This is a genomic window from Ralstonia mannitolilytica (assembly GCF_905397375.1).
GTDB classification, from domain to species: domain Bacteria; phylum Pseudomonadota; class Gammaproteobacteria; order Burkholderiales; family Burkholderiaceae; genus Ralstonia; species Ralstonia mannitolilytica.
Genome location: NZ_CAJPVG010000002.1, coordinates 220,730 through 276,837, shown reverse-complemented (window position 1 = coordinate 276,837; position 56,108 = coordinate 220,730). Strand labels below are relative to the sequence as shown.

General features: G+C 63.5%; 54 protein-coding genes, 1 other RNA gene and 4 pseudogenes (2 of these 59 running past the window's edge). 22 read left to right on the top strand and 37 right to left on the bottom strand.

Annotated features, from left to right (window positions below):
- The 4 genes from KHN96_RS06955 to KHN96_RS06940 form a co-directional block, all read left to right on the top strand.
- Positions 1–1,008, top strand: partial view of a PQQ-dependent sugar dehydrogenase gene (locus tag KHN96_RS06955; protein WP_062739382.1) — the 3' portion only. Its footprint begins 66 nt before the window's first position; the window shows 1,008 of its 1,074 coding nt (coding positions 67–1,074); its start codon lies off the left edge, out of view; it ends in the stop codon at positions 1,006–1,008.
- 197 nt (positions 1,009–1,205) lie between these two features.
- A complete protein-coding gene (locus tag KHN96_RS06950) occupies positions 1,206–1,595 on the top strand; it encodes a hypothetical protein (RefSeq protein ID WP_062739383.1) in 390 nt (129 codons plus the stop codon).
- Positions 1,596–1,719: 124 nt separating this feature from the next.
- Positions 1,720–1,902: a hypothetical protein gene (locus KHN96_RS06945; protein ID WP_062739384.1), complete on the top strand. Its 183-nt coding sequence runs from the start codon at positions 1,720–1,722 to the stop codon at positions 1,900–1,902.
- Between the two features lie 196 nt (positions 1,903–2,098).
- A complete protein-coding gene (locus tag KHN96_RS06940) occupies positions 2,099–2,554 on the top strand; it encodes an NINE protein (RefSeq protein WP_062739385.1) in 456 nt (151 codons plus the stop codon).
- A gap of 5 nt (positions 2,555–2,559) precedes the next feature.
- On the opposite strand, the gene KHN96_RS06935 is transcribed toward KHN96_RS06940, so the two are convergent.
- From KHN96_RS06935 to KHN96_RS06925, 3 genes are all read right to left on the bottom strand, one after another.
- A complete protein-coding gene (locus KHN96_RS06935; RefSeq protein ID WP_062739386.1) occupies positions 2,560–3,684 on the bottom strand; it encodes a PA0069 family radical SAM protein in 1,125 nt (374 codons plus the stop codon).
- Positions 3,685–3,767: 83 nt separating this feature from the next.
- Entirely contained in the window at positions 3,768–5,387 is a 1,620-nt protein-coding gene (locus tag KHN96_RS06930) for an alkaline phosphatase D family protein (protein ID WP_062739387.1), read from the bottom strand.
- 61 nt (positions 5,388–5,448) lie between these two features.
- On the bottom strand, positions 5,449–5,946 hold the full coding sequence (locus KHN96_RS06925) for an Lrp/AsnC ligand binding domain-containing protein (RefSeq protein WP_045787821.1): 498 nt from the start codon (positions 5,944–5,946) through the stop codon (positions 5,449–5,451).
- Positions 5,947–6,079: 133 nt separating this feature from the next.
- Between KHN96_RS06925 and KHN96_RS06920 the strand changes: the two genes are divergently transcribed.
- Entirely contained in the window at positions 6,080–7,369 is a 1,290-nt protein-coding gene (locus KHN96_RS06920) for a D-amino acid dehydrogenase (protein WP_045786352.1), read from the top strand.
- A gap of 77 nt (positions 7,370–7,446) precedes the next feature.
- Here the strand turns inward: KHN96_RS06920 and KHN96_RS06915 are convergent, their stop codons facing one another.
- The 7 genes from KHN96_RS06915 to KHN96_RS06885 all read right to left on the bottom strand — a co-directional run bounded on the left by KHN96_RS06915 (position 7,447) and on the right by KHN96_RS06885 (position 14,960).
- Positions 7,447–9,231 (bottom strand): acyl-CoA dehydrogenase, encoded by a 1,785-nt coding sequence (locus KHN96_RS06915; protein WP_062739388.1) that lies wholly within the window; start codon positions 9,229–9,231, stop codon positions 7,447–7,449.
- 172 nt (positions 9,232–9,403) lie between these two features.
- Entirely contained in the window at positions 9,404–10,339 is a 936-nt protein-coding gene (locus KHN96_RS06910; protein WP_045786350.1) for an electron transfer flavoprotein subunit alpha/FixB family protein, read from the bottom strand.
- 63 nt (positions 10,340–10,402) lie between these two features.
- The gene (locus KHN96_RS06905; RefSeq protein ID WP_045786349.1) at positions 10,403–11,152 is read right to left on the bottom strand and encodes an electron transfer flavoprotein subunit beta/FixA family protein; all 750 of its coding nucleotides are present in this window, start codon (positions 11,150–11,152) and stop codon (positions 10,403–10,405) included.
- Positions 11,153–11,342: 190 nt separating this feature from the next.
- Complete coding sequence (locus KHN96_RS06900) at positions 11,343–12,143, bottom strand: MetQ/NlpA family ABC transporter substrate-binding protein (protein ID WP_045786348.1); 801 nt, start codon at positions 12,141–12,143, stop codon at positions 11,343–11,345.
- Positions 12,144–12,176: 33 nt separating this feature from the next.
- A complete protein-coding gene (locus KHN96_RS06895; RefSeq protein WP_045786347.1) occupies positions 12,177–12,830 on the bottom strand; it encodes a methionine ABC transporter permease in 654 nt (217 codons plus the stop codon).
- On the bottom strand, positions 12,820–13,869 hold the full coding sequence (locus KHN96_RS06890; RefSeq protein WP_045787820.1) for a methionine ABC transporter ATP-binding protein: 1,050 nt from the start codon (positions 13,867–13,869) through the stop codon (positions 12,820–12,822). The genes KHN96_RS06895 and KHN96_RS06890 overlap by 11 nt, the downstream gene beginning before the upstream one ends.
- A gap of 167 nt (positions 13,870–14,036) precedes the next feature.
- Positions 14,037–14,960 carry a histone deacetylase family protein gene (locus KHN96_RS06885; protein ID WP_045786346.1) on the bottom strand — a complete coding sequence of 308 codons (924 nt, stop codon included), beginning with the start codon at positions 14,958–14,960 and terminating at the stop codon, positions 14,037–14,039.
- A 139-nt stretch (positions 14,961–15,099) separates the two neighbouring features.
- Between KHN96_RS06885 and mltB the strand changes: the two genes are divergently transcribed.
- The gene (mltB, locus tag KHN96_RS06880) at positions 15,100–16,224 is read left to right on the top strand and encodes a lytic murein transglycosylase B (protein WP_062739389.1); all 1,125 of its coding nucleotides are present in this window, start codon (positions 15,100–15,102) and stop codon (positions 16,222–16,224) included.
- Between the two features lie 68 nt (positions 16,225–16,292).
- Here the strand turns inward: mltB and cysM are convergent, their stop codons facing one another.
- The 16 genes from cysM to gyrA form a co-directional block, all read right to left on the bottom strand.
- A complete protein-coding gene (gene cysM / locus KHN96_RS06875) occupies positions 16,293–17,195 on the bottom strand; it encodes a cysteine synthase CysM (RefSeq protein ID WP_045786344.1) in 903 nt (300 codons plus the stop codon).
- A gap of 124 nt (positions 17,196–17,319) precedes the next feature.
- Positions 17,320–17,637 carry a ComEA family DNA-binding protein gene (locus tag KHN96_RS06870; RefSeq protein WP_045786343.1) on the bottom strand — a complete coding sequence of 106 codons (318 nt, stop codon included), beginning with the start codon at positions 17,635–17,637 and terminating at the stop codon, positions 17,320–17,322.
- Between the two features lie 130 nt (positions 17,638–17,767).
- Complete coding sequence (gene rfaD / locus KHN96_RS06865; protein ID WP_045786342.1) at positions 17,768–18,763, bottom strand: ADP-glyceromanno-heptose 6-epimerase; 996 nt, start codon at positions 18,761–18,763, stop codon at positions 17,768–17,770.
- Positions 18,760–19,701, bottom strand: a complete 942-nt coding sequence (rfaE1, locus tag KHN96_RS06860; protein WP_062739390.1) for a D-glycero-beta-D-manno-heptose-7-phosphate kinase — start codon at positions 19,699–19,701, stop codon at positions 18,760–18,762. The genes rfaD and rfaE1 overlap by 4 nt, the downstream gene beginning before the upstream one ends.
- A 36-nt stretch (positions 19,702–19,737) precedes the next feature.
- Complete coding sequence (locus KHN96_RS06855; protein ID WP_045786341.1) at positions 19,738–21,102, bottom strand: UDP-glucose dehydrogenase family protein; 1,365 nt, start codon at positions 21,100–21,102, stop codon at positions 19,738–19,740.
- Between the two features lie 62 nt (positions 21,103–21,164).
- Positions 21,165–22,439 carry a lipopolysaccharide assembly protein LapB gene (lapB, locus tag KHN96_RS06850; RefSeq protein ID WP_062739391.1) on the bottom strand — a complete coding sequence of 425 codons (1,275 nt, stop codon included), beginning with the start codon at positions 22,437–22,439 and terminating at the stop codon, positions 21,165–21,167.
- A 3-nt stretch (positions 22,440–22,442) separates the two neighbouring features.
- Positions 22,443–22,769 carry a LapA family protein gene (locus KHN96_RS06845; RefSeq protein ID WP_045786339.1) on the bottom strand — a complete coding sequence of 109 codons (327 nt, stop codon included), beginning with the start codon at positions 22,767–22,769 and terminating at the stop codon, positions 22,443–22,445.
- A gap of 182 nt (positions 22,770–22,951) precedes the next feature.
- Complete coding sequence (locus tag KHN96_RS06840) at positions 22,952–23,380, bottom strand: integration host factor subunit beta (protein ID WP_045786338.1); 429 nt, start codon at positions 23,378–23,380, stop codon at positions 22,952–22,954.
- A gap of 36 nt (positions 23,381–23,416) precedes the next feature.
- Entirely contained in the window at positions 23,417–25,105 is a 1,689-nt protein-coding gene (gene rpsA / locus KHN96_RS06835) for a 30S ribosomal protein S1 (protein WP_045786337.1), read from the bottom strand.
- A 133-nt stretch (positions 25,106–25,238) separates the two neighbouring features.
- On the bottom strand, positions 25,239–25,931 hold the full coding sequence (gene cmk / locus KHN96_RS06830) for a (d)CMP kinase (protein ID WP_045786336.1): 693 nt from the start codon (positions 25,929–25,931) through the stop codon (positions 25,239–25,241).
- Positions 25,932–25,958: 27 nt separating this feature from the next.
- Positions 25,959–27,263 (bottom strand): 3-phosphoshikimate 1-carboxyvinyltransferase, encoded by a 1,305-nt coding sequence (gene aroA / locus KHN96_RS06825; protein ID WP_062739392.1) that lies wholly within the window; start codon positions 27,261–27,263, stop codon positions 25,959–25,961.
- Between the two features lie 27 nt (positions 27,264–27,290).
- Positions 27,291–28,187 (bottom strand): prephenate dehydrogenase, encoded by an 897-nt coding sequence (locus KHN96_RS06820; RefSeq protein WP_045786334.1) that lies wholly within the window; start codon positions 28,185–28,187, stop codon positions 27,291–27,293.
- A gap of 108 nt (positions 28,188–28,295) precedes the next feature.
- Complete coding sequence (gene pheA / locus KHN96_RS06815) at positions 28,296–29,411, bottom strand: prephenate dehydratase (protein ID WP_045786333.1); 1,116 nt, start codon at positions 29,409–29,411, stop codon at positions 28,296–28,298.
- An 89-nt stretch (positions 29,412–29,500) separates the two neighbouring features.
- On the bottom strand, positions 29,501–30,637 hold the full coding sequence (gene serC, locus KHN96_RS06810; RefSeq protein ID WP_062739393.1) for a 3-phosphoserine/phosphohydroxythreonine transaminase: 1,137 nt from the start codon (positions 30,635–30,637) through the stop codon (positions 29,501–29,503).
- Between the two features lie 114 nt (positions 30,638–30,751).
- Positions 30,752–31,312, bottom strand: a complete 561-nt coding sequence (locus tag KHN96_RS06805; RefSeq protein WP_045786331.1) for a DUF2059 domain-containing protein — start codon at positions 31,310–31,312, stop codon at positions 30,752–30,754.
- 127 nt (positions 31,313–31,439) lie between these two features.
- The gene (gene gyrA, locus KHN96_RS06800) at positions 31,440–34,100 is read right to left on the bottom strand and encodes a DNA gyrase subunit A (protein ID WP_045786330.1); all 2,661 of its coding nucleotides are present in this window, start codon (positions 34,098–34,100) and stop codon (positions 31,440–31,442) included.
- A gap of 421 nt (positions 34,101–34,521) precedes the next feature.
- Here gyrA and ompA point away from each other — a divergent pair, with 421 nt between their 5' ends.
- A complete protein-coding gene (gene ompA / locus KHN96_RS06795; protein WP_045786329.1) occupies positions 34,522–35,178 on the top strand; it encodes an outer membrane protein OmpA in 657 nt (218 codons plus the stop codon).
- Between the two features lie 176 nt (positions 35,179–35,354).
- On the opposite strand, the gene KHN96_RS06790 is transcribed toward ompA, so the two are convergent.
- On the bottom strand, positions 35,355–35,840 hold the full coding sequence (locus tag KHN96_RS06790) for an outer membrane lipoprotein (protein WP_062739394.1): 486 nt from the start codon (positions 35,838–35,840) through the stop codon (positions 35,355–35,357).
- Positions 35,841–35,999: 159 nt separating this feature from the next.
- Here KHN96_RS06790 and ubiG point away from each other — a divergent pair, with 159 nt between their 5' ends.
- The 4 genes from ubiG (at position 36,000) to ssrA (ending at position 41,668) form a co-directional block, all read left to right on the top strand.
- The gene (gene ubiG / locus KHN96_RS06785; protein WP_062739436.1) at positions 36,000–36,716 is read left to right on the top strand and encodes a bifunctional 2-polyprenyl-6-hydroxyphenol methylase/3-demethylubiquinol 3-O-methyltransferase UbiG; all 717 of its coding nucleotides are present in this window, start codon (positions 36,000–36,002) and stop codon (positions 36,714–36,716) included.
- Positions 36,713–37,402: an HAD family hydrolase gene (locus KHN96_RS06780; protein ID WP_045786327.1), complete on the top strand. Its 690-nt coding sequence runs from the start codon at positions 36,713–36,715 to the stop codon at positions 37,400–37,402. The genes ubiG and KHN96_RS06780 overlap by 4 nt, the downstream gene beginning before the upstream one ends.
- A gap of 118 nt (positions 37,403–37,520) precedes the next feature.
- Positions 37,521–41,279, top strand: a complete 3,759-nt coding sequence (locus KHN96_RS06775) for a DUF748 domain-containing protein (RefSeq protein WP_115044406.1) — start codon at positions 37,521–37,523, stop codon at positions 41,277–41,279.
- A gap of 31 nt (positions 41,280–41,310) precedes the next feature.
- Positions 41,311–41,668, top strand: a transfer-messenger RNA (tmRNA) gene (gene ssrA / locus KHN96_RS06770).
- Positions 41,669–41,925: 257 nt separating this feature from the next.
- Here the strand turns inward: ssrA and KHN96_RS06765 are convergent.
- From KHN96_RS06765 to KHN96_RS06755, 3 genes are all read right to left on the bottom strand, one after another.
- Positions 41,926–42,426, bottom strand: coding sequence for a hypothetical protein (locus KHN96_RS06765; RefSeq protein WP_181817642.1), 501 nt, complete (start codon positions 42,424–42,426; stop codon positions 41,926–41,928).
- Complete coding sequence (locus KHN96_RS06760; protein WP_181817643.1) at positions 42,413–43,027, bottom strand: hypothetical protein; 615 nt, start codon at positions 43,025–43,027, stop codon at positions 42,413–42,415. Before KHN96_RS06760 ends, KHN96_RS06765 begins: the two co-directional genes overlap by 14 nt.
- Positions 43,028–43,141: 114 nt before the next feature.
- The gene (locus KHN96_RS06755) at positions 43,142–43,375 is read right to left on the bottom strand and encodes a LexA family protein (RefSeq protein WP_045667424.1); all 234 of its coding nucleotides are present in this window, start codon (positions 43,373–43,375) and stop codon (positions 43,142–43,144) included.
- A 385-nt stretch (positions 43,376–43,760) separates the two neighbouring features.
- Here KHN96_RS06755 and KHN96_RS06750 point away from each other — a divergent pair, with 385 nt between their 5' ends.
- The 7 genes and pseudogenes from KHN96_RS06750 (at position 43,761) to KHN96_RS06725 (ending at position 48,411) form a co-directional block, all read left to right on the top strand.
- The gene (locus tag KHN96_RS06750) at positions 43,761–44,216 is read left to right on the top strand and encodes a DUF2924 domain-containing protein (protein WP_045667425.1); all 456 of its coding nucleotides are present in this window, start codon (positions 43,761–43,763) and stop codon (positions 44,214–44,216) included.
- Complete coding sequence (locus tag KHN96_RS06745; RefSeq protein ID WP_115043993.1) at positions 44,213–45,580, top strand: recombinase family protein; 1,368 nt, start codon at positions 44,213–44,215, stop codon at positions 45,578–45,580. The genes KHN96_RS06750 and KHN96_RS06745 overlap by 4 nt, the downstream gene beginning before the upstream one ends.
- A gap of 178 nt (positions 45,581–45,758) precedes the next feature.
- Positions 45,759–45,920 carry a DNA-binding protein gene (locus KHN96_RS22760; RefSeq protein WP_244855849.1) on the top strand — a complete coding sequence of 54 codons (162 nt, stop codon included), beginning with the start codon at positions 45,759–45,761 and terminating at the stop codon, positions 45,918–45,920.
- Positions 45,921–45,930: 10 nt separating this feature from the next.
- Entirely contained in the window at positions 45,931–46,410 is a 480-nt protein-coding gene (locus KHN96_RS06735; RefSeq protein ID WP_045667429.1) for a hypothetical protein, read from the top strand.
- 3 nt (positions 46,411–46,413) lie between these two features.
- A pseudogene (locus KHN96_RS23000) lies at positions 46,414–46,701 on the top strand (BRO-N domain-containing protein); the annotation flags it as partial.
- Between the two features lie 61 nt (positions 46,702–46,762).
- Positions 46,763–47,152, top strand: a pseudogene (locus KHN96_RS06730) (DNA-methyltransferase); the annotation flags it as partial.
- Positions 47,149–48,411 carry a site-specific DNA-methyltransferase gene (locus KHN96_RS06725; RefSeq protein ID WP_115043995.1) on the top strand — a complete coding sequence of 421 codons (1,263 nt, stop codon included), beginning with the start codon at positions 47,149–47,151 and terminating at the stop codon, positions 48,409–48,411. The pseudogene KHN96_RS06730 and the gene KHN96_RS06725, both read left to right, overlap by 4 nt.
- Here KHN96_RS06725 and KHN96_RS06720 read toward each other — a convergent pair.
- Positions 48,375–48,743, bottom strand: coding sequence for a hypothetical protein (locus tag KHN96_RS06720; protein ID WP_045667442.1), 369 nt, complete (start codon positions 48,741–48,743; stop codon positions 48,375–48,377). The two genes, KHN96_RS06725 and KHN96_RS06720, sit on opposite strands and share 37 nt — an antisense overlap.
- A 97-nt stretch (positions 48,744–48,840) precedes the next feature.
- Positions 48,841–48,960: pseudogene (locus KHN96_RS06715) on the bottom strand (DUF3489 domain-containing protein); the annotation flags it as partial.
- Positions 48,961–48,985: 25 nt separating this feature from the next.
- Here KHN96_RS06715 and KHN96_RS22755 point away from each other — a divergent pair.
- From KHN96_RS22755 to KHN96_RS06695, 4 genes are all read left to right on the top strand, one after another.
- Entirely contained in the window at positions 48,986–49,468 is a 483-nt protein-coding gene (locus KHN96_RS22755; RefSeq protein ID WP_309473639.1) for a hypothetical protein, read from the top strand.
- The gene (locus KHN96_RS06705) at positions 49,441–50,592 is read left to right on the top strand and encodes a hypothetical protein (protein WP_244855848.1); all 1,152 of its coding nucleotides are present in this window, start codon (positions 49,441–49,443) and stop codon (positions 50,590–50,592) included. The genes KHN96_RS22755 and KHN96_RS06705 overlap by 28 nt, the downstream gene beginning before the upstream one ends.
- Before the next feature lie 109 nt (positions 50,593–50,701).
- Complete coding sequence (locus KHN96_RS06700; protein WP_115043997.1) at positions 50,702–50,908, top strand: DUF6900 domain-containing protein; 207 nt, start codon at positions 50,702–50,704, stop codon at positions 50,906–50,908.
- A gap of 95 nt (positions 50,909–51,003) precedes the next feature.
- On the top strand, positions 51,004–51,504 hold the full coding sequence (locus KHN96_RS06695; protein ID WP_115043999.1) for a DUF3489 domain-containing protein: 501 nt from the start codon (positions 51,004–51,006) through the stop codon (positions 51,502–51,504).
- Between the two features lie 179 nt (positions 51,505–51,683).
- Here KHN96_RS06695 and KHN96_RS06690 read toward each other — a convergent pair.
- The 5 genes and pseudogenes from KHN96_RS06690 to phnE all read right to left on the bottom strand — a co-directional run.
- Positions 51,684–52,379: pseudogene (locus KHN96_RS06690) on the bottom strand (DUF262 domain-containing protein); the annotation flags it as partial.
- 15 nt (positions 52,380–52,394) lie between these two features.
- Complete coding sequence (locus KHN96_RS06685; RefSeq protein WP_211888714.1) at positions 52,395–53,306, bottom strand: helix-turn-helix transcriptional regulator; 912 nt, start codon at positions 53,304–53,306, stop codon at positions 52,395–52,397.
- Between the two features lie 624 nt (positions 53,307–53,930).
- Positions 53,931–54,797 carry a LysR family transcriptional regulator gene (locus KHN96_RS06680; RefSeq protein ID WP_231108837.1) on the bottom strand — a complete coding sequence of 289 codons (867 nt, stop codon included), beginning with the start codon at positions 54,795–54,797 and terminating at the stop codon, positions 53,931–53,933.
- Positions 54,798–54,811: 14 nt separating this feature from the next.
- Positions 54,812–55,822 (bottom strand): phosphonate dehydrogenase, encoded by a 1,011-nt coding sequence (locus KHN96_RS06675; RefSeq protein WP_009238667.1) that lies wholly within the window; start codon positions 55,820–55,822, stop codon positions 54,812–54,814.
- Between the two features lie 24 nt (positions 55,823–55,846).
- Positions 55,847–56,108, bottom strand: partial view of a phosphonate ABC transporter, permease protein PhnE gene (gene phnE, locus KHN96_RS06670; RefSeq protein ID WP_009238668.1) — the 3' portion only. Its footprint extends 536 nt past the window's final position; 262 of the gene's 798 nt are visible here — the last part of the coding sequence; its start codon lies off the right edge, out of view; its stop codon occupies positions 55,847–55,849.

Here is a 56,108-nt window from a genome sequence, read left to right as displayed (position 1 = left end):
GTGCCGTCCGGCTTCCGGGTCGAATTGCTCACCGACGCGATGCCCGCCGCGCGCGAGATGGCGCTGTCTCCCGCGGGCATCCTGTATGTTGGCAGCCGCGCGGGCAACGTGTACGCGCTGCCGCTGCAGACGCCAAACGCGCACGTGCGGATCGTGGCGTCGGATTTGAAACTGCCGGTGGGGGTGGCCTGGCACGGCGGCAGCCTCTATATCTCGGCGGTGTCGCGCGTGGTGCGGCTTGACGGCATCGACGAGCGGCTCGACCGACCGCCCCCGCCCGCCGTCGTCAACGACAAACTGCCCACCGAGGCGCAACACGGCTGGAAATTCATCGCGTTCGGCCCGGACGGCAAGCTGTATGTGCCGGTGGGCGCACCTTGCAACATCTGCCGCCCGGATGAAAACCGCTACGCCAACCTGATGCGCATGAACGCAGACGGCAGCGGACTCGAGGTCGTTGCGCGAGGCATCCGCAACACGGTCGGTTTCGACTGGCACCCGGTCACGCACGAACTGTGGTTCACCGACAACGGCCGCGACTCGATGGGCGACGACCAGCCGGACGACGAACTGAACCGCATCGCGCAGCCGAACCCGCATTTCGGCTTTCCGTTCTGCCATGCGGGAAATATTCCCGACCCCGACTTCGGCGCGGGACACCCGTGCAAGGACTACGTACCGCCGGTGGCCAGACTCGGGGCACACGTGGCTGCGCTAGGCATGCGTTTCTACACCGGCACGAGCTTCCCGCCGGAGTATCGCAACAACATTTTCATTGCCGAGCATGGCTCGTGGAACCGCTCGTCCAAGGTCGGCTATCGCGTCGTGCGTGTGGTGCTGGACGCCACGGGCAAGGTCACGAAGCAGGAGCCGTTTGCGCAAGGCTGGCTCCAGGACGACCGCGCGCGGGGACGCCCGGCCGATGTGCTGGTCGCGCCCGATGGCAGCTTGCTTGTCAGCGACGACGAGGCCGGGGCGGTGTATCGCATCCGCTACATCGGCAGATGACGTACACGCCCCCTTCAAGCAGGGCCCCGGGCGTGAGGGAAACATCTCGTTACACAGGAAACCTTTGGACAGTGGATGCACCCTCACTGAAGCCGTACATTGACAGGCATGAACACGCGTTGCTGCTCTGTCTCCCTCGTACCAACAATGCCTGCGGCGCGTGGTGCTTTTGAACCTTCGCCCGACAGGAGATAGCCATGCCGATCCGCGCATTGCTTCGCCCGTTGGCGGCGGGTGTTCTGATCGTCGCCTCTGCGGGCGCCTTGGCTGCCAGCGCAACGGCGCGTCAGGCGGCCGTCGCCTTCGCCGAGCCCCCCATGCCGGCATGGCCGATGACCGCCGGCACAGCCGCGCACTCTCGTCCGCTGGTCGCGCAGTTCTTCGCCGGCGCGCGCGAAGACCAGGCGGCCCGGATCCGCGCGCAGATGGAGCGGATGGAAGCCCGTGCACGCGCCGATGACCGCCTGAACGGCCGTGTGCAGCCCCGCGAAAGCGGCGGCCGCGGCGACTGGCAACAGCAGGAGCGCATGCGCCAGGAACGCGGCAACGCCGATCAAGGCAACTGGCGCAGTTCGCGCCGGGGCTGATGCAAAGCGGGCACCGCTTCACCGTCCGGAACTTGCCCTCGGACAGCCTTGTCGTACTGGATGACGCGCCGCGCCTCGACGTGCGCGCGTCATCACACCGATCACAACGACAACAGGTGCTTCAATGCTGTCCAATCTCTACCGCCATGTGCGGCTCATCCTCGGTCTGATATGGACCTCCGCCTTCATGCTGATGCTCGTTCACCTGCTCTATGGTGAAACCAGCCTGCGCCAACAGGCGCCGCAAATGCTGCAAGACCTGACGGCTTCGATGGGTGTGCCGTCGCTGCGTCCGGTCCCGATTTAGCTCCGCTCCCCCCTCCACCGCAGCGCCTGCCCAGGGCTGTGCGCGTCCGGCCGAATTGACGGCCCATTCCCCAGATTGCTGATGTGTCTTTAAGACGCGTGCGCGGCGCCGCTCGTTGGCTGCGCCGCGGTTTGTGTTGGGCGTAGAATGCGCGGCGCTGTGTCCTCTTGCCGTGCCGTGAGTTCTACGCCCCGCCATGCCTTCCACCACCCTCGAAAAAAAATCCAAGCTGCTGACCGTGCTGCTCGCCTTTCTGTTCGGAAGCGTGGGCGCGCACCGCTTCTACCTGCGGGGCGTGCGGGACTTCTGGGCGTGGGCCCAAGTCATGGCGATGGTGCTCGGCGCGATCGGCGTGGCGCTGCTGTGGTCGACGCAGCGCGCCAGCGTGCCGGGGTGGGTATGCGCCATCATCGGCGCATCTTCCGTGCTGGCGGGGTTTCTTTCGGCGCTCGTCTACGGCCTGCGACCCGATGACAGATGGGACACGCAATTCAACGCGGGTGGCACGCCCACCCGCTCGGGCTGGCCTGTGGTGGTGCTTACCATCCTGACGCTGATGATCGGTACGGGCCTGCTGATGGCGGGGCTCGCCATCACGTTCCAGACGTATTTCGAATCGCAGGTGCAGGCTGCGAAGGAACTGTCGCAATAAGCCGGTCAGAACAGGCTGCCCTGGCGCTCGTCGAGGGGCTTTCTTGGCTTGGCCGCGCGCGCAGGCGGTTTGAACTGCGATGTGTCGAGCACCCGTTCGTTGTAGCGGTGGTAGCTGAAGCCGAGCCTGTCGGCGGCCTTGTAGAAGCGCTGGCGCAGCAAATCCGCCCAGATGCCGGTGCCGCGCATGCGCGTGGCGAAGTCGGCCTTGTAATCCTGACCACCGTGCAGATCGCGAACGCGGTTCATCACGCGTTGCGCTCGATCGGGGAAATGCGCCGTCAGCCAGTCCTGGAACACGGCGTTCAACTCGTTCGGCAGCCGCAGCACGATGTAGCTCGCGTACGTGGCGCCGGCCTCGCGTGACGCTTCGAGAATCTGCTCCATGTGGTCGTCGGTGATGAAAGGGATCATCGGCGCGACGCTCACACCCACCGGAATGCCCGCTTCCGCCAACGTGCGTATCGTGCGTAGCCGCCGCGACGGCGTGGCCGCGCGGGGCTCGAGCTTGCGCGCGAGGTCGGCATCGAGCGTGGTGATCGTCACGGCCGCCACGACGAGGTTCTTGGCGGCCATCGGCGCTAACAGGTCGATGTCGCGCTCGATCAATGACGACTTGGTGATGAGCCCCACAGGGTGGTCGCAATCGTGCAGGACCTGCAGCACGTCGCGCGTGATGCGCAGTTCGCGCTCGATGGGCTGGTAGGCGTCGGTGTTGACGCCAAGCGCGATCGGCTCGCAGCGGTAGCTCGGCTTGGCGAGCGTTTCGCGCAGCAGCTCGGCGGCATTCGTTTTGGCAAACAGCTTCGTCTCGAAATCGAGCCCGGGAGACAGTTCGAGATACGCATGCGTGGGCCGCGCGAAGCAATACACGCAACCATGCTCGCAACCGCGATACGGATTGAGCGACACGCTGAACGGAATGTCGGGCGACTGGTTGTGGCTCAGGATCGAGCGCGCGCGTTCGATGGAGACGCTCGTCTGCAGGCGCGGCGGCGCGTCGGCGGCGTCGAACTGGCCGACGAGGGGTTGCCAGCCGTCATCGACGCGTGTGCGTTCATCGCGTTCGAAACGGCCTTGCAGATTGGAGGTGGCGCCGCGTCCCTTGCGCGGGACGTGGCGGTCGGACATATCGGGCACAGCGGAATGGAGTCGTATGCGGGGGCCGGGCTGATCCTATCGCATCCGCCCGCGTTCCGCTGGGGTGGCGCCGGCTACGCTTCCGGGTCGAGCGTCACTTCCCAGAGCGATTTGCCGTCAAGGTCGTGCAGCGACACGTGCATCGTGCGCGTGGCGGGATCGATCCTCGCGCGGCCGTAGTACTGCTGCAGCGCGGCGGGCGACTGGTTCTGCGGATTGTCCTTCGGGATGCTGACGTAACGCACATCCGGCCCGAAGGTTTGGTCGACCTCGTTGGGCCCGAACGTGCCCGCGTTGATCGGGCCGCCGACAAATTCCCAGAACGGTTTGAACTCCGTGAACTTCGCGCGCGACGGGTGATAGTACGTGGCCTGCGCGTAGTGCACATCGGCCGTCACCCACACCACGTTCTGGATGTTCTCGTGCTTGATGAAGCGCAGGAGCTCGGCCAGTTCCAGCTCGCGGCCGGACGGCCCGCCGTCATCGGCGTTCGCCCACGCTTCGTAGGTGCCCTTGGGTACGTCCGGGTTCAGGTCGGGCACCACCAGCGAGATCGGCATGTCGCTGGCAATCACTTTCCACGTCGCCTTCGATTGCTTGAGTGATTGCTTGAGCCACGCCGTCTGGGCTGGGCCAAGGAAGGCGGAGTCTGCATCGAGCGTGGTCTGGCGATTCGGCGAATTGCGGCCGCGATAGCTGCGCTCATCGAGCATGAAGACGTCGAGCAGCGGGCCGTATTGGAACGCGCGGTAGATCTGCTCCGGGTCGAGCGGGTTGAAGCGGAACGGGTTGTATTCGAACATCGCCTGCTTCGCCCGCGCGGCGAGCAGCGACGCGCTGCGCTCCTGGTAGCGCTTCTCTTCCGGGCCGATCTGCTGACCGGGATACCAGTTGTTGCGCACCTCGTGATCGTCCCATTGCACGAGGAACGGCACTTCGGCGGCGAAGCGACGCTTGTTCCTGTCGAGTTGGTTGTAAGCGAAGGCGCCGCGGTAATGGTCCAGCGTTTGCGCGACGTGCGACTTGGCTTCGGTGACGAGATTGGTCCACAGCGAGCCGTCCGGCAGCTTCACCTCTGCCTGGATGGGGCCGTCGGCGTAAATCTGGTCGCCGGAGTGGATGAAGAAGTCGGGCGATTCGCGGCGCATCGCTTCGTACAGGCGGTAGCCGCCGAAGCGCTCATTGATGCCCCAGCCCTGCCCGGCTTCATCGCCGGAGAAGACGAAGCAGATCGGCCGATCGGCCTGCACGGGCGCGGTTCGGAGGCGGCCGCTGACGGGCTCGCTGAATGCCTTGTCGTGCACGAGATCCTGAAAGCGGACGCGGTAGAACACATCGGCACCGGCGGGCAGGCCGGTCAGGTCAACGCGGGCCGTGAGGCCGTTGCCCTCGATGGCAGCGGGGCCCACGCGGCGGGCGACGTGCTTGAAGGCGGCGTCGCTCGAATATTCGACGATCATGCGCGCCGGACGGTCGGTCCGGCTCCACACGATCGCGCTGTCCGCGGTGATATCGCCGCTCATCACGGCGCCGGGCACTTGCGGACGCAGTCGCTCGGACGTCACCACGGCAGGCGCGACGCCCTGCGCGAGCACTTCCCCGATTCGCGCGCCGAGCAACGCGGCGCCGCCGGCGGAAACAAGACCCTTGATCAGCGTGCGGCGGGTCGGCTTGAAGATCGGCTGGTCGGACATGGCATCGGCATACGGGATCGAAATGCCGGCCAGCGTAAGGCGCTTCCGTGACAGTGCGACGTCACCCGCCCTCTTCCGTCACGTCGATGGCGAGCGTCTCCTTGATCTCCTCCATCACGATGTAGCTCTTTGACTGCACCGCGCCGGGCAACTGCAGCAGGATGTCGCCCAGCAGGCGCCGGTATTCGCTCATCTCGCGGATGCGCGCCTTGATGAGGTAGTCGAAATCACCCGAGACGAGGTGGCACTCCAACACCTCGGGAATGCGCAGGACCTCGCGCCGGAACTGCTCGAACATGTTGCCGGATTTGCTGCCCAGGCTGATCTCGACGAACACGAGGAGCGAAGCCCCGAGCATGGCGGGATTCAGCCGCGCGTAATAGCCGAGGATGAAGCCTTCGCGCTCCAGGCGTTTGACGCGCTCGATGCACGGCGTGATGGTCAGGCCGACGGCCTCCGACAGTTCCTTCATGGAGAGCCGCCCGTCCTTCTGCAGCAGGTCGAGGATGCGGCGGTCGAGCTTGTCGAGGGCCCGCACGGGCTTGCGCTGGGTTCGCATGATCAAGGGGAGCCGCAGCCGGGCCCAAAATCGAAGTTGTTCCTGTTTCCCGAGAATATACAGAAACAATTGCTGGAAATGTACGAATACGATAGCGGCATCTATCGTCTACGTATCCCCGGGGAGTATCAGCATGCGCGTGCTCGTTCTTGGCAGCGGCGTGATCGGCGTTACCAGCGCCTATTACCTGGCCCGCGCCGGCCATGAAGTCACCGTCGTCGACCGCGAAGCCGGCCCGGCGCTCGAGACCAGCTTTGCCAACGCCGGCCAGATCTCGCCCGGCTATGCGTCGCCGTGGGCTGCACCCGGCGTGCCGCTCAAGGCCATCAAATGGATGTTCCAGGAGCACGCACCGCTCACCATCCGCCCGGACGGCACCCTGTTCCAGCTCAAGTGGATGTGGCAGATGCTGCGCAACTGCGACGCGGCCAGCTATGCGCAGAACAAGGAGCGCATGGTCCGCCTGGCCGAGTACAGCCGCGACTGCATCCGCGAGCTGCGCGCCGACACCGGCATCGCCTACGAAGGCCGCCAGCAAGGCACGCTGCAGATCTTCCGCACCCAGCAGCAGCTCGACAGCGCCGCGAACGACATCGCCGTGCTGGAGCGCGCCGGCGTGCCGTACGAACTGCTTTCGCGCGACGACCTCGTGCGCAGTGAACCGGGCCTGGCCTCGACCCGCCACAAGCTGGCCGGTGGCTTGCGCCTGCCCAACGACGAAACGGGCGATTGCCAGCTCTTCACCACGCGCCTCGCTGCGATGGCGGAACAGCTCGGCGTGCGCTTCCGTTTCAACAGCACCATCAACAGCCTCATCTTCAAGAACGACGCCGTGCGCGGCGCGCTGGTCGACGGCCAGCCGATCGATGCCGACCTCGTGGTGGTGGCGCTGGGCAGCTACAGCACGCCGTTCCTGAAGAACCTTGTGAACGTACCGGTGTATCCGCTCAAGGGTTTCTCGATCACCGTGCCGATGACGGACGCCGAGAAGAGCCCCGTCTCGACCATTCTCGACGAGACGTACAAGGTGGCCGTCACGCGCTTCGACAGCCGCATCCGCGTGGGCGGCATGGCGCAGATCGTCGGTTACGACAAGCGGCTGGACCCAGGCAAGCGCAAGACGCTGGAATTCGTGGTGAACGATCTGTTCCCGGGTGCCGGCGATGTGTCGCAGGCCTCGTTCTGGACCGGCCTGCGCCCGATGACGCCGGACGGCACGCCGATCGTCGGCCAGACGCCGGTGCGCGGCCTGTGGCTCAACACCGGCCACGGCACGTTGGGGTGGACCATGGCGTGCGGCTCAGGCAAGTTGCTGTCGGATCTGGTGTCGGGTCGTTCGCCCGCCATTCGCGCGGATGACCTCTCGGTGTATCGCTACCTTGGCGGTTCGCCGATGCCGGCAGGCAAGCCTGCGCTGGCCTGAGCGCCGTCGCACCAACGCAAAAGGGAGGCCGAGGCCTCCCTTTTTTCATGCCGGTCGATGCTGCCCGGCAGTGCGGTTTAGAACTGCGCTTCCGGCACGGCGCCGATGGTCTCGCCACCGGTGAGAATGCTCTGCGCAATGCCAGGCGCCTGCGTAAGCAGCACGTCGGCAAACACGCGTGCCGTGGCGATCTTCGCGCCGTAGAAGTTCGGGTCGTCGCTTTCGCGGTCGATGGCAACGAGCAGCGCACGGGCCATCTGCCAGCCCGACAACACGATGCCGCACAGGCGCAGGTAGGGCACGCTGCCCGCAAAGACGGCGTTCGGCTGCGCCTTGGTTTGCGCGACCACAAAACGCACCACCGACTCCATCGCCTCACGGCCGGCCGCCAGCCGCGCACGCATGGCCTCGCAATGCGCCCCCCCCTCAGCGGCCAGCGCCGCTTCCACCTTGGCGATTTCCGCGCAGATGCCCAGCGCCACGGCACCACCGTCACGTACCGTCTTGCGGCCGATCAGGTCGTTGGCCTGGATGGCGGTGGTGCCTTCGTAGATCGGCAGGATGCGCGCGTCGCGGTAATACTGCGCAGCGCCCGTCTCTTCGATGAAGCCCATGCCGCCGTGCACCTGCACGCCTAGGCTCGTCACGTCGATGGACATCTCCGTGCTCCAGCCCTTGACAATCGGCACGAGGAATTCGTACAGCGCTGCATTCTGCTTGCGCATCGATTCGTCGACTGCATGATGGCCGGCATCGCATGCGGCGGCGGCCACGTAGGCCAACGCACGCGCGCCCTCGGTCATGGCGCGCATCGTCAGCAGCATGCGCTTCACATCGGGGTGATGGATGATCGGCACCGCCTTGGTGGCGGAGCCGTCCACCGGACGACTCTGCACGCGTTCACGTGCATAGGCGACGGCCTTCTGATACGCGCGCTCCGACACGCCGATGCCCTGCATGCCAACGGCGTAGCGCGCGGCATTCATCATGATGAACATGTATTCAAGGCCGCGGTTTTCTTCGCCGACCAACGTGCCGATCGCGCCGCCGTGGTCGCCGAACTGCAGCACGGCCGTGGGGCTCGCCTTGATGCCGAGCTTGTGCTCGATCGACACGCAGTGCACGTCGTTGCGCGGGCCCAGCGAGCCATCGTCGTTCACGAGGAACTTCGGCACCACGAACAGCGAGATGCCCTTCACACCTTCCGGTGCACCCGGCGTGCGCGCCAGCACCAGGTGGACGATGTTCTCGGCCATGTCGTGCTCGCCCCAGGTGATGAAGATCTTCGTGCCGAAGATCTTGTAGGTACCGTCGCCCACCGGCTCGGCGCGGGTGCGCACGAGTGCCAAGTCGGAACCGGCCTGCGGCTCGGTCAGGTTCATCGTGCCGGTCCATTCGCCCGAGATGAGCTTCGGTACGAACAACTGCTTCTGCGCTTCCGTACCGGCCGTCAGCAGCGCTTCGATGGCGCCGTCGGTCAGCAGCGGGCACAGCGCGAACGACAGGTTGGCTGCGTTGAGCATCTCGATGCACGCCGTGGCGATCAGCTTGGGCAGGCCCTGGCCGCCGTACTCCACCGGGTGCTGCACGCCCTGCCAGCCGCCCTGGCCGAACTGGGCAAAGGCCTCCTTGAAACCCGGCGTGGCCGTCACGACGCCGTCCTTCCAGCTGCTCGGGTTCCGATCGCCTTCCACATTGAGCGGCGCAACGACCTCACCGGTAAAGCGCGCGCTTTCTTCCAGCACGGCCTGGGCGGTGTCGGCAGTGGCGTCTTCAAAGCCGGGCAGCTTGGCAACATTGTCCAGGCCAGCGAGCTCGTTCATCACGAACAGCATGTCCTTGACGGGGGCTTGATAAGTCATGTCTCTCTCCAACTCTCGTTAAGCGCGATCAGGACGAAACGTCAGCTCGGTCCACTCGTCCGCGCCGTCCTGATGGCGCTCGGGCGCATAAAAAAGCCGTTTCCAGACATGGTCGGAAACGGCTTTGCCTAGGGCGGCTGCGGCGCACATATCAGCGCGCCGCGCGGTGCGATCAGCCCAGTGCGCTCACCAGCTCCGGCACCACGGTGTTCAGGTCCCCCACGAGGCCGTAGTCCGCCACCTGGAAGATCGGCGCTTCCGGATCCTTGTTGATCGCGACGATGACCTTGGAATCCTTCATGCCGGCCAAGTGCTGGATCGCGCCCGAAATACCGACGGCGATGTACAGTTGCGGCGCGACGATCTTGCCGGTCTGACCCACTTGGTAGTCGTTCGGCACGAAGCCGGCGTCCACTGCGGCACGCGAGGCGCCCAGCGCTGCGCCCAGCTTGTCGGCCAGCGGCGTCAGCACCTTGGTGTAGTTCTCACCCGAGCCTACGCCACGGCCACCTGACACGATGATCTTCGCGGCGGTCAGTTCCGGGCGGTCGCTCTTCGTCACTTCGCGCGAGACGAACTGCGAGATGCCGGCATCAGCCACGGCAGTCAGGTTTTCGGTAGCAGCGGAGCCACCGGTGGCCGCAGCCGGGTCGAATGCCGTGCCACGCACGGTGATCACCTTCACCTTGTCGGCCGATTGCACGGTCGCAATTGCGTTGCCGGCGTAGATCGGGCGCTCGAAGGTGTCGGGGCCGTCGACCTTGGTGATGTCGGACAGCTGGGCCACGTCCAGCTTGGCGGCCACGCGCGGCAGGATGTTCTTGCCGTAGGCGGTGGCGGGCGCCAGGATGTGGCTGTAGTTACCGGCAACGGCCAGGGCCTGCTCGGCGACGTTCTCGGCCAGGCCATCGGCAAACTGCGGCGCATCGGCCACCAGCACCTTGGTCACCCCGGCGATCTGCGCAGCCGCCTGTGCGGCCGCGCTGCAGCCAGCGCCAGCCACCAGCACGTGGACTTCACCGCCGCATTGGGCGGCAGCCGTCACGGTGTTCAGCGTCGCGGCCTTGATGGATTGATTGTCGTGTTCAGCAATAACGAGTGCGGTCATCTTGATCTGCCTGTTCGGTGTGCTTGAAGTTGCGTGCAGTAGCGCGGAGGGACAAACCGCCGCTTACAGCACCTTGGCTTCCGTCTTCAGCTTGGACACCAGCGTCGCCACGTCGGGCACCATGACGCCAGCACTGCGCTTCGGCGGCTCGACCACCTTCAGCGTCTTCAGGCGCGGTGCAACGTCCACGCCCAGCTCTTCGGGCTTGACCGTGTCGAGTTGCTTCTTCTTCGCCTTCATGATGTTCGGCAGCGTCACGTAGCGCGGCTCGTTCAGGCGCAGGTCGGTGGTGACCACGGCCGGCAGCTTGACCGACAAGGTCTCCAGGCCGCCATCCACTTCTCGCGTGACGGAAGCCTTGCCGTCTGCGATCTGCACCTTCGAGGCGAACGTGGCTTGCGGCAGGCCTGCCAGCGCAGCCAGCATCTGGCCGGTCTGGTTGGCATCGTCGTCAATGGCTTGCTTGCCCAGGATGATCAGCTGCGGCTGTTCCTTGTCGACGATGGCCTTGAGCAGCTTGGCCACCGCCAGCGGCTGCAGTTCTTCGTTCGTCTCGACCAGGATGCCACGGTCCGCGCCGATGGCCATGGCGGTGCGCAGGGTTTCCTGGCACTGCGTCACGCCGCACGACACGGCGACCACTTCCGTCGCAACGCCCGCTTCCTTCAGGCGGACTGCCTCTTCCACGGCGATCTCGTCGAACGGGTTCATGCTCATCTTCACGTTGGCCAGATCGACACCGCTGCCGTCCGTCTTCACGCGGACCTTCACGTTGTAATCGATCACGCGCTTGACTGCGACCAGGACTTTCATGCGCTCACTCCACTAATTGATAAGACGATTTTGCAAAACGCCGGCCATTATAAGGGGGGCCAGTCGGCCGCGTTAAATTTCCGAACGGTCGTGCTATTTTAACCATGAAAAATTGCCGGACGCCAGTGAAACGTCCGGCAATCTGCTTGGTAGAGCCCTCTATCGGATCGACGCAGCGATCAGAAAGTGATTACCAAGCCACGATGACGGCGTCCTTGTACTTGGCCTTCACAAAGGCCTTGACCGTGTCGGAGTGGTACGCCTTGACCAGCTTGGCCACCCACGGCTGGTCCTTGTCCGCCGTGCGCACAGCGATCACATTGGCATACGGGCCCTTCGGGGTTTCGATGGCGATGCCATCCCTGGTCGGATCCAGACCGGCCTTCTCGGCGTAGTTGCCGTTGATGGCGGCGGCGTCCAGGTCGTCGAGCGAACGCGGCAGTTGGGCGGCGTCCAGTTCAACGAACCTCAGCTTCTTCGGGTTCTCGGCCACATCGCGCGGCGAGGCCTTGAAGCCAGCGTTCGGCTTGAGTTTGATCACGCCCTGCGACTGCAGCAGCAACAGGGCTCGGCCGCCGTTGGTCGGATCGTTCGGCAGGCCAAAGCGTGCGCCTTCCTTCAGGTCCTTCAGCGACTTGATCTTCTTCGAGTAGATGCCCATCGGGAAGGTGATGGTCTGGCCGACGCTCACGAACTTGTAGCCGCGCGTGGCGACCTGGTCGTCCAGATACGGCTGATGCTGGTAGCTGTTGGCGTCGAGGTCACCGGCAGCGAGGGCGGCGTTCGGCTGGATGTAGTCGTTGAACTCGACGATCTGGAGCTTCACGCCATCCTTCTCGGCGACCTTCTTCACCTCTTCCATGATCTCGGCGTGCGGGCCGGCGGTCACGCCGATCTTGATGGGCTTGCTCTGGGCCAGGGCGCTGCCCGCGGCCAGTGCCAGCGCGGCGCCGAGGCTCGCAGACCATTGCAGCAGTTGACGACGGTTCATTGTGTTTCCTCGTTTTGTCTGTCGAATGAAGGATTAACGATGGCTGAGGCGGCGCACGAGCCAGTCGCCCGTCGATTGCACCGCCTGTACGAAGACGATCAGGATGACGACGACCGCCAGCATGATGTCCGATTCATAGCGCTGGTAGCCGTAGCGGATGCCCAGGTCGCCCAGGCCGCCGCCACCGATGGTGCCGGCCATGGCCGAATAACCGACCAGGCTGACGAAGGTGATCGTCAGGCCGGCGAGGATGCCGGGCATGGCCTCCGGCAGCAGCACCTTGTAGACGAGCTGGCCCGTGGTCGCCCCCATCGACTGCGCGGCTTCGATCAGGCCGCGGTCCACTTCGCGCAAGGCGGTTTCCACCAGGCGCGCGATGAACGGAATCGCGGCGATGGTCAACGGAACGATGGCCGCGGCCGTGCCGATGGACGAACCGGCCAGCAGGCGCGTGAACGGAATCACCGCCACCAGCAGGATGATGAACGGCACCGAGCGCACGGCATTGACGACGAGGCCCGCCACGCGGTTGAACACCGGCGCCGACAGCACGCCGCCCGGCACCGTCAGATACAGCAGCACCCCCAACGGCACGCCGAACAGCCCGCCGATGCCCCCGGACACGCCCACCATGGCAAGCGTTTCCCAGAAGGCGGGCAGAAACAGGTCGGTCAGGTCAGACCACATGATTGATCTCCTCCACCACCACGCCTTGCTCGCGCAGGAAGTTCATCGCATTGCTGATGTCGTTGATATCGCCCGTGGCCAGAATGGCCAGCGAGCCGAAAGCCTGGCCCTGGATCTCGTCGATGTGGCCGTGCAGGATGTTGAAGTCGAGGCCATAGTGGCGGATCGCCTGGGCGAGCACCGGCTGGTCCACGCCTGCGCCGGTAAAGGCCAGGCGGAACAGGTGGTCGCGGCCGCCGTGCTCGCGGGCCGTCAGGCGGCTCTCCACGCGCGCCAGCACCGAGGGAGGCAGCTCCTGCGAGATCACCTCGCCGATGAGCGCGCGCGTCACATCGTGCTGCGGCTTGAGGAACACGTCGATCACGCGGCCAAGCTCGACCACGCGGCCAGCGTCGAGCACCGCCACGCGGTCGCACACCTGCTTGATGACTTCCATCTGGTGCGTGATCAGGACGATGGTCAGGCCGAGCTCGCGATTGATCTTGCGCAGCAGATCGAGAATCGAGCGCGTCGTCTCCGGATCCAGCGCGGACGTCGCCTCATCAGAGAGCAGCACGTCGGGCTGGCTCGCCAGCGCGCGGGCGATGCCGACGCGCTGCTTCTGCCCCCCCGAAATCTGCGCGGGGTAGCGATCCTTGTGGGCGGACAAGCCGACGAGCTCCAGCAGCGGCAGCACGATCTCGCGGATGCGCTCGCGCGACGTGCCGGCCAGTTCGAGCGGCAGCGCCACGTTGTCGTACACCGTCCGCGACGACAGCAAATTGAAGTGCTGGAAGATCATGCCGATCTTGCGGCGCGCCTGGCGCAGCCCGTCGGCGTTGAGTGCGGTGAGTTCCTGCCCCGCCACGGTGACGGTGCCCGCGGTCGGGCGGTTCAGCAGGTTGATGACGCGCACGAGCGTGCTCTTGCCCGCGCCGCTGCGGCCGATGATGCCGAACACCTCGCCGCGCTCGATGGTCAGGTCGACGTCACGCAGTGCGTGGACGTCGGCACCGCCCGCCCCCCGAAAGTGCTGCGATATCCCCTTGAGTTCAATCATGCGTTCCATGCAAAAACGGCAACCGCCCTGATCCAGGCTGTTGCCGTCTCGTTCTTGTTTGAAATAAGGCGCTAGTGTAAGGCAGCCGCTACATGCGAGGAACGATTCTTTAACGATGTCTTTATTACTTTTTCGAATGTCACCGACGATTCGTCATCGTTCAGCACCTAAAGCTCGGCGAGTGCCTTGACGTGGGCCACCACGCTGCGGCCCAGCGCGCTCAGGTTGTAACCGCCCTCCAGGCAGCTGACGATGCGGCCGTTGGCGTGCGTACGCGCGACGTGCATGAGCTGTTGCGTGATCCAGGCGTAATCGGCTTCGACCAGCCCCAACTGGCCGAGATCATCTTCACGATGCGCGTCAAAGCCGGCGGAGATGAACAGCATCTGCGGCCGGAACGCTTCGAGACGCGGCAGCCAGATCGTCTCCACGACTTCGCGCACGGTCAGGCCGTTGGTATAGGCGGGCAGCGGGATGTTGACCATGTTGGGCGCCACCGCCTCGGTACCAGAATACGGATAGAACGGGTGCTGGAAGATGCTGCACATCAGCACGCGGGGCTCGTCGCGAAACGCGGCCTCGGTGCCGTTGCCGTGGTGCACGTCGAAATCGATGATCGCTACGCGCTGCAGGCCGTGATGGTCGAGCGCATGACGCGCAGCCACCGCCACGTTGTTGAAGAAGCAGAAGCCCATGGCGCGCCCCGGCTCGGCATGGTGACCGGGCGGTCGCACGCTGCAGAAGGCGTTCTCGAGCTCGCCGGCGATGACCTTGTCAGTGGCATCCACCGCCGCGCCGGCCGCCAGCACGGCCGCCATGTAGGTGTGCGGGTTCATCGAGGTGTCGGGATCGATGGGCGTGTAGCCCGCGATCGGCACATTCGCCACGAGTTCGCGCACGTATTCCGGGCGATGGACGCGGCACAGTTGCGCCTCGGTGGCGGGGGGGGCCTCGCACGGCACGAGCAGGTCTTCGATGCGGCTTGCGATGAGCTGGTCTTCGATCGCGCGCAGGCGGTCCGGGCATTCGGGATGATGAGGCCCCATCTCGTGCCGGAGAAATTCAGGATGCGTATAGAGGCCGGTCGCCATGTTGGTGTTGTGATCCGGTGCTTCGGTGTCTCCAGCCGATACGTTAGCACGGCGACACGGCGTCGCACGCGGGCCCGTTGCCAAGGTGGTCCGGCAGAACCATCCGCTACAATGCCCCGGTCCTGTCCGAAGCCTGCCCATGAGCCAATCGCCTTCTCTCCGTCGTCCCGTGTTGCGCGCCCTGGTCGCAGGTGCCGCACTCTCCGCGCTGTCCTTCCCTGCGCTCTCGCTGGCAGCCAAGAAAGCCACCCGTTCGTCGAAGCGCCGCGTGGCGGTGCATGAAGAAGAGATCGACCCCGACCGCTACCGCAACAACCCGCAGACGCAGGCCTTCATCGGCATGCTGGTCGGCGAGTACAACTTTGATCGCCCCTCGCTCGAGGCCTTGTTTGCCGGCACGGCGTATTCCGCCACCGTGTCGCGGCTGATCATGCCGCCGGCCACGCCCGGCCGCCGTAGCTGGAGGGCCTATCGAGGCCGCTTCATCGAGCCGATTCGCATCGGCGCTGGCGTCGAGTTCTGGCAGCAATACGGCGACACGCTGCGCCGTGCCGAGAAGGAATTCGGCGTCCCGGCCGACGTGATCGTCGGCATCCTCGGCGTGGAGACCATCTATGGACGCGACATGGGCAACTTCCGCGTGATGGATGCGCTGTCCACGCTGGCCTTCGACTACCCCGACACGCCCAATCGCGAAGAACGCAGCGCGATGTTCCGCAACCAGCTCAAGGACTACCTGCTCTGGTGCCGCGACACCGGCACGGACGCGTTCTCGGTGCTGGGCTCATATGCCGGCGCGGTAGGCATTCCGCAATTCATGCCGACCAGCATCCGCGAATACGCCATCGACTACGACCGCGACGGCCATATCGACCTGCGCAACAGCGCCGTGGATGCCATCGGCAGCGTCGCGCGCTTCCTGCAGATGCACGGCTGGGAACCTGGTCGCCCGGTGATGTGGAACATCGCCGGCGACGCCGACAGCCTGGGCATCGCTGCGGCAGCCGCAGACGGCCAGCCGTATCCGCGCATGACGCTGTCCAAGCTCACGCGTGCCGGGCTGGCACTGGCAGCGGGCGTCGATGCAGCGCGCGAACAGGAGACCGACGTGCTCGTGATCGACCTGCCCACGCCGGGCCAGTCGACCGAATACCGCATCGGCCTGCGCAACTTCTACGTTCTCACGCGCTACAACCGCAGCTTCTTCTACGCGGCCGCCGTGTACGAGCTGGGCCAGGCCGTGCGCCAGGCCATGCGGGGCTGAGCCGCACGGGTGTAAAGACAAAGCGCAGCCGAAGCTGCGCATTTTTTGTGTGGCCACACCCTGCGTGGTCAGGCAGGAAACACGCCTGTCGACAGATAGCGGTCGCCGCGGTCGCACACAACGAACACGATCGTCGCGTTCTCGACTGCTTCGGCCACCCGCAGCGCCACGCACAACGCGCCCGCCGCCGAGATACCGCAGAAGATGCCCTCTTCGCGGGCCATCCGACGCGCCATGTGCTCGGCATCGGATTGACTGACCGGCTCGGTACGATCGATGTACTTCGGATCGTAGATCTTCGGCATGTACGCCTCGGGCCACTTGCGGATGCCAGGAATGCGCGAGCCTTCTTCAGGCTGCGCCCCGATGATCTGGATGGCGGGGTTCTTTTCCTTCAGAAAGCGCGACACCCCCGTGATCGTGCCCGTCGTACCCATCGCCGAGACAAAATGCGTGATGCGGCCTTCGGTCTGCTGCCACAGCTCGGGACCGGTGGTTTCGTAGTGCGCCAGCGGATTGTCGGGGTTGGCAAACTGGTCGAGGATGACGCCCTTGCCTTCCTTCTCCATCGCGTCGGCCAAGTCGCGCGCATACTCCATGCCACCCTTGACGGGGGTCAGGATGATTTCCGCACCGTAGGCTGCCATGCTCTGGCGGCGCTCAACTGACAGGTCTTCGGGCATGATCAGCACCATCTTGTAACCGCGGATGGCCGCCGCCATGGCGAGCGCAATACCGGTGTTGCCAGACGTGGCTTCGATCAGCGTATCTCCCGGTTTGATGCGGCCGCGCGCCTCTGCGCGCTTGATCATGGACAGCGCGGGCCGATCCTTGACCGAGCCTGCCGGATTGTTGCCTTCGAGCTTGCCAAGGATGACGTTGCCGCGGCGGGCGTTGCCTTCGCCGGGAATGCGCTGGAGCTGGACCAACGGCGTATTGCCGATGGTGTCTTCAATGGTGAGATAAGCCATGATGCGTGCGAGACCGGAATCGGCTCATTGTAATCCAGCACCGGAAGTGGGCTGACAACCCTTTGCAGCACATGGCAAAACGCCCCGCACGGGCGAGGCGTTGTCGGCGTGAGCGCGGGAAGGCTTACTTCTTCTTGGCGTCCTTGCCGTCCTTCTTGGCACCGGGGCGGGCAGGCGCTGCTGTGCCGAACGTCAACCCTTCGTTTTGCAGCTTGGCGAGCGTCTTGTCGCCGACGCCGGAGACGCGCGACCTGAAGTCATTGGCGTCCTTGTACGGACCGTTCTTCGTGCGCTCGTCGATGATGGCCTTGGAACGCTTGGGGCCAATGCCCGACAGCGTCTCGAGGGCGGCATGATCCGCCGTATTCACATCCACGGCCGCCCATGATGCGGACAGCATCGACAGCGACATCAAGGCAACGGCCAACAGCTTCTTCAACATGTGCTTCTCCTATGGTGAGAGGAAAAAAGAAAACCGCCACGTGGCATGGCGGTTTCGGCACATCTTAAAGAGCATCACGAGGATGCCAAGCGCGCTGACAAAAAATCACGCGTTGTCTGATTGGGTGGCCTCAGACTGGTTGCTTCAGCAGCCATTGGCAGTAGCGCGATACGCCTTCCTGCACCGTCAGGAACGGCGCCGTGTAACCGGCCGCACGCAAGCGCGACTGGTCAGCCTGCGTGAAGCACTGGTACTTGCCACGCAGCGCATCCGGGAACTTCACATACTCGATCAAGCCTTCCTGCGCGAGTTCTTCGGTGGAGAGCGCCGGCTTGCCGTCGGCCTCACGCAGCGTGTTGACGACCGTCGTAGCGATGTCGTTGAAGGGCTGGGCACGACCCGTCCCGAGGTTGAAGATGCCCGATTTGTCCGGATGGTCGAAGAAGAACAGGTTGACCTTCACCACGTCTTCCACCGACACGAAATCACGCATCTGGCCGCCTTGCGGGTAGCCGTTGTACTCGCCGAACAGCTTGACGGTGCCTTCTTCGCGGAACTGGTTGAAGTTGTGGAACGCCACGGATGCCATGCGTCCCTTATGCTGCTCGCGCGGGCCGTAGACGTTGAAGTAGCGGAAGCCGGCAATCTGCGACAGCGCGGTCGGCATGATACGGCGCACGACCTGGTCGAACAGCAGCTTGGAATAACCGTACACGTTGAGCGGCCGCTCGAACTCGGGCTCTTCGCGGAACGTTTCCGACGCGCCATACGTCGCCGCAGACGACGCGTAGAGGAACTGCACGCCCTGATCCAGGCACGCGCGCATCACCCCCAGCGAGTAGCGGTAGTTGTTGTCCATCATGTAGCGTCCGTCGGTCTCCATGGTGTCGGAGCAGGCGCCCTCATGGAAGATCGCGCGGACCTTGCCAAAATCGCCGCGCGCAAAGCGTTCGACAAACTCGGTCTTGTCGAGGTAATCGCTGATCTGGCAGTCGACGATGTTCTTGAACTTGTCGGCGCGCGTGAGGTTGTCGACGGCAATGATGTCGGTCTCGCCGCGCTCGTTCAGGCCCTTGACGATGTTGGCGCCGATGAAGCCGGCCGCGCCGGTGACGATGATGGTCATGATGCGTGGGAGAAAAGTTCTGCGTGGGTGACAACTGCCGTACCGAGCTTGCCGACAACGATGCCGCCCGCACGGTTGGCGTACTGCACGGCTTCCTTGATGTTCGCGCCGGCGCCCAGCAGCGTGGCCAGCGTGGCGATCACGGTATCGCCGGCACCCGAGACGTCGAACACCTCGCGCGCCTGAGCCGATACGTGCAGCACTTCGTGCTCGGTGTAGAGCGTCATGCCTTCTTCCGACCGAGTGAGCAACAGCGCCTCGAGCTGCAGGTCACGGCGCAGGTTCTGCGCGCGGATGGTCAGGTCCTGCTCCGATTTCCACGAACCGACCACCTGGCGCATCTCCGCACGGTTGGGCGTGATCATGGTGGCGCCCTTGTAGCGCGAATAGTCATCGCCCTTCGGGTCGACCAGCACGCGACGGCCAGCATGGCGTGCGACATCGATCATCTTGCCCACGTGCGTCAGCCCGCCCTTGCCGTAATCGGAGAGCACCACAACGTCATGCTGCGGCACCAGCGCACCAAAACGATCCAGCACCGACATCAGCACTTCGTGCGTGGGCGGGTTTTCGAAGTCAACGCGGATCAACTGCTGCTGGCGCGCCAGTACGCGCAGCTTGATGGTCGTGTTGACCGCCGGATCGCGGTGCAGATGGCCCGCGACGTGGCTCTCGTTCAGCAGCGCTTCAATGCTGCGGCCCGGCTCGTCGTCGCCGATCACGCCAAGCATGGCCGCCTGTGCGCCAAGCGCCGCCACGTTCCGCGCCACGTTGGCTGCACCGCCCAGGCGCTCGTCCTGGCGTTTGATCTGCACCACCGGCACGGGCGCTTCCGGCGAAATCCTGTCGACATCGCCAAACCAGTAGCGGTCGAGCATCATGTCGCCCACCACGAGGATGCGGGCGGCGCGGATCTGTTCGGAGACGGGCGTGGTCATGGGTCTAGGATGCGGCAGCAGCCGAGGTCACGGCAATTACGATTGGGTGGAGCGCCCGATGGCCTGGTATTCGAAGCCCGCTTCACGCATGGCTTGCGGCTCGAACAGGTTGCGGCCATCGAAGACCATCGGCGTTTTCAGCAGCGCCTTCACGGCTTGGAAGTCGGGGCTGCGGAACGCCTTCCACTCGGTCACGATGACGAGGGCGTCGGCGTTCCTGAGTGCGTCCATCTGACCGGCACAGAACGTTACGCGTTCCAGTTGTTCCGCAGAAAGATCGAGCGCCAATGCGCGGCGGGCCTCTTCCATGGCAACCGGGTCATACACCTGTACGCGTGCGCCACGCGCCAGCAGCGCGGCGATCAGGATGCGGCTCGGCGCCTCGCGCATGTCGTCGGTATTCGGCTTGAAGGCCAGGCCCCAGATGGCAAACGTGCGGCCGGTCAGGTCAGCGCCCATGCGCGCTTCAATCTTGCCGACCAGCACTTCCTTCTGCTTGTCGTTGACGGCCTCGACGGCCTCGAGCACATGCAGCTTCTGGCCGTACTCCTGCGCGGTGCGCACGAGCGCCTGCACATCCTTCGGGAAGCACGAGCCGCCGTAGCCGGTGCCGGCGTAGAGGAAGCTGTAGCCGATACGCGGGTCGGAGCCGATGCCCAGGCGCACGAGCTCGATGTCGGCACCCACCTTGTCGGCCAGGTTGGCCATCTCGTTCATGAACGAAATGCGCGTGGCCAGCATCGAGTTGGCGGCGTACTTGGTGAACTCGGCCGAACGTACGTCCATGTAGAACGTCCGTTCGTGGTTGCGGTTGAACGGCGCGTACAGCGTGCGCATCATGGCCTTGGCGCGCAGGCCGTTTTCGTCGCTGTAGGTGCCGAGCACGATGCGGTCCGGGCGCATGAAGTCATCCACCGCCGCACCTTCCTTCAGGAACTCGGGATTGGACACCACCGAGAAGCCGACGTCGGACTTGCCGCGCCTGGCCAGCACTTCGTCAACCGCGGCGCGCACCTTGTCGCCCGTACCCACCGGCACGGTGGACTTGTCCACGATCACCTTGAAGCCATCCATGTGCTCGGCGATGTTGCGCGCGGCAGCCAGCACGTACTTCAGGTCAGCCGAGCCGTCTTCATCGGGCGGCGTCCCCACGGCGATGAACTGCACGTCACCGTGCGCCACGCTGGCGGCCACGTCCGTCGAAAACCGGATGCGGCCTGCGGCGCGATTGCGCTCGATCAGCTCCTTCAAGCCGGGTTCGTAGATGGGTACACCGCCGGCGTTGAGCAGGTCGATCTTCTTCTGGTCGACGTCGAGGCAGAAGACATCGTTGCCGAGTTCGGCCAGACACGCGCCGGTAACCAGACCGACATAACCACTACCGATGATGGTGATTTTCATACGAACACTTCAAGGATTGAAAACACGCCGGCGCGGCCTGACACAGGCCACGCCAGACTGAATTACATGCTCGCCCCGCCACTGCCGCCCAACGTTTCCGTGCGGCGCGGGGCATATGTTTCCCAGCGGTTGCAGCCGGGACACTGCCAATAGAACAGACGGGCGCGGAAGCCGCATTCCTGGCAGGTGTAGCGTGCCAGGTTGCGCGTCCGGCTTTGCAGCAGGTCGCGGATGGCACCAAGATCCTGCGCGCGCTGGATATCAGCGTTGACGCCCGACTCGACCGGATCTGCCAGCGCGCTCTCGGCCACCTCGGCCGTCGCCACGGGCTCGTGGCTCACCGCCTCCGACGCACGCGTCGCCTCGGCCTCCACCAGGCGCGTCAACGCCATCAACGAAGGCTGGCGGCGAATCTGGTCGCGCATCAACGCCACGGCGTCGTCGATACCGTGCACGTCGAGCTCATACTTGTAGACCGTGTCCAGCAATTCGGGGCCCAGACGCGCGTCCATCTTGGAGCGCAGCCACGCCAAGCCCTCGGCGGCACGGCCGAGCTGGGTATACGCCTTCATCAGACGCTCGGACACCAGCGGCAGGAACGCCACATTCTGCTGCTCGATGCTGCGCCAGCGCTTGATCGCGCCTTCAATATCGCCCTGCCCCTGCGCCACGTCGCCCAACTGGATGGTCGCGCGTACATTCTTCGGGTTTTCGGCGAGGGCCTGCTCGAGCCATTCGACAGCGGTCGGGACTTCCTTGCGCTGCAGGGCTTCCTGCGCCAACTCGCAGCAGAACTGCGCGATCTGCACGGAATAGTCCTTGCCCTGCAGCTTCTGCAGTTCGCGCGCCGCGTCGATGGCCTTGCGCCACTCCTTCTCGACTTCGTACAACTCCAGCAGCACGCGCTTGGCCGGCTCGGCAAACGCGCCTTCCATCAACATGCGCAGGGATTCTTCGGCACGATCCAGCAGGCCGGCGCGCAAGAAGTCCTGGCCCAGCTCGTACAGCGCATGATCGCGTTCGTTGGCCGGCAGATCCGGACGATTAACGAGATTCTGGTGCACACGGATCGCGCGTTCGGTCTCGCCGCGCCGGCGAAACAGGCTGCCCAATGCGAAGTGAAGCTCGGTCGTTTCCGGGTCCAGACGCGCAACTTCGATGAAGGCGTCGATGGCCTTGTCGGGTTGTTCGTTCAGGAGGAAATTCAGGCCCTTGAAGTACGAGCGCGGCAGCGATGACTGCTCGGTGCGCAACTGGCGCGCGTCGAGCCGAGCAGCCGCCCAACCCAGGCCGAACACCAGCGGGATGGCGAGCAGCCACCAGAGATCGAAATCCATGCGTCAGACCTTGGGGCCGGGAACGTGATAGGGAGAGTCGGCAACCACGGGCGCATTCGGCCCAGCCGCCGCGCCCTCTTCGGATTTCATGCGGCCGATCTGCCGACGCAGCCGGCTTGCAGCAAAACGATGTCGCATCACACGCGGCGCCATCGCGAGCATGGCCAGCAGGATACCGGCCACGAAAAACGCCAGCACAATCAGAATCAGCGGCGCATGCCACACCACGCCAAACGGCAGCAGCAGCGAGACTTCCGCCGTGTTGTGCAGTGCCAGCACGAAGAGCAGCACAAACAACAGGATGCGGATGACCCAGACAAGAAATTTCATGCGGATTCGAAAAACGGACGGCGTGTGGCGGCCAATAGGGCGCGACTGACGGGTTGTGCCGCATTGTAGCGGATTCACATAGCGGCCAGCCACGCGGGTGCGCCGCCGCAATGACATCGCAAAACAAAAACGCCCCGGCAAAGCGGGGCGTCTCTGAAACTGCCAACAATTCCAACCAAGACTCAACGCGACATAGCCAGCGGCACCGCCACATCGGCCGAAAAACCGGCCGTCTGGCGATTGCTGTCAGCCTGTCGGGCGGCCTTGACAGCCGTGAGCGACAGAGCTGGCTCGCCCTCCGAGGAGGATTCGCCTTGTCGCTCCAGGCTGCGGTCGACCCGCTCGCGCAACTCCTTGCCCGCCTTGAAGTGAGGCACCCGCTTTTCGGGCACCAGGACCTTCTCGCCGGACTTGGGGTTGCGGCCTACACGCGGCGGACGACGGTTCAGACCAAAACTGCCAAACCCGCGGATCTCGATGCGGTGGCCGTCTGCAAGCGCATCCGACATCGCATCCAGGATCGTCTTGACCGCGATGTCCGCATCCCGCAGCAGGAGCTGCGGAAAACGGGCGGCCAGCTTTTCCACGAGTTCAGACTTGGTCATGGGCATCTTGCGCGCGTCCTTGTAGGTCGACCCGGTGGATGCTTACTGGTTGGTTTCGTTCAGCTTGGCCTTCAGCAGCGCGCCGAGGTTCGTGGTGCCAGCGGTGCTGGTGTCAGCCGCGAACTTCTGCATGGCTTCTTGCTGGTCAGCGCTGTCCTTGGCCTTGATCGACAGGTTGATGTTGCGCGACTTGCGATCGATGTTGACGATCATTGCCGTCACCGACTCGCCTTCCTTCAGCACGTTGCGGGCGTCTTCCACGCGGTCGCTCGAGATTTCCGAGGCACGCAGGTAGCCTTCTACGTCGTCAGCCAGCTGCACCACGGCGCCCTTCGGATCCACAGCCTTGATCGTACCGGTCACCACGGCGCCCTTGTCGTTGGCCGAGATGAAGTTGTTGAACGGGTCACCCGACAGTTGCTTGATACCCAGCGAGATGCGTTCCTTGTCGACGTCGATGGCCAGCACCACGGCTTCCACTTCGTCGCCCTTCTTGTACTTGCGAACGGCTTCTTCGCCCGATTCCTGCCACGACAGGTCCGACAGGTGCACCAGGCCGTCGATGCCGCCCGGCAGGCCGATGAACACGCCGAAGTCGGTGATCGACTTGATCTGGCCGGCCAGCTTGTCGCCCTTCTTGTGGTTGCGAGCGAAATCGTCCCACGGGTTGGCCTTGCACTGCTTCATGCCCAGGCTGATACGACGCTTGTCTTCGTCGATGTCCAGGACCATGACTTCCACTTCGTCGCCCAGCTGGACAACCTTGGACGGAGCAACATTCTTGTTGGTCCAGTCCATTTCCGACACGTGGACCAGGCCTTCGATGCCGGCTTCGATCTCGACGAACGCGCCGTAGTCGGTCAGGTTGGTCACCTTGCCGAACAGGCGGGTGCCTTGCGGGTAGCGGCGCGAGATGCCGACCCACGGATCTTCGCCAAGTTGCTTGACGCCCAGCGAGACGCGGTTCTTCTCTTGGTCGAACTTGAGGATCTTGGCGGTGATTTCCTGGCCAACCGACAGCACTTCGCTCGGGTGACGCACACGACGCCATGCCAGGTCGGTGATGTGCAGCAGACCGTCGATGCCACCCAGATCCACGAACGCGCCGTAGTCGGTGATGTTCTTGACGATACCGTTGACGATGGCGCCTTCCTTGAGCGTTTCCATCAGCTTCTGGCGCTCTTCGCCCAGCGTGGCTTCCACCACGGCGCGGCGCGACAGCACAACGTTGTTGCGCTTGCGGTCCAGCTTGATGACCTTGAATTCGAGGGTCTTGCCTTCGTACGGCGTGGTGTCCTTGATCGGACGCACGTCGACGAGCGAACCCGGCAGGAATGCACGAATACCGTTGACCATGACGGTCAAGCCGCCCTTCACCTTGCCGGTCACGGTACCGGAGATGATTTCGCCGGATTCCAGTGCCTTCTCAAGGTTCAGCCACGAAGCCAGGCGCTTGGCCTTGTCGCGCGACAGGATCGTGTCGCCGTAGCCGTTTTCCAGTGCATCGATCGCGACCGAAACGTAGTCGCCGACTTGCACTTCCAGCTCGCCCTGATCGTTCAGGAATTCCTCGACCGGGACAAAGGCTTCGGACTTCAGGCCCGCGTTCACAACGACGAAGTTGTGGTCGATACGCACAACTTCCGCAGAGATCACCTCACCCGCCTTCATATTGGAACGGGCGATCGACTCTTCGAACAGGGCGGCAAAAGATTCGTTAGTTTGGGACATAAAAATGGGCATCCGCAAAACATGCCTCGCATTGCTTTCGCGTCGGTGGCGAAGACACGCATGCGGGGTTACGAGTTGAACAACGCCGGCAATGGCAACACCATCACCGGCACCGATCGGACCAAACCGCAGGTCATTGCGCCTTGGCGCCCTGCACCTGCCGGTACCAGTCCAGTACCTGCGCGACCACCTCATCGATCGTCATGTCGGACGAATCAAGCAGCCGTGCATCCTGCGCCGGACGCAGCGGCGCGACACTGCGGGTACGATCCCGCAAATCGCGCGCCTCCAAGTCCTGCGAAAGACTTTCCACTGTAGCAGAAAATCCCTTTGCAATCAATTGTTTATAGCGCCTCTCGGCGCGCGCCTGGACGCTTGCCGTGAGGAACACCTTGAGCACCGCTTCGGGAAAAACCACGGTGCCCATGTCGCGCCCGTCCGCCACCAGGCCAGGCGCTTCCAGAAAGGCGCGCTGGCGAGCATGGAGGGCATTCCGCACCGCTCCGTGCACGGCAATGGCCGAGGCCTGGTTGCCGACCGACTCGTGGCGCAGCGCCTGGCTCACATCTTCGCCCTTAAGCCAGATGTGGTCTGCCTTGAAGCGCACATCCAGCGTGCTGGCGATGCGAACGAGGTTTTCGACGTCGTGCTCGTCGACGTTCTCGCGCATGCTGCACAGCGCTACCAGGCGGTACAACGAGCCGCTGTCGAGCAGGTGAAAGCCAAGCAGGTCCGCTACTTGGTGCGCGACAGTGCCCTTGCCGGACGCAGTCGGGCCGTCGATGGTAATGACAGGGTACGGCGTGGAAGCAGTGGCGTCGGACATGATCGAGCGAAGGCAGTTAATTGCGTTTCAGGCGGTAATGCCGCCGAACGCGGTGAAATATTCAGGGAACGTCTTGGCCACGCAACGGGGGTCGTTGATGCGCACGGGCACCGGGCCGAACGCCGCCAGGGAGAAGGCCATCGCCATACGATGGTCTTCGTAGGTGTCGATCCCGTCGGCGGGTTCGGTCCATTGCGACGGCGGCGTCACACGGATGTAGTCTGCGCCCTCTTCGACCGTGGCGCCGAGCTTGCGCAGTTCGGTGGCCATGGCGCTCAGACGGTCGGTTTCCTTCACGCGCCAGCTCGCGATATTGCTCAGCGTCGTCGTGCCGTCGGCAAAGAGCGCCGCCACAGCCAGCGTCATGGCCGCGTCGGGGATGTGGTTGCAGTCCAGCTCCACTGCGTGGAGCTTGCCATCGTCGCGCTCGACGCCGCGCACCTCGATCCAGTTGTCGCCGGCCATGACGTTGGCGCCCATGCGGTTGAGCGCGTCGGCAAAGCGGACATCGCCCTGGATGCTCGACAGCCCGACACCCTCTACGCGCACCGGCCCCCCACCCAGCGCGCCGGCGGCCAGGAAATACGACGCCGACGAGGCATCGCCCTCCACGAAGATCTCGCCCGGCGCCTGGTAGGCCACGCCCGTGGGCACGGTGAACGACGCCCAGCCTTCGCGCGCCACCTGCACACCAAAGCGCGCCATGAGGTTCAGCGTGATCTCGATGTAGGGCTTGGAGATCAGCTCGCCGACGACTTCGATGGTCACGGTGCCGCTGGACTGAACCAACGGCAGCGCCATCAGCAGCGCGGTGAGGAACTGGCTCGACACATCGCCGCGCACGCGGATCGGCGCATCGATCCTGACCGGCGCGGCATGAATGGCCAGCGGCGGATAACCCTCGTTGCCGGTGTAGTCGATGCGCGCGCCCACTTGGCGCAGGCCATCGACGAGATCGCCGATCGGCCGCTCGTGCATGCGTGGCACGCCATGCAGGGTGTACTCGCCGCCCTGCAAGGCAAGCGCAGCGGTCAGCGGCCGGATCGCCGTGCCGGCGTTGCCCATGAACAGGTCCGCAGCCTTGCTCGGGAAGCGCCCTCCCGTGCCGCTCACCCGATAGGCGTTGTTGCCGAGCGCACCTACCGAGACGCCCAGTTTGCCCAGCGCGTCCAGCATGACCCGCGTGTCATCGGAGTCGAGCAGCTCGCGCACGGTGGTCTCCCCCTGCGCAAGCGCGGCCAGCAGCAGCACCCGGTTGGAGATGCTCTTCGAACCCGGCAACTTGATGGTGCCGCGCGCCCTCTTCAGCGGGCCGACGTCGAGATGTTCCATGAATCCAGTCAGTTCAAAACAAGAACGTTATTCGGGTTGGTTGATCGCTGTCGTGCGTTGCGGCCATGCGAGACGCGCTTGGCTTGCGCGGCGGAACACGCGCTCGAGCGCATCGCCATCGCGTTCGGCAATCATGGCCTTCAGGCGGCCGATCAGGGCTTCGTAGGTCGTCAGTTCGCGCAACAACGCTTCGCGGTTCGATAGGCAGATGTCGCGCCACATCTCGGGCGACGATGCCGCAATGCGCGTGAAGTCGCGGAAGCCGCCGCCGGCAAAGTCGAGCTTGAGCTCGGCGTCCTCCGCATTGATGATCTGGGCGACCAGCGCGTACGCGAGGACGTGCGGCAAATGGCTGACCGACGCGAACACCGCGTCATGCTGCACGGCCGACATGATGTGGCAATGGGCGCCCGCGGCTTCCCACATGCCCTGCACGCGCGCCACATCGGCGCGGCGATTTTCCTGCAGCGGACAGATCACGGTCTTCTTGCCGACATAGAGATCGGCCAGCGCTGCTTCCACACCGTTCAACTCGCGGCCGGCGATGGGATGCGCGGGCACGAACTGGCTCACCTGATCGCCGAGCGCCGTCTTGGCCGCCATGATGACGTCGGACTTGGTGCTGCCGGCGTCTGTCACGATGGTCTCCGGCCCCAGGTGCGGCTGCATGGCGAGCAGCAGCGGCAGCGTCTGCGCCACGGGTGCACAGAGCACGACCATGTCGGCTTCGCGCACCGCCTCCTCCATCGGCAAAGCCTCGTCGATCACGCCGAGCCGGACCGCCGTTTCCAGCGACGCGGCCGAGCGGCCCACACCGACGACATGTCCAACGACACCCGCGCGGCGCAACGCGAGCGCCAGCGAACCACCGATCAGGCCAACGCCGGCAATCACCAAACGGGAACTGGAAAAAGAAGAGGCCACAACACCGCCCTGCCGGAAAAAAGCAAAGCGGCATTGTAGCCCGATGTGCCCGGCGCCCGATGCCGACTCAGGGGGGCCCAGCGCTTCGACCGAGGTGAGCCGAAGATTTCAGTGCGCCGACGGGTAGGACCCCAGCACCTTGAAATAGGCCGCATCGTGTCGCAGCTTCTCGAGCGCACGCGCGACTTGCGGATCACGCTGATGGCCTTCCACGTCGACGTAGAAGTAGTACTCCCATGCGCCGCTGCGCGCCGGGCGCGATTCAAAGCGGCACATCGACACGCCGTTCTCGGCCAACGGAGCGAGCAGCCGGTACACGGCGCCGGCCTCGTTCGGCACTGACAGGATCAGCGACGTCTGGTCGCGCCCACTCGGTTCCGTCTCGTAATTGCCGATGACGACAAAGCGCGTGCGGTTGTGGGGATCGTCCTCCACGTTCGCACGCACCACGTGAAGCCCATAGCGGTTGGCGGCCTGCACGCTCGCCAGCGCGGCCACCGAATCGTCCTCGCCCGCCATGCGTGCCGCTTCGGCATTGCTCGACACCGCCTCGCGCGGCAGATTCGGGTAATTCGTATTCAGCCAGCGCTGGCACTGCGCCAGTGCCTGGGCGTGTGCCCGCACGACCTTCACCTGCGACATGTCGCCGGTCTTGTGCAGCAGGTTGTGATGCACCCGCAGCGCAATCTCGCCGCTGATCTTCAACGACGTCTGCAGGAACAGATCGAGCGTGCGCGACACCACGCCTTCGGTCGAATTCTCGACCGGCACCACGCCGCAATCGACGGTACCGGACTCGGCCGCGCGGAATACCTCATCGATGCTCGGACACGGCATCGGCTGGATCTCGTGGCCAAAATGCGCGATCACCGCCTGCTCCGAGAATGTGCCGGCGGGGCCGAGGTAGCCGATGCGCAGCGCCTGCTCCAGCCCGCGGCAGGCAGACATCACCTCGCGCCAGATGGCGGCGATGCTCTCATCGTGCAGCGGCCCCGGGTTGCTCGACTGCATCTTGCGGATGACCTGCAGCTCGCGGTCCGGCCGGAACGCCGGCGACGAATAGCGTTTCTTCACCTCGCCCACTTCCTGCGCCACCTTGGCGCGATCCGAGAGCAGCGTGAGCAGTTGACTGTCGATGGCGTCGATTTGCATGCGCAACGGCGCCAGTTCCGCCGCCAATGCAGCGTCCTTGTTTTGCTTCGTATCGTCTGACTGACTGGTCATTGTCGGAATCGGGTTCGGCAACGGAGGTCGCCAATGGTGCACAAGGTGAGCGCTTGCGCGATGTTCTGTCCTGGCTTCGGCGCCTCTCGTCAGGCCGATGCGCGCTCGAAGTCGCGCATGAACTCGACCAGTGCCTCCACCCCTTCCAGCGGCATCGCGTTGTAGATGCTCGCCCGCATGCCGCCGACGGACTTGTGGCCCTTGAGCTGCACCAGCCCCCGTTCGCGCGCCTGCGCGAGGAAGGCGTCGTTGCGCGATTCGTCGTTGAGGAAAAACGGCACGTTCATGCGCGAGCGGCACGACGGATGGATCTCGTTGCGATAGAAGCTGCTGGCGTCGATGAAGTCGTACAGCATCTTGGACTTGACGATGTTGCGCGTCTCGAGCGCTTCCACGCCGCCCTGGCGCTTGATCCACTGGAACACCAGTCCGGCGATATAAATCGCGTAGGTGGGCGGCGTGTTGTACATCGAGCCGTTCTCGGCCACCAGGCGCCAGTTGAATGCCGACGGGCACAGCGGATGGGCATGGCCCAGCAGATCCTTGCGAACGATGGCGATCGTCAGGCCCGCCGGACCAATGTTCTTCTGCGCACCGCCGTACAGCACTTGATAACCGCTCCAGTCGATGGGGCGCGACAGGATGTGGCTCGACACGTCAGCGACTACGACGCGCCCATGCGACTGCCCAATGTTCGGCGTCTCCTGGTATTCGACACCGACAATCGTCTCGTTCGTGCACAGATGCACATAGGCCGCGTCGCTCGACAACTGCCACGTCGACACATCGGGAATCTTGTGAAAGCGCTGGGCCTCGCTGGTGGCCGCGATGTTGACCGCCCCGTACTTGCGGGCCTCCTGCTGCGACTTGACCGACCACGTGCCCGTGACGACGTAGTCCGCCTTCGGTGCGTCGGCCGACAACCGGCGCATCAGGTTCAGCGGCACGATGGCGTTTTCGGCGATGGCCCCGCCCTGCAGGAACAGGATCTCGTAGTTGTCGGGCACCGCCAGCAGTTCGCGCAGGTCGCCAAATGCCTGCGCCAGGATGCTTTCGAACTCGCGGCCGCGATGGCTCATCTCCATCACGCTCATGCCGCTGCCGTGCCACGAGAGCATCTCCTCCTTCGCCTGCTCGAGTACTTCGGCAGGCAGCACCGCCGGGCCTGCGGAGAAGTTGTACACGCGTGCCTGGCTGGCTTGGAGGGCTCGATCCGCTTGGTTCATGGGGCGAAGGGGCAAAAGAAAAATGGCTGTCTGGGCGCAAACCCAAACAGCCATTATCTACCAACTGGCGGCGCCACGGGAATTGAGGCCCCGGCGCCCACCCAGCTTGATCGATTACTTCGAGGCGGCGGTCACTTCCTTGTCAGCCATGTCGCGCATCTTCTTGCCGACTTGCGGACCGTACTTCTGCATCACGGTGCCCCACACCTCCTGCATGGCCTTGCCTTGGTTGGCCATGAACTTCTGGCCGCTCGGTGTCTTCAGGAAGGCGGTCAGGTCCTTGATTTCCTGGGTGGAGTAATACTTGCCCAGCGCGTCATAGTGAGCCTGCAGGGCGTCCTTCTGGAACGCTGCCGTCTCAAAGTCCTTGCCGGCGCTGTCCGTCATGCGCTGCACGGCGCCATTCTTCTTGAGCTTTTCGACAGCGGCCTGCTTTTGCTTGTCGTTCAGGCTCTTGTTCTCGACCAGCGCCTGCTCCAGCACCAGCGGAGCTTCTTGCTTGGCGCCATTTTCGAGCGCCTCACCCTGACCCTTGATGGCCGCATCGACGTTCATGGTCGTCAGCAGTTCCTTGATGGCTGCCGTCTTGTCGGCATCGCCACCAGCGCTCTGCGCGAATGCGAACAACGGCGCAAAACCGGCTACCACGATCAGATGTTTGAGACTCTTGTGCATTGTTGCTCCCTTGAGATAAGCGTTGCGTTTAGGCCGGCCGCATCACACAGAAGTTCCGGCCTCTGCCTCGCACAGGTCCGGCATCATGACAGAACTGCGCCTGACGGCAAGCAAAAGTTGTTTCGAATTATGACTCTGCGCTGTCATCCGGCTGTGCATCGGCGCCCTGAGCGGTCTCGCCGCCGTCAGCGCCGTCGCCGTCTTCGGCATCGGATTCCACCACACGCTGCAGACCAGACAACTTGTTGCCTTCACCCACCGAGATGAGCGTCACGCCCTGCGTGGCGCGGCCCATTTCGCGGATCTCGTCCACGCGCGTACGGATCAGCACGCCGCCCGTCGTGATCAGCATGATCTCGTCTTCCGGCGCCACCAGCGCAGCGGCAACGACCTTGCCGTTACGCTCGGACGTCTGGATGGCGATCATGCCCTTCGTGCCGCGGCCGTGGCGGGTGTATTCGGAGATCGGGGTGCGCTTGCCGTAGCCGTTCTCGGTGGCTGTCAGCACGCTACCCGCGCGAGCCTGGGCACCGTCGCCTTCGGTCTCGGCCGGGGCGACCAGCATGGCGATCACCTGCTGGCCCTCTTCCAGGTTCATCCCGCGCACGCCGCGCGCCTGGCGGCCCATCGGTCGCACGTCGTTCTCGTCAAAACGCACCGCCTTGCCGGCGTCCGAGAACAGCATCACATCGTGCTTGCCGTCGGTGATATCCGCACCGATCAGGAAGTCGCCCTCGTCCAGGTCCACCGCGATGATCCCCGCCTTGCGCGGATTCGAGAACTCCGTGAGCGCCGTCTTCTTGACCGTGCCCTTGGACGTCGCCATGAAGACGAAATGCTGTTCGTCAAACTGCTTGACCGGCAGGATCACGTTGATCTTTTCGCCGGGCGAGAGCGGGAACATGTTGACGATCGGACGGCCGCGCGAGTTGCGACTGCCCTGCGGCACTTCCCACACCTTCAGCCAGTACAGGCGGCCGCGGTTCGAGAAGCACAAGATGTAGTCGTGGGTGTTGGCGACGAAGAGGGTGTCGATCCAGTCATCTTCCTTCGTTGCGGCGGCCTGCTTGCCGCGCCCGCCACGCTTCTGCGCCCTGTATTCGGAGATCGGCTGGCTCTTCATATAGCCGCTGTGGGACAGCGTCACCACGAGATCCTGCGGCGTAATGAGGTCTTCGGTGTCCAACTCGGTCGCATTGTGCTCAATCTGCGAGCGGCGCTCGTCGCCGAATTCAGCGCGGATCGCCGTGAGTTCGTCGGCGATGATGGCCGTAATGCGCTCTGGCCGCGACAGAATGTCGAGCAGGTCAGCGATCTGCGCCATCACTTCGCGGTATTCCTGGACGATCTTGTCCTGTTCGAGGCCTGTGAGGCGCTGCAGCCGCATCTGCAGGATTTCCTGCGCCTGGGTGTCAGACAGCTTGTAGAGGCCGTCCCCCTGCATGCCGAACGCCGGCAGCAAACCTTCCGGGCGATACGCGGCGCGCCCGCCTGCGGTTTCACTCTCCGCACGCGAGAGCATGTCGCGCACGAGACCGGAATCCCAGCTGCGGCTCATCAACTCGGCCTTGGCCACGGGCGGCGTGGGCGCCGCCTTGATGATCGCGATGAACTCGTCGATGTTGGCCAGCGCAACGGCCAGGCCTTCGAGGATGTGGCCACGCTCGCGCGCCTTGCGCAGGTCGAAGACCGTCCGACGCGTCACCACTTCGCGCCGGTGCAGCAGGAAGCACTCCAGCATCTGGCGCAGGTTCAGCAGGCGAGGCTGGCCATCCACCAGCGCCACCATGTTCATGCCGAACGTGTCCTGCAGCTGCGTATTCTTATAGAGGTTGTTGAGCACAACCTCGGGCACCTCGCCGCGCTTCAGTTCGATCACGACCCGCATGCCGGACTTGTCCGATTCGTCGCGGATGTCGGAGATGCCCTCGATGCGCTTTTCCGTCACCAGTTCGGCAATGCGTTCGAGCAGCGTGCGCTTGTTAACTTGATACGGCAGTTCGTCGACGATGATCGCCTGGCGCTGGCCGCGGTCGATGTCCTCGAAGTGCGTCTTGGCCCGCATCACCACGCGGCCGCGGCCGGTGCGGTAGCCCTCGCGCACGCCCGAGATGCCGTAGATGATGCCGGCGGTCGGGAAGTCCGGCGCGGGAATCAGCTCGATCAGCTCATCGACCGTGGCTTCCGGATTGCGCAGCAGATGCAGGCATCCGTCGACGACTTCATTGAGGTTGTGGGGCGGAATGTTCGTCGCCATCCCCACGGCAATGCCGGACGAGCCGTTGATCAGCAGATTCGGAATGCGCGCCGGCAGAATGGACGGCTCGGTTTCAGAGCCGTCGTAGTTCGGCTCGAAATTGACGGTTTCCTTGTCGATGTCTGCCAGCAGTTCGTGGGCGATCTTGGACAGGCGGATTTCGGTGTAACGCATCGCCGCGGCGTTGTCGCCATCGACCGAACCGAAGTTGCCCTGACCGTCGACCAGCATGTAGCGCAGCGAGAAGTCCTGCGCCATGCGCACGATAGTGTCGTACACAGCGGTGTCGCCGTGCGGATGATACTTACCGATCACATCGCCGACGATACGCGCGGATTTCTTATAGGGACGGTTCCAGTCGTTGTTGAGCTCGTGCATCGAGTACAACGCACGACGATGCACCGGCTTGAGACCATCCCGAACATCTGGAAGGGCGCGGCCCACGATCACGCTCATCGCGTAAGCGAGGTACGAGCTGCGCATTTCTTCTTCGAGCGATACCGGGAGTGTCTCTTTGGCGAATTGATCCATTGGGCGAACGATGGGAGGCCCCGTAGTGATCACTACAAGGCGCTGCGGTTGCGCGAATAACAGAACATTTTACCATGCCGCAAGCCCCCTCCTCCTTGCATCGGCGAGCGACGCATCCTCAACCCCGGGCACGTTCCCTGCGAGGGTGGGCAAAACCGGCGATCCAGTCCCCATAAGGGTTTGCGAGCTGTTTTTTGCCTTGTTGCGTACACACCACAAGGCCATGGCGCCCCGTTCGAATCGCTTATATTTGCTTTTTAGGAGTGCGTGCTTGTGGCACAATCCCCCAGCGAAGAGGCAGACATTGTTCGAAGTGGAGCCTTCACCACACCGAGAATGTTATACTCCGAAGAATGTATGACTTGTTTTCGTCCCATCTGCTCGCAGTCTTCTGCGGTGATCTCATCCTGAGAGGAGAAATATGAAAAAATTTGCCAAGCTCGCGTTCGCTGCAGCTGCGGTAGCCATGGCTGCGTCCGCCTACGCTCAGTCGGTGCCCTACGAAAAGAAGGCCGTCAACGACAACTGGGGTAACGGCACGAGCGAGTGGGTCTGGAAGAACGGCACGAACGAACTGTGCTGGCGCAATGGCTTCTGGACGCCGGCAACCGCCAACGCACAGTGCGACGGCGCTCTGGCTCCTGCTGCTGCTCCGGCTGCCGCTCCGGCCGCTCCGGCTGCCCCGGTGGTGTCGAGCGAGAAGGTCACGTTCGCTGCTGACGCCCTGTTCGACTTCGACAAGGCTGTGCTGAAGCCGGAAGGCAAGGCCAAGCTGGACGACCTGGTCTCGAAGCTGAAGGGCATCAACCTGGAAGTCGTGATCGCTGTTGGCCACACCGACTCGTTCGGTTCGGACAAGTACAACGATCGCCTGTCGGTCCGTCGTGCTGAAGCCGTGAAGGGCTACCTGGTCAGCAAGGGCATCGAAGCCAACCGCGTTTACACGGAAGGCAAGGGCAAGCGCCAGTTGAAGGTTGATCCGAAGTCGTGCAAGGGTTCGCGCAAGGCACAAATCGCCTGCCAGCAGCCGAACCGTCGTGTGGAAGTCGAAGTGGTCGGCACCCGCAGCGCACAGTAATTCGGTCAGCACCGGAAAAAAAGCCCAGCTTTCGCTGGGCTTTTTTTTTGCCCTCCATTCCGGAGGATCGCTTCCGCTTATTTCCGAATAAGCGAGGAACAAAAAAGCGATGACGCCAACGCGCCATCGCTTTCTTTTTGGCGTATCGCGGATCTTCCGACCGGCCCTCGTATTAATTAGTAGGCAGGGGTAGCCTGATCGTTGGCGACCATTGCGCGATCGCCAACACGCAGGTTGTTCGGGTTACGCTGCGTGACGGTCGCAACACGTCCGTCGTCCAGGCGTACCGTCACGCGATAAACGGTCTGGCCGCCCGCGCCGGCGCGTTGCTCCACCTGATTACCCGCGTACGCACCGAGCGCGGCGCCCCCGATCGTTGCCACCGTATTGCCCGTGCCGCCGCCCACCTGGTGGCCGAGGATCCCGCCGGCCACACCGCCGATGATCGTGCCCAGGATGCCCGAGCTATTGGCCGGCGCCTGCATTGGCTGGATCGACTCGACCCGGCCATACAGCGCGCCCGTTTGCTGCGGCTGGCCGCCGTACGCGGGGGGCGGGGCATATCCGCCGTTGTAGCCACCGCCATAACCGGGGGCGGCGCAACCGGCCAAGATCATCATGCCCGCAATACCGAGCCCTACAACAATGCGTTCGGTTTTCATTGGTCTCTCCTTGAGCGTTGGTGACAGTTGGAGAAAGCGCATGCGCATTTGTTCACCTCTGTTTCAAAGTGAAACTTTTCCGCCTTCAACGTCATTGGTCGGGGCCGTGCTTTTTGGTACATTTCTTCACCTAGCCGTTATGCCTTGGCGCAGCGCAACATGACAACCACTCACGCGAACGCCGACCCCGGCGAGCTCGACAAATTCAGTGAACTCGCCCACCGGTGGTGGGACCCGAATAGCGAATTCAAGCCCCTCCACGAAATCAACCCGCTACGCCTCGACTGGATCCAATCGATCGTTCCACTGGCGGGCAAACGCGTTCTCGATGTCGGGTGCGGCGGGGGCATTCTCTCTGAGAGCATGGCGCGTGCCGGGGCCACCGTCAAAGGCATTGACCTGTCACGCAAAGCATTGCGGGTCGCCGACCTCCATGGCCTTGAAGCCGGTGTGCCCGTGGATTACGAGGAGATCGCAGCAGAAACGCTCGCCGCGCGCGAGCCGGCCAGTTTCGACGTCGTGACTTGCATGGAGATGCTCGAACATGTGCCCGACCCCGCCTCCGTTGTGCGCGCTTGCGCGACGTTGGTCAAACCCGGAGGCCACGTGTTCTTCTCGACCATCCATCGCAATGCCAAGGCCTATCTGCTCGCGGTGATCGGCGCGGAGTACGTGCTGAACATGCTTCCGCGCGGGACACACGATTACGCGAAGTTCATTCGCCCCTCCGAGCTGGCCGCGTTCGTGCGGTCCGCGGGCCTCCAGGCCGAGGGGATGCGCGGCCTGGAATACAACCCCATCACGGGCCGCTACGCTCTCACCCGCGACACCAGCGTCAACTATCTGATGGCCACGCGCCGTCCGGCCGACGCATGACCGCCAGCCGTTTTCCCCACCCGCTGGGTGCCGTGCTGTTCGACCTTGACGGCACGCTGGCGGACACGGCGCCCGACCTCGCCGCCGCGACCAACAAGGTCCGCACCGACCGCGGCCTGGAACCGCTGGCCTACGAAGCGCTTCGGCCCGTAGCGTCGCATGGCGCGCGCGGGCTGATCGGCGTGGCCTTCGGCGTGGGGCCCGGCGATGCCGAATTTGAATCGCTGCGGCTCGCGTTCCTGGCCAATTACGAAGCGGAAATCTGCGTGCGTACGCGGCTATTCCCAGGCATGGACGACGTCCTCGCCGAGCTCGGCCGGGCAGGAATCCCATGGGGAATCGTCACCAACAAGTCGGGACGGCTGACGGTGCCGCTGGTGGCGCAGCTGCCGTTTCCCGTCGCACCAGCCTGCGTGGTCGCGGGCGATACGACGCCATACGCCAAGCCGCACCCTGCGCCACTGCTGCACGCGGCGGAGTCGATCACTGTTGAGCCGAAGCACATCGTGTACGTGGGCGACGACCTGCGCGACATCGAAGCCGGCCGCGCTGCTGGCATGACTACCATTGCCGCCAGTTACGGCTATTGTGGTAACGGGCCCTCGCCCGACGAATGGCGCGCCGACGCCTTGATCGCCAGCGCTGGCGAGCTCATTCCGCTGCTGCTCGAATCGCAACGCGCCTGAGCGCGAGGCCGGGGCCAGCGCCCCGGGCATCTTTTTGAGGACCGCCGCCTCTGGATTGGACGCGGCGGTCGATCCACTGACCACGTACGGCCACCGCCCCGGCCGGACCGATACCAGCATGAGCACTTCCCCCGACTCGCGTCCTGATCTGCAACTGAACTCCAGCGGCTGGCGCGCCCGGCTCGATCGCGTGCGGACTTCGGCGGGCTGGCAGCGTGCCGTGCGGGCGGGGCAGTCGCAGCGCACCCGGCGGATCGGGCTGGGCGTGCTGATCTTCCTCGTGGTGTTTGGGCTGGTCGGCGCCTTCGGCGGCCCCCCGCTGCTGCGCCACCTGGCACAGACGCAGTTGAGCAAGGTGCTGGACCGGCCCGTGACCGTCGGCAAGATCGGCATCAACCCGTACACGCTGCGGCTTGACGTCGACCAACTCCACGTTGCCGAGCGCGACGGCAAGACGCCATTCGTCGACATTGGCCATCTGCACGTGAATGCGGCGTGGAGCTCCCTCTTCCACCGCGCCCCCGTGATTGAAGCGCTGAGCATCGATGCGCCGCGCGTTCGCATCGTGCGTACTGCTGATCAGCGCTTCAATTTCTCCGACATCATTGACAGGCTCAATCAGCCCGAGAACCCGCCCAAGCCGAAATCCGAAGAGCCGGCGCGCTTCGTCTTCGCCAACCTGCAGATCAGCAATGGCGCAATCGACTTCGTGGATCAGCCGCTTGGGACACAGCACAAGGTAGACGCGCTGCAGATCGGCGTGCCCTTCCTGGCGAGCTTGCCGGCCGACGTGGACATCTTCGTGCAACCGCTGCTGGCGGCGCGCATCGACGGCGCACCCCTGCACTTCGCCGGCAAGACGAAGCCGTTTGCCGAATCGCTGGAATCCAACCTCAACATCAAGATCGACGGGCTCGATCTGCCGCGCTATCTCGGCTACGTGCCAGGCCCGCTGCCCGTGGCCGTGCCGCAAGGCAAGCTGACGACCGACCTGACGATCGATTTCCAGAAGCCCAAGAGCGGCGCGCCGGTACTGCGCCTGCACGGCACGGCGGGCGTCGACCACCTGGAGGTGACCGACGCGAAGAAGGCTCCCCTGCTCGCCGCTAGACAAGTGCGCGCCACGCTGACCGATGTGCGCCCGCTGGACAACGTTTTCCATCTCGATGCGCTGTCGCTCGATGGTGTGCGCGTCGATGCCGTGCGCGGCACCGATGGCGCGGTCAATTTTGCGCAGCTTGGCGGCAAGTCGGCGCCCGCCGAGGTCAAGCAGGCGCAACCCGCTCCGGCCCCGGTCGCCAAGCCCAAGCCTTTGGACGTGGCGGTCAACAAGCTGGAACTGGCGAACAGCATCGTCCACTGGCGCGACGCCACCACACAACCGGCTGCAGAGCTGACGCTGAAGGACCTCCACGGGCAAGCCGCCGTGCGCACGCTCGGCGGTCCCACCACGCTGGACGTAGGCGCCAAGCTTGCACAAGGCGGCGCGCTCAGCATCAAAGGCAACACCTCGCTCGAGAAGAACACCGGCGAACTGGAGCTGCACCTTGATGCCGTCAAGCTGGCAGGTGTCGGCCCGTATCTGCGCCAAGGGGGAGCGCCCCAATTGCAGGACGGCGCGCTGTCTGCCGAAGGCAAGATCGCGCTCGACTTCGGGACCGACAAGTTCAACGTGCGCGCAGAACCGTTGAGAGCCACCCTGGCCGATCTTTCCTTGGCACCGTCCACCGGCAAGAACACCGCACTGCGTGCGAAGCATCTGAGCGCGGATGTGAAGCGCTTCGACTTGGCCGCACGCACGCTTGCGCTGAACGAAGTGCGCGCCGACGGACTGCAGATCGACGTGCTGCGCAAGAAGGACGGCACCACCACGTTGACGTTGCTCGATGGCGCGCAAACCGCCACCAGCAAACCGGCCGCGCCGGCCAAGCTCCAGGCCAAGGCTCCGGCCGAAAAACCCTGGGCCGTGACAGTGCAGGCGCTCAAGCTGGACAACAGCGCCCTCGGCTTCGAAGACCTGTCGAATTTGCGTCCGGTGAAGGTGCGTGTCGAGCCGCTGAACGTGGTCGTGCAGAGCGCCTCCACCGACCTCGGCAAGCCCGTCAACGTGCAAATTGGAGCGGGGATGGGCGCCAAGGGCAAGCTCGACGTGCGCGGCGAAGTCGTTCCGCAACCGCTGAAAGCGGACCTGCGCGTGAACTCGCAGAACCTGTCGCTGGCGGGCTTGGATCCGTATCTCGACAAAACCCTGAACGCCGCCATCACAAGCGCGCTGCTGACGATGGACGGCCGCCTCGTGGTCAGCCAGGGCAAGGCGCTGACGGTGAGCTACCAGGGCAATGCGACGCTGGGCAACGTACGGCTGCAAGACCGCGTGAGTTCGGACGACTTCCTGCGCTGGCGTTCGCTTGCGCTCAACCGCATCCAGGCCAATTACGACGGCAACACACCACGCGTGCGTGTGGGCGCGGTGGCGCTGTCGACGTTCTATGCACGGGTCATCATTAACCCGAACGGACGCCTGAACCTGCAGGACATCCGCGTGCAGCCGAGCGAAGACCGCCGATCCCTCACGCAGAGCGAACCTGCCGCGGGCACGGCTGCCACGAGCGCGCCAGTGGCAGCCTCGGCGCCCGCTTCGCCCCCGGCGTCCGCCGTGGTTGCGTCCACCACACCCGCGCCCAAGGCGGGCGGCGCAGACTTGCGCGTCGATGCCATCACGCTGCAAGACGGCAACATCCGCTTTACCGACAACTTCGTCAAACCGAACTACACCGCCAACCTCACCGCCATCGGCGGCTCCATCGGCACCATCAGCACGGCGCCCACCCAGCCCCCTGCAGACGTGACGCTGCGCGGCAGTGTCGACGGCACCGCGCCGGTGGACATCCACGGCAAGGTCAACCCGCTCGCGCCGACGGCCTTCGTTGACCTTACCGCCAAGGCCAACGGCGTGGAGCTGACCAACCTCACGCCCTATTCCGCCAAATATGCCGGCTACCCGATCACCAAGGGCAAGCTGACGATGGACCTCCACTACCTGCTAGACCAGGGCAAGCTGACGGCGGACAACCACATCTTCATCGACCAGCTCACCTTCGGCGACCGTGTGGAGAGCAAGGACGCCACCAACCTGCCGGTGCGCCTGGCCGTGGCGCTGCTCAAGAACTCGCGCGGAGAAATCGACGTGCGCGTGCCGGTGTCGGGCTCGCTCGATGATCCGCAATTCAGCCTCGGCGGCGTCATCCTGCGCGCGTTCGTCAACCTGATCGTACGGGCTGTGACCGCGCCGTTCTCGCTGCTCGCCAGCGCATTTGGCGGCAGTGGCGGCGAAGAGCTCGGCTACATCGAGTTCGACCCCGGCACCGCCGTCATCACGCAGGCGTCGCTTGTCAAGCTAGACAAGCTCGCCACGGCGCTGAAGGACCGCCCGGCGCTCAAGGTCGACATCGTCGGCCGCGTCGACCCCGAGCTCGACCGCGACGGACTGCGCCGCGAGGCCGTGAACCGGCAGATCCGCGAACAGAAGCTCAAGGACGCGGGCGATGCCGCCGAAGCCGACGCCACCGTCTCCCCCGAAGAGCAGAACAAGTATCTTGAACGCGCGTACAAAGCCGCCAAATTCCCCAAGCCGCGCAACATGATCGGCCTGGCGAAATCCTTACCGCCCGAAGAAATGCGCAAGCTGATGGAGACCAATGTGCAGGTGACCGATGCGGACCTGCGCGAATTGGCACAGCGCCGCGCCAACGCCATTCATGTGGCCTTGGCTGAACGTGTGGATCCGGGACGTCTCTTCGTAGTAGCCCCGAAGCTCATCGCGGATGGCATCAAGGACAAAGGCAAGACGACCCGGGTTGATTTCGCACTGAAGTAGCCCATCTATGGGATAATCGATCTTCTTCTCTGGGGCCGACCTGGTTTCGACGTGGGTTGCAAAGCAGTGGAGGGCATACCGAGGACCCGTCACCTCGTTAATCAATGGGAATGCAATAACTGCTAACGACGAACGTTACGCACTGGCAGCCTAAGGGCCGCCGTCCTCGCACTGGCTCGCTGACGGGCTAGGGTCGCAAGACCAGCGAGGTCATCTACGTCAGATAAGCCTCGGGAGTGTCACGGGCCCGAGGACGAAAACCTAGTGACTCGCCGTCGTAGAGCGTGTTCGTCCGCGATGCGGCGGTTAAATCAAATGACAGAACTAAGTATGTAGAACTCTCTGTGGAGGGCTTGCGGACGCGGGTTCGATTCCCGCCGGCTCCACCACTTACCCAAAACCCAACCCTTATCGGTTGGGTTTTTTTATGCCCGGAATGCCAGTGTTGGCGCGGTTTCCGGCCTTGCTGCGACGGACGCCGCCGCCCCGGATGACCCGGTTTCGGGCGGTTTTCCGTTCTCTGTCCCCGCCCATTCTCTGTTTCTGCGAAGGAGGACTTCGCACCCACCCCAGAGCTGGCGCGGGTTTCCGGCGGCTTGTTCGTCAGGCAAACCGCCTGCACGCTGGCGACCCGACCCCGAACGGGCTACCCGTTCACGATAGGCCGGACCTCCCAGGTGATTGCCATGCCGGGCCGGTAGACCACCTCGTTGCCGTACTTGATGCTGGCCTTCAGGTGTTCTGCCAAGGGCTTGTCGTACTTTTCGATCTGCCTGATGGCGCGGTCGACGGCGTTGCGGAAGGCGTCACGGACGTTCTTGCGCTTGTCTCCGACCCTGCGCTGTCGCCCGCCGAGGCCCTTGCCGCCCTCGATGTACTTGACCAGGGCCGCCATCTCCTTCTCGATTTCCTCAATGCGGGCGTGGTCATCACGTTCACGCGCTTCTTCCATTTCCTCGAACAGTTCCCTCGCTTGCTGCTTGCACTCGTTCAGCGCACGCCTGTCCGCGACGTCTCCGGCGTCCCCCAAGGGGATACCCTGGGTCACTTGGTAGCCATCTTCAATATCCTCCGGAGCGATGCCGCTGCCGGCAGGATGTTCAATTGTGTTGACGGCATTTCCGACAGCGATCTCATAGACCGACATCTCTCGATCCGGAAACGCCAGCAGGAGGTTGATGTACTCCGCGCCCTTGTCGACGTTGAGCAGGCAGATGGTGTTGCGGCCCTGAAATCGCGTCTCCCAGACCGCACCGCGTTTGCGAAAGAAGTTCGCCGAGCTGGGTGTTGACGACCTTGCTCAGGAAATACTGGAGACCCTCGTTGGCCAGCCGAGCGAAAAAGTGCCGTGAAAACTCGCCGAACTCCCGGGGCTTGCCCAAGTCCGCCAAGGCCGCACGCATCGTGTCCGGGTCGGAAGAGAACAGCGAATGCAGCTTGGGGGCGAGCACATCGTTGACGGCACCGACGATGGCCCGGTTGGCGAGCATGCCGAGATCGGAGCGCTTGCCGTTGCCTTCTACGCGCCGATCCAGCGCCTCGGTGATTGCCGTAGTCACATCGGTGAGCGAGGGATCGGCGGGGAGATGGATGCCCGCCGCGGCGAGATGCAAGAGGATGTCGGGCTTCTTGGCGGCAATCGCCATCTGCGTCATCAGCCAGACGGCCTCGGTGTAGCCGACATCCTTCATGACGAAGGAGAAAGCCTTTTCCGCCGCCGCGATGGTGGCTTGGGCGATCTGAGACACGTTGGCGCCGGCGGCGATCAGGCCGACGACCTCCTTCCACTCCTTCGTCCTTGGCAGAACCCCGAGCCGAACATGCCCCATCCTGTTTCCCCCGTAGAGATCAGTGCATCGCCGTCAATCGTCGCGCTTGATCACGACGATGCTGCGTGCCTTCTTTGCTTCCTTCCTCACATACCCCTTGCGCACCAACTGTGTGATCTGTTCATGAGCGCTGGCGTGGCTGATCCCCAGCGCCTCGGCCAGCTCCTTGACGGTGGGCGGCAGGCCTGTGCTGTCGAGGATCTGACAGATCGCCCTCAACGTCCTGGCCTGCGGCTCCGTAATCCCCTCGGTCTTTCGCTTGCTCATGGCTTTGCTCCTGGCCGACGCGTGCAATATATGACCTGATGAATATCAGGTCAATGGAGGCGACCCGGCGCGAAATCTCTCCGAACCGGCTGCTGACCGAAGGTGCGTCGCCCCCCGCTCATGCCGGTTGAAACGGGATACTCCGACCGCCGCTCGGGCATATTCTTCGTGACGGTCTGATGATTTCACTGGGTACCGATATGACCGTCGAACAAACACTCCCCGAATTGATGTCGCCCTGCGCCCGGGCGCGCGAGGCCGCAGCCATCCTTGCGGCCGCCATTGCCCGCCTGCATGCCACCCGCCCCTGCGACAGCGAGATTTCTCTTGGCTTCCCGGCAGCCGAGCGCGTTCATACAAACCCCTCTACAGAAGGAGTTTGCCAATGAATGCATCGACAACCGGCCCGTCCCTGGCGGCGCAGATCGCCAATCTGCCCAAACTGCCCATGAGCGAGTTGTGGGCGCTTTGGGACAAGTATTTCCCGCGCCGCCCGCCGCACCACAACCGGAACTATGTCGAAGGTCGGCTCGCCTACAAGATCCAGGAGGAAGCGCTGGGCACCAAGCTCGAGGTGCAGACGCAGATGGCGCGCATCGGCGAAGCGCAATCGAAGATCAAGACGCAGCGCGGCGTCGAAGTCCAGGTGGTGCCGGGCACCGTGCTGGTGCGCGAATTCGACAACCGCGAGCACCGCGTGACCGCGCAGGCCGACGGCAGCTTCGAATATGAAGGCCGCCGCTTCAAAAGCCTGTCTGGCGTCGCGCGCCACATCACCGGCACCCAATGGTCGGGACCGCTGTTCTTCGGCATCACCAAGACCAAGCGGGGTGGGAAATGAAAGCGGTGGTCACCAAGAAACGCTGCGCCGTCTACACCCGTGTGTCCACGGACGAGCGTCTCGATCAGTCGTTCAACTCGCTCGACGCCCAGCGCGAGGCGGGTCAGGCCTACATCGTGAGCCAGCGCGCCGAGGGCTGGCTGCCGGTGGGCGACGACTACGACGACGGCGGCTACTCGGGCGGAAACATGGAACGCCCGGCCTTGAAGCGCCTGCTGGCCGACATCGTCGCCGACCAGATCGACATCGTGGTGGTCTACAAGATCGACCGCCTGACCCGCAGCCTGACCGACTTCGCCAAGCTGGTGGAGGTGTTCGAGCGCCACAAGGTGTCGTTCGTGTCGGTCACCCAGCAATTCAACACCACGACCTCGATGGGACGGCTGATGCTCAACATCCTGCTGTCCTTCGCCCAGTTCGAGCGCGAGGTCACGGGCGAGCGCATCCGCGACAAGATCGCCGCCAGCAAGCGCAAGGGCTTGTGGATGGGCGGCTACACGCCGCTGGGCTACGAGATCAAGGACCGCAAGCTCGTCATCGAGGAAAAGGACGCCGAGATCATCCGGCGGATCTTCACGCGCTTCACCGAGCTGCGCTCGATCACCGACGTCGTCCGCGAACTCGCCCTCGAAGGCCTGACCACCAAGCCCAACCGTCTCAAGGACGGCCGCGTGCGCAACGGCACGCCGATGGACAAGAAGTACATCTCCAAGGTGCTGCGCAATCCGATCTACGTCGGCGAGATCCGCCACAAGGGAACGGTGTTTGCCGGGCAGCACGAGCCGATCATCACCCGCCAACTGTGGGATCGGGTGCAGGGCATCCTGGCCGAGGATGCCTACGAGCGGATGGGCAAGACCCAAACCCGCCACAAGACCGATGCCTTGCTGCGCGGGCTGATGTACGGCCCCGACGGCGGCAAGTACCACATCACTTACAGCAAGAAGCCCTCGGGCAAGAAGTACCGCTACTACATCCCCAAGGCCGACAGCCGCTACGGCTACCGCAGCAGCGCCACCGGCATGATCCCGGCCGACCAGATCGAGGAAGTGGTGGTGAACCTGCTGATCGGCGCGCTGCAGTCGCCCGAGAGCATTCAGGGAGTCTGGAACACCGTGCGCAGCCAGTACCCGGAGATCGACGAACCGACCACCGTGCTGGCCATGCGCCGTCTCGGCGAGGTCTGGAAACAACTGTTCCCCGCCGAGCAAGTGCGTCTGGTCAATCTGCTGATCGAGCGTGTCCAGCTCCTCTCCGACGGCGTCGACATCGTCTGGCGCGAGTCCGGCTGGCGGGAGCTGGCCGGGGAACTGCGTCCTGACAGCATCGGCGGCGAGATGCTGGAGCTGGAGGCACTGTCATGAACCGCTCATCCAAGAAGCTGATCAGCGATGGCAAACCCCACGAGCGCCGCCAGGCGGCGTCGGTGGCACACCGGACCGCAAACCCGGCGTCGGTTTCAGTTCGACGCCAACTTCTGAATCCACGGCGCTATCCGAGCGGCGCTTCCTCTCCGAGGCCGAACTCGCCCAACGCTGGGGCATGTCCCCCAAGACACTGACGCGCTGGCGCGGCCTCGGCCGGGGCCCGGTCTTCAACAAGTTCTCGAAGAAGGTGGCCTATCCCCTCGATGGCAAGAACGGCGTGCTCGATTACGAGAAGCGCCACGTCTATGCCTCGACGTCCGAACGTGTGCAGGCGTGAGGAGATGACCATGAACGAACTCACCATCTTCCCCGCCGACATCGCCGCGATGTCCGTCAGCCAACTGGCCGCACTGCCGCCCGCGCAGAAAGCCGAGATCGACAAGAACCTCGATGCGGCCATCGACTGGCTGAAGAAGGCGCGCAACAAGTTCGATGCCGCGCTGGAGCAGTGTTACGGCGAGCAGGCCCGCGCCGCGCTGCGTGAATCCGGCCGCGATTTCGGCACCGCTCACATCAGCGATGGCCCGCTGCACATCAAGTTCGAGCTGCCCAAGAAGGTCAGCTGGAACCAGCAGCAACTGGCCGAAATCGCCGAGCGTATCGTGGCTTCGGGCGAGAAGGTCGAGGGCTACCTCGACATCAAGCTGTCCGTCTCCGAATCCCGCTTCACGAACTGGCCGCCTGCCTTGCAGCAGCAGTTCGCCGCCGCTCGCACCGTGGATTCCGGCAAGCCGTCGTTCCGGCTGGCCCTGGTCTCGGAGGACTGAACCATGAACACCCAACTGATCCCATTCGCCTTCGAAGGCTTGCCCATCCGTGTGACCACGGATGCACAGGGCGATCCCTGGTTTGTCGCGGCCGATGTGTGTGCCGCGCTCCATCTGCCCGATACCCACAAGGCCGTCGCCCGCCTGGACGATGACGAAAAGGGGCGGAATTCAATTCCGACCCCTGGCGGCGAGCAGGACATGACCATCGTCAACGAGCCGGGCTTGTACAGCCTCGTGCTGGGCAGCCGCAAGCCAGAGGCCAAGCGCTTCAAGCGCTGGGTCACGCACGAGGTCTTGCCGGCGATCCGCAAGACGGGCAGCTACGCCGTTCCCGGCGCACTGGCGGCCTTGGACGCACAAGGGGCTGCCCACGCAAGACAACCGCATCCCCGACTCGGTGATCCGCGTGATGCGCCACAAGGGCAAGATCGGTCAGGACATCGATCACCCGGCCGTGTTCCCGGTGGCCCTGCCGGAGTTCGTCATCGAGGCCTACACGGACGCGGGCGACATCGTGTTCGAACCCTTCGGCGGCAGCGGCACGACGATGCTGGCCGCCGAGCGCACCGGTCGCATCTGCCGTACGGTGGAGATCGCGCCCGAGTACGTGGACGTGGCCATCAAGCGCTTCCAGCAGAACCACCCCGGCATACCGGTCACCTTGACCGCCACCGGTCAGTCCTTCGAGCAGGTCGCCGCTGAGCGCGCCACCACCCCTGATGCCGAGGTGGTGGCATGAACTGGCTGGCCGACAAGATCGAACAGTGGCCGACCGCCAAGTTGCTGCCCTACGCCCGCAACGCGCGTACCCATTCCGAGGAGCAGGTGGCGCAGATCGCCGCCAGCATCGCGGAGTTCGGATTTACCAATCCGATCCTGGCGGGCAGCGACGGCATCATCGTCGCTGGCCACGGTCGTCTCGCTGCCGCCCAGAAGCTGGGTCTGGAACGGGTACCGGTGGTCGTGCTCGATCACCTGACGCCGACCCAGCGCCGAGCCCTGGTCATTGCCGACAACCGCATCGCAGAGAACGCAGGCTGGGACGACGCGATGCTAAGGATCGAACTGGAAGCCTTACAACTCGAAGGCTTCGATCTGGACATCACCGGCTTCGACGCCGACGCTCTGGCCGAACTGATCGCAGGAGACGAGCCGGACAACGAGGGTCAGACGGATGAGGATGCGGTGCCCGAGGTCAGCGAGACACCCATCTCGCGTCCGGGCGATGTCTGGATCATGGGCCAGCACCGACTGCTGTGCGGCGACTCGACCGTGGCCGAGAGCTACGAGCGGTTGATGCAGGGCGACCTGGCGGACATGGTCTTCACCGACCCGCCGTATAACGTGAACTACGCCAACAGCGCCAAGGACAAGATGCGCGGCAAGGATCGCGCGATCCTGAACGACAACCTGGGGGATGGCTTCTACGACTTCCTGCTGGCGGCATTGACGCCGACCGTGGCGCATTGCCGGGGCGGTATCTACGTGGCGATGTCCTCCAGCGAACTCGATGTACTGCAGGCGGCCTTTCGCGCCTCGGGCGGTCACTGGTCGACCTTCATCATCTGGGCCAAGAACACCTTCACGCTGGGCCGCGCCGACTACCAGCGCCAGTACGAGCCGATTCTGTACGGATGGCCGGAGGGCGCGCAGCGGCACTGGTGTGGCGACCGCGACCAAGGCGACGTGTGGAGCATCAAGAAGCCGCAGAAGAACGACCTGCACCCGACGATGAAGCCGGTGGAGTTGGTCGAGCGCGCGATCCGCAATTCGAGCCGCCCCGGCAACGTGGTGCTCGATCCCTTCGGCGGTTCCGGCACGACGCTGATCGCAGCGGAAAAGTCAGGTCGCGTTGCGCGACTGATCGAACTCGATCCGAAGTACGTGGATGTGATCGTGCGCCGATGGGAAGAGTTCACCGGGAAGCAGGCCACCCGCGAGGCGGATGGCGCGTTGCTTGATCAGGCGGCGAGCGACTCGTCGACGATCTCGCAGTGAATCACGAAGCCCGTCAGGTAAGGCAGGCCGCGCGGGATGCCGTATTGCTTGCTGGTCTGGCGGCCAATCGTCCAGCCCATCCAGCGTTGGGTGGCTGCGTTGATCGCGTCCGCCAGGGCCTTGCCCTCGTAACGCCCGTTCTGGACGTCGTCGGCAAAGTGGCGTCCGTGGCGGCTGTCGAGGAAGGCCCGAACCGATTCGAGGGGCTGGCCGGTGGCGTCCGAGATGGCGTTCATGGCCAAGGGCCATGCGGCGCTGGCGTGTTCGTTCATCGTGCCCCAAAAGCCCCAGGCTTCGTTCTGGGTGGCGGGGATCTGCGTGGTGGTGTTCATCTCTGGCTCCTTCGGGTTGATCGTTGCGACACCCGTAGTAACGCGCTGTTCGATTGAGAAGCCAAGCGCCGCTTGGCCTCTTTCTCGATCATTCTGATCAGGCGATGCGGTACACCCGCTCGCCGCCCTGCGGCTTGTCCGACACGATGGTCAGGCCCAGCTTCTTCTTGAAGGCCCCGGCAAAGGTGCCGCGCACCGTGTGTGCCTGCCAACCGGAGCCCTACGCCGAGGTGTGGGACTTCGTGCGCGATGCCGACTTTGAAGCCACCGAGCACGCCGAGACCATCAATGACTACCTGTCCTGGCTCAACCGCGTGGACTTCAAGGACTGGGTGCCCCCGGCACTGGTCTACTTCAAGCGTTTCCGGCAGCAACCCAAACTGCTCGCAGAGTTTTTCCAGTCACTGGAACGCCTGACCTATTTCCTGTTGGTCACAAAGGTGGGCATCAACGAGCGCATAGAAACCTACGCTGCGCTCACCAAGGAAATCGAGCCGGAAACCTTCAAGGGGGATCTGGCCGCGCTCACAACGCTCAGGCGTTCTACAACGTCTCCGAGTTCACGCTCGCCACGCTCAAGGCCAGCAGCCAGGGCCAGCGCCTGCGCGAGGACTTCATCGCCTACCTCGATGGCTTCTCGCCGAACGTCCAGGAGATCCTCACCAAGTTCAAGTTCCGCGACCAGATTCAGACGCTGGTGGATGCGCATGTTCTTGGCTACCTGATCGAGGACTTTCTCGACCCCGAGATCAACCTGTCGCCGATGCCGGTCAAGGACGCCGACGGCCGCATCAAGCTGCCCGCGCTGGACAACCACGGCAAGGTGCAATTGATCGACGCCAGCCAGTGGTTTCAGCCGCTGCGCCGTAACCTTGGCAAGAAAAACTGCGAATTGTCCGAGGCCGACATCCAGCGCATCGTCGATCTCTACCTCGGGCCACCGCAGGACACGCCGGAGAGCAAATGGTTCGACACCGCCGACTTCGGCTACTGGAAGATCACCGTCGAACGCCCGCTGCGGCTCAAAAGCCAGCTCAAGCGCAGCGCCATCGAGAGCCTGCGCTTCGCCAGCGGCGATGAGGCCCTGCGCGCCGAGATCTGGGCCAAGTACGGCGACAAACTCTACGCCGAGTTCCCCAAGCTCAAGCCCGAGATCGAGGCGTGGCTGAAGGGCGATATCGGGGAAGAGAACGACGATGCGCAAGGCGATGAGGACGAGGGCGCGCCCGCGAAGAAGGCGGTTCCCGAGAAGCGCCGCAAGAAGCTGCTCGATTTCGCGACCTGGCAACGCGACAAGACCCTGATCGAGCTGGCGCTGCTCGCGCAGCAAGAGCTCGGCGACGGCGTGTTCGACGACCACAACGAGTTCCGCGCTCGCTTCGAGGCGGCTATGGCCAAGCACGGCAAGAAGCTTGCCGCCACCGAAAAGAAGGCCATCTTCAAGGCCGTGAGCTGGCGTGACGAAACGGCGCCACCGGTGATTGCCAAGCGCACCAAGCTGAAAAAGGACGAGCCCTTCGAGCCGGGGCTCGACGGCGTGTACCTCGAGGTGGCGGGCAAAGACCGGTTCTTGGTCGAGTACGAGCCCGACACCGACTTGCGCGATACCGAGCAGGTGCCGCTGAAAGCACCCGGCGGCATCGATGCCTTCTTCCGGCGTGAGGTGCTGCCCCACGCGCCGGACGCCTGGATCGCGCGTGAGGCCACCAAGATCGGCTACGAGATCTCCTTTGCCCGCCACTTCTACAAGCCCGCGCCGCTGCGCTCGCTGGAGGAGATTCGCGCCGACATTCTCGCGCTGGAGCGGCAGACCGAAGGTTTGCTGAGCAAGATCGTGGGAGGGGCGTGATGGTCGTGGCGAACGCTTATCCGAGCTACCGGCAGCCGAAAATGCGCTGGTTCCATCGGGAACAGCGCGTTCATCACGTCACGCCAACCAACCCCGAAAGGAAAACGCCATGAGCCAGATCGACACCATCCTCACCCTCATCGCCCAGAAGCATCTCGGCATCGAAACCCTGCAGACCCGCAACGCCGACAGCCTCGACTTCCACGACACGGCGGTGTGGTGCCTCAAGGACGCGTTGGAAGCGGCCTTCAAGGCGGGCGTCGAATTTGCCGCATCGAGCCAGAAGGCCACGGAAGCGGAAATCGCCAAGGACTGACGGGAAAGCCGCCAAGCCAAGCAGAAAGCGCTTGGCTTCAGTCCCGGACAGCGCGTTCATCACATCGTCATCCACCACCCCCGAAGGAGCAGCCCATGACCACCGCCAACCTGACCCCGGCCCAGCACGCCATCCTGGCCAAGGCCATCAACACCAGCAGCGGCAAGATCGACTGGTTCCCCGACAACATCAAAGGCGGCGCACGCAAGAAGGTGCTCGACGGGATGTTCAACCGTGCCCTGATCACCAACGACGGCACCGACTGGTTCGTCGCCGCCGAGGGCTACGACGCCCTGGGAATGCCGCGTCCCAGCGTGAACAAGACGGGCATCGGGCAATTCGAAGCCAATCTCGACCAGATCATCGCCAACGCTGAAGGCGCGTCAGCCGCCGCGAGCGATCCCGAACTGGAAGCCGCCGTAAACGCCGCCGAAGCAACGTGGGCCAAGCCGCGCACCCGCGACAACAGCAAGCAAGCCGAAGTGATCCGGATGCTGCAACGCCCCGAAGGCGCAACCATCAGCCAGATCTGCACCGCCTGGATCACATTGCCAATAAGGTCAGCCGGGGTTTTGTACTCGGTGACGTACTCCTGAAATTCTTTGACGAGTGTTGCTCGCTGCTTTTGCTTTGCGTAGATCGTGCGGATGTGGCCAAATAACTCGCCGAAGGCATCGCGCCCCAACTGGCTTTCGATCGCGCTCCACTTCTTCGAATAGGCGCGCGCCTTGTCTTCCCCGCCGATGCGTCGGATCGAACCGAGCACTTCCGCCTTAATGATGTCGATGGGTGCCAAATCGAGCCCACGATTGTTCAGTACCGAGAAGATGCGGTAGGCCGCTTCGAGGTCGGGTGTGGAAATGACGACCAGGGAGCAGTCGTTCGCGAGGAATTTCCACAGGGCATTCAAGTCGTCAGGCGACAGGGCCTTGGCCTTTTCGAGCAGCAGCGTGGCGTTTTCGCGGTAACGCAGACGGCTGTCTTTCAGCTTGTCCGTACTGGCGACCAACTGTGCGATGCCACCCGGCTCCTGGATGTACTGACGGAAGAACGCCGCATCTTCCTCGCGGGCGGTGAATCGGTAGCCGGTGGCCTTGCCCAGCATCTCGTCCCCCTCTTCGTAGAGGAAAGGGGTCACGCTTTTGACGCCTGGTGGGTAGTTGGCCGCCTCCCACGCTGCGCGCAGGGCCGCAAACAGGATCGTGAGCGTGGTCAGTCGCTGCTGGCCGTCAACGACCATCGCCTTGGGGTCGCGGTCGTTCTTGATCAGGACGATGCTACCCAGGAAGTATTGGCTTGTGGCCCCGTTGGCCCGGGCGTCCTGCATCGCCGAGTACAGATCATCGAACAGCTCTGTGGCCTGCTCGGTTGTCCAGGCGTAGGGGCGCTGGTAGTCCGGAATCTCGAACTGGTAGCTGCCTTCGAAGATCTCCCGGATCAGCTTGTCGTGGGCTTCAAGTGTCTTGGCCATTGCGCTTGTTCTTTCCTATCGTTTCTTGGGGCTGCTCGGAGCTTGATACCCTGGCGCGAGCTTTGCGTTCTCAACGCCGTACAGCGCCAGCGGATCGCTGAGCCATAGGCGGTACTGTTCTTCCTTGAGGCGGTGGTCGGGCGAGCAGTCCACGCTCCAGCGCAGCAGCATGTAGCCCGCGACGGCGGCGCGAACGCGCATCCGGATCGAGCCGTCGGTCATCCCGTAGTCCATCCTGATGATCTCGGGGTGTTCAAGGCGCGGGTGCGGCACCAACTCCAGCTCGACGATGCGCGTCCACTGGATGTCGTTTTCCGGTCGCTCAAAGGCCTGTGGCTCCTCGTCGAGCAGCGTCGGCGCTTCGATACGGGTGACGACGAAGTCCCGAAACTCTCCGCTCTTGCGATCAAAGGCCCGGACGTGCCAGCGCAGGCCGGTATCAACCAGTGCGAACGGAACGATGACGCGCTCGGATTCACCGCTGCTCATCGAGTGGTAGCGAATGGCGACGGGGCGCTTGGCGTGGATCGCCCGGCAGACCGGAGCCAGCACATCCATCCTGGGGTTGCTCAGGGCGGTGGGCGACTCGCACGGCAGCAGCGGCTGCAAGGACTGATTCGGGCCGTTCACACCATCGCCGAAGCCCAGCGCCAGCGCCGACAGCACGCGCTGCGGGGCGTGGTTGAACAGCGGGGAGAACGCCTGCCCGATCCGGTAGATCTTGTGGCTACCGTCAAAGGTGATGTTCTGCGGCGCGATTTCCCGGTACAGCGCCAAGTCGCGCGTCGCCCCTGCCGGCGCCACGCCGAAGCGCTCAATCAGATCTGGGCGACCGATCTCACCGAAGAAGTAGAGCCGGAAGTCGATGTAGGCCAGCCGCTCGCGCTGGGCGTGGCTCAAGCTCTTGACGCGCTGGGGTTGAGTCACCGAAGGCTCCTCATCCAAGACGGACGACCGAAAGACTGCGATTGGTTTTATGTTTGTCCATTGCCAGGCAGTTCACATCATCAAACTGATGACATTATGCGCCACAACTTGGACTACAACAACACGAGCGTAGCTACGTCTCAGGAGTCGAGTTCGATTCCGTGTTCGGGGATTGAACCGGCGTCCGCAAAAGACGGCCGGACGCGACAGGGGAGAGCCAAGGGATGGTGATCAGCGTAGAATCATCGCCGAACGGTGCTCATTGGAACTCATTGCAGCCGCGATAGGCCGCGTGGCGTCGCCTCAGCACCACCACTATTTGAAAAACCAACCGTTCTCGGTTGGTTTTTTTTCGTCTGTTCCCCCCAGTGTTGGCGTGGTTTCCAGGCCTGGTCTCACGAGCGCCACCTCTGCAAAGGCGGCCTTTCCGCCCCCGCCGACGCATCTCTGTTCTCCGTTTTCTCTGGTGGCCACGCGAGCGTTCTCGAGGTCATTTCCTTTGCTGGCGCGGGTTTAGATGCGGTCGGTTGTAGTCGGCAACTCCTGTAGGGGTGGCGACTGAGGGTGACGATATGCACCGCTACGCGGTAGGCTACTCCCGGCCAGAAGCAGGCATTCGTTTTGCTATTTATATTCTATTGAGCCTAAATCCGGAGAATGGAGAATCAAATCTGCAAGGCTTGCCACCGGACCGCTTAACGAAGTTTCTGAGCGATGTACGAGATAAAGATCTTTGTAAACATCTTCTTCAATCGGAATTGCATGTAACCATCCGCTTGCCTGTTCATGCTTGACCGCGCTTTCCATCACAAGCGAGATTCCTAGCCCTGCGTGGACCGCGTGTTTGACCGCCTCGGTGCTACCTAACTGCATACCCACTGTGAACTCTGCCGAGTCGGCACCGGCATATTGTTGTAGTAGGCGCCCAGTTCCGGTAGCCGCTTCGCCTCCAAGCAAGTTCTGGGATTTTAACCACTTAAGTGGAATGGTCGACTCGGCAGCCCAAGGATGGCCGGGGCGAACAATGACAACCATCCTCTCGCGCCGCCATACTGTTGAGACGAACCCAGGACGTGAGTCCCACCACTCCATTACCGCTACATCCACTTCAAGCGTTTCCAGCAAAGCGGCAATCTCGATATTTTTGCCGATCCTCACATCGATCTTGTTTGCTAATTTATCTTGGAGCGCCTTGATATAGGGTTGTAAAAGATAAATGCCGATATTGGAGCTTGCACCAACGACCAGGCTTTTATTGTGGAGGGCTGCCGTAGCCTTATGGCTAGTACGGAGCAATTGTTCCGCATAGGGGAAAAAAATCTTTCCCTCCAATGTCAGGCTTTGCGGCATTGTTGCGCGGTCAATCAGCCGGGCCTGCAAAGACTGCTCCAGCCGCTTGATATGCTGCGTTACTGTTGGCTGGGACAATCCAGTTTGCTTCGCCGCTTCGCGAAAGCCCCCGCATTTGACGACGGCAATGAACGTCGCCACACGCTCCAGATCTATCACGCCGCCTTTACTCCCGGATACGGCTGATTAATCGCGCCCATCGGTTTTTCACCAGCGAGTGCCTGGATGATGTTCATCGCTGCCTGCCGCTCGATTTCAAGCCGAACTTCCTTGACCGCCGATCCCAAATGCGGCGTAAAAAACGTTTGTGCCGTATTGTCGAGCAGCGCCTTGGGGATAGCCTGCGGGCGATCAGCGCGTATCCATTCTTCCATCTCGAAGACATCGGCTGCATATCCAGCTAGTTTTCCAGACGCCAGTGCTGCTATCACCGCATTCTCATCCACGACCGAGCCGCGACATGCATTGATCAGGTAGCTACCGGTTTTCATCTTGGCCAACGCGGTGGCATCGATCAGATGCAGTGTCTCTGCGGCCATCGGAACCATCGGCACGACATAATCACATTTTTCGAGCAGTTCATCGAGCGTGACGCGCTGTACGTGCCAAGCCTTTTCTTGTTCGGCATTGAGCGGAATCGGATCGCAATACAAGAGATTCATTTCAAAGCCAGCCAAGCGCTGGGCGATTGCACGGCCGACCGCCCCCATACCAATGATGCCAAGCGTTTTTCCTGTCAAACCAGAGCCATATAGTGTCGGCCGCCAGCCTTGGAAGTGTCCGCTACGGATTTGCCTATCGCCTTCCAGCATATGCCTTGTCAAACCGAGAAGAAGGCCGATAGTCAGTTCAGCGGTCGGGATCGTAAGCAAATCCGGCACAATCGTAAGCCATACACCGTGGCGTGTGCAGGCGTTGACATCGAAGTTATCATAGCCTTTAAGCGCGGCGCCGATGACACGCAGCTTTGGACATTCCTCGAGAAACGCGCTGTCGATGCTGTCCGGCATGAAAGCCATGAGTGCATCCGCATCTTTGGCTCGCGCAATTACCTCAGAACGCGGCAAGGTTTCCCGTGTGGTGTTGGGGATAACATCGGCGCTAGCGGACAACAATTCGATGATTTCCGGGTGCACCCAGTGGGTGAGGACGACTTTGGGCTTCATAAAAACCTTTGTAAGCTTTGGGAGTTATTTGAACTTGCGACGCAGGAAGGAGCTGAAGGCGTCGACGAGGGTAACCATGCCTAAAATAACCAGCAAAATAGCCGAGACATCCTGGTATTGCATGATGCGCAGAGAGCCCATCAGCTCGAACCCGATTCCACCGGCGCCGACCATGCCCATCACGGTCGAAGCACGGAAGTTGTATTCCCATCGATAGATCGCGGTATCGGCCATTTGCGGAAGCACTTGGGGAAAGATCCCATGAAAAATCACCTGCAATGGCGTG

Bases quoted from the DNA above. Each gene is read 5' to 3' on its own strand.
- KHN96_RS06950 (WP_062739383.1), top strand. From the start codon at position 1,206: ATGCCGATCCGCGCATTGCTTCGCCCGTTGGCGGCGGGTGTTCTGATC.
- KHN96_RS06945 (WP_062739384.1), top strand. From the start codon at position 1,720: ATGCTGTCCAATCTCTACCGCCATGTGCGGCTCATCCTCGGTCTGATA.
- KHN96_RS06940 (WP_062739385.1), top strand. From the start codon at position 2,099: ATGCCTTCCACCACCCTCGAAAAAAAATCCAAGCTGCTGACCGTGCTG.
- KHN96_RS06935 (WP_062739386.1), bottom strand. From the start codon at position 3,684: ATGTCCGACCGCCACGTCCCGCGCAAGGGACGCGGCGCCACCTCCAAT.
- KHN96_RS06930 (WP_062739387.1), bottom strand. From the start codon at position 5,387: ATGTCCGACCAGCCGATCTTCAAGCCGACCCGCCGCACGCTGATCAAG.
- KHN96_RS06925 (WP_045787821.1), bottom strand. From the start codon at position 5,946: ATGCGAACCCAGCGCAAGCCCGTGCGGGCCCTCGACAAGCTCGACCGC.
- KHN96_RS06920 (WP_045786352.1), top strand. From the start codon at position 6,080: ATGCGCGTGCTCGTTCTTGGCAGCGGCGTGATCGGCGTTACCAGCGCC.
- KHN96_RS06915 (WP_062739388.1), bottom strand. From the start codon at position 9,231: ATGACTTATCAAGCCCCCGTCAAGGACATGCTGTTCGTGATGAACGAG.
- KHN96_RS06910 (WP_045786350.1), bottom strand. From the start codon at position 10,339: ATGACCGCACTCGTTATTGCTGAACACGACAATCAATCCATCAAGGCC.
- KHN96_RS06905 (WP_045786349.1), bottom strand. From the start codon at position 11,152: ATGAAAGTCCTGGTCGCAGTCAAGCGCGTGATCGATTACAACGTGAAG.
- KHN96_RS06900 (WP_045786348.1), bottom strand. From the start codon at position 12,143: ATGAACCGTCGTCAACTGCTGCAATGGTCTGCGAGCCTCGGCGCCGCG.
- KHN96_RS06895 (WP_045786347.1), bottom strand. From the start codon at position 12,830: ATGTGGTCTGACCTGACCGACCTGTTTCTGCCCGCCTTCTGGGAAACG.
- KHN96_RS06890 (WP_045787820.1), bottom strand. From the start codon at position 13,869: ATGATTGAACTCAAGGGGATATCGCAGCACTTTCGGGGGGCGGGCGGT.
- KHN96_RS06885 (WP_045786346.1), bottom strand. From the start codon at position 14,960: ATGGCGACCGGCCTCTATACGCATCCTGAATTTCTCCGGCACGAGATG.
- mltB (WP_062739389.1), top strand. From the start codon at position 15,100: ATGAGCCAATCGCCTTCTCTCCGTCGTCCCGTGTTGCGCGCCCTGGTC.
- cysM (WP_045786344.1), bottom strand. From the start codon at position 17,195: ATGGCTTATCTCACCATTGAAGACACCATCGGCAATACGCCGTTGGTC.
- KHN96_RS06870 (WP_045786343.1), bottom strand. From the start codon at position 17,637: ATGTTGAAGAAGCTGTTGGCCGTTGCCTTGATGTCGCTGTCGATGCTG.
- rfaD (WP_045786342.1), bottom strand. From the start codon at position 18,763: ATGACCATCATCGTCACCGGCGCGGCCGGCTTCATCGGCGCCAACATC.
- rfaE1 (WP_062739390.1), bottom strand. From the start codon at position 19,701: ATGACCACGCCCGTCTCCGAACAGATCCGCGCCGCCCGCATCCTCGTG.
- KHN96_RS06855 (WP_045786341.1), bottom strand. From the start codon at position 21,102: ATGAAAATCACCATCATCGGTAGTGGTTATGTCGGTCTGGTTACCGGC.
- lapB (WP_062739391.1), bottom strand. From the start codon at position 22,439: ATGGATTTCGATCTCTGGTGGCTGCTCGCCATCCCGCTGGTGTTCGGC.
- KHN96_RS06845 (WP_045786339.1), bottom strand. From the start codon at position 22,769: ATGAAATTTCTTGTCTGGGTCATCCGCATCCTGTTGTTTGTGCTGCTC.
- KHN96_RS06840 (WP_045786338.1), bottom strand. From the start codon at position 23,380: ATGCCCATGACCAAGTCTGAACTCGTGGAAAAGCTGGCCGCCCGTTTT.
- rpsA (WP_045786337.1), bottom strand. From the start codon at position 25,105: ATGTCCCAAACTAACGAATCTTTTGCCGCCCTGTTCGAAGAGTCGATC.
- cmk (WP_045786336.1), bottom strand. From the start codon at position 25,931: ATGTCCGACGCCACTGCTTCCACGCCGTACCCTGTCATTACCATCGAC.
- aroA (WP_062739392.1), bottom strand. From the start codon at position 27,263: ATGGAACATCTCGACGTCGGCCCGCTGAAGAGGGCGCGCGGCACCATC.
- pheA (WP_045786333.1), bottom strand. From the start codon at position 29,411: ATGACCAGTCAGTCAGACGATACGAAGCAAAACAAGGACGCTGCATTG.
- serC (WP_062739393.1), bottom strand. From the start codon at position 30,637: ATGAACCAAGCGGATCGAGCCCTCCAAGCCAGCCAGGCACGCGTGTAC.
- KHN96_RS06805 (WP_045786331.1), bottom strand. From the start codon at position 31,312: ATGCACAAGAGTCTCAAACATCTGATCGTGGTAGCCGGTTTTGCGCCG.
- gyrA (WP_045786330.1), bottom strand. From the start codon at position 34,100: ATGGATCAATTCGCCAAAGAGACACTCCCGGTATCGCTCGAAGAAGAA.
- ompA (WP_045786329.1), top strand. From the start codon at position 34,522: ATGAAAAAATTTGCCAAGCTCGCGTTCGCTGCAGCTGCGGTAGCCATG.
- KHN96_RS06790 (WP_062739394.1), bottom strand. From the start codon at position 35,840: ATGAAAACCGAACGCATTGTTGTAGGGCTCGGTATTGCGGGCATGATG.
- ubiG (WP_062739436.1), top strand. From the start codon at position 36,000: ATGACAACCACTCACGCGAACGCCGACCCCGGCGAGCTCGACAAATTC.
- KHN96_RS06780 (WP_045786327.1), top strand. From the start codon at position 36,713: ATGACCGCCAGCCGTTTTCCCCACCCGCTGGGTGCCGTGCTGTTCGAC.
- KHN96_RS06775 (WP_115044406.1), top strand. From the start codon at position 37,521: ATGAGCACTTCCCCCGACTCGCGTCCTGATCTGCAACTGAACTCCAGC.
- KHN96_RS06765 (WP_181817642.1), bottom strand. From the start codon at position 42,426: ATGTCGGTCTATGAGATCGCTGTCGGAAATGCCGTCAACACAATTGAA.
- KHN96_RS06755 (WP_045667424.1), bottom strand. From the start codon at position 43,375: ATGAGCAAGCGAAAGACCGAGGGGATTACGGAGCCGCAGGCCAGGACG.
- KHN96_RS06750 (WP_045667425.1), top strand. From the start codon at position 43,761: ATGAATGCATCGACAACCGGCCCGTCCCTGGCGGCGCAGATCGCCAAT.
- KHN96_RS06745 (WP_115043993.1), top strand. From the start codon at position 44,213: ATGAAAGCGGTGGTCACCAAGAAACGCTGCGCCGTCTACACCCGTGTG.
- KHN96_RS22760 (WP_244855849.1), top strand. From the start codon at position 45,759: ATGTCCCCCAAGACACTGACGCGCTGGCGCGGCCTCGGCCGGGGCCCG.
- KHN96_RS06735 (WP_045667429.1), top strand. From the start codon at position 45,931: ATGAACGAACTCACCATCTTCCCCGCCGACATCGCCGCGATGTCCGTC.
- KHN96_RS06725 (WP_115043995.1), top strand. From the start codon at position 47,149: ATGAACTGGCTGGCCGACAAGATCGAACAGTGGCCGACCGCCAAGTTG.
- KHN96_RS06720 (WP_045667442.1), bottom strand. From the start codon at position 48,743: ATGAACACCACCACGCAGATCCCCGCCACCCAGAACGAAGCCTGGGGC.
- KHN96_RS06700 (WP_115043997.1), top strand. From the start codon at position 50,702: ATGAGCCAGATCGACACCATCCTCACCCTCATCGCCCAGAAGCATCTC.
- KHN96_RS06695 (WP_115043999.1), top strand. From the start codon at position 51,004: ATGACCACCGCCAACCTGACCCCGGCCCAGCACGCCATCCTGGCCAAG.
- KHN96_RS06675 (WP_009238667.1), bottom strand. From the start codon at position 55,822: ATGAAGCCCAAAGTCGTCCTCACCCACTGGGTGCACCCGGAAATCATC.